50 protein-coding genes and 3 pseudogenes (1 of these 53 running past the window's edge) are annotated in these 55,854 nt (G+C 70.7%); 19 read left to right on the top strand and 34 right to left on the bottom strand.

Features of this window, described 5'->3' with window-relative positions; all coding sequences use genetic code 11:
- Positions 1 to 88: 88 nt before the first annotated feature.
- The 3 genes from J3A75_RS31925 to J3A75_RS31915 all read left to right on the top strand — a co-directional run bounded on the left by J3A75_RS31925 (position 89) and on the right by J3A75_RS31915 (position 2,779).
- The gene (locus J3A75_RS31925; RefSeq protein ID WP_107645319.1) at positions 89 to 610 is read left to right on the top strand and encodes a LysR substrate-binding domain-containing protein; all 522 of its coding nucleotides are present in this window, start codon (positions 89 to 91) and stop codon (positions 608 to 610) included.
- 608 nt (positions 611 to 1,218) lie between these two features.
- Complete coding sequence (locus J3A75_RS31920) at positions 1,219 to 1,854, top strand: PAS domain-containing protein (RefSeq protein ID WP_043075221.1); 636 nt, start codon at positions 1,219 to 1,221, stop codon at positions 1,852 to 1,854.
- A gap of 262 nt (positions 1,855 to 2,116) precedes the next feature.
- Entirely contained in the window at positions 2,117 to 2,779 is a 663-nt protein-coding gene (locus J3A75_RS31915) for a hypothetical protein (protein WP_043075220.1), read from the top strand.
- A gap of 13 nt (positions 2,780 to 2,792) precedes the next feature.
- Here the strand turns inward: J3A75_RS31915 and J3A75_RS31910 are convergent, their stop codons facing one another.
- Entirely contained in the window at positions 2,793 to 4,460 is a 1,668-nt protein-coding gene (locus J3A75_RS31910; protein WP_071000291.1) for a TniQ family protein, read from the bottom strand.
- Positions 4,457 to 4,963: a hypothetical protein gene (locus tag J3A75_RS31905; protein WP_043075217.1), complete on the bottom strand. Its 507-nt coding sequence runs from the start codon at positions 4,961 to 4,963 to the stop codon at positions 4,457 to 4,459. The genes J3A75_RS31910 and J3A75_RS31905 overlap by 4 nt, the downstream gene beginning before the upstream one ends.
- Before the next feature lie 456 nt (positions 4,964 to 5,419).
- Here J3A75_RS31905 and J3A75_RS31900 point away from each other — a divergent pair, with 456 nt between their 5' ends.
- Entirely contained in the window at positions 5,420 to 6,454 is a 1,035-nt protein-coding gene (locus J3A75_RS31900) for a phage exclusion protein Lit family protein (protein ID WP_083374425.1), read from the top strand.
- Positions 6,455 to 6,586: 132 nt separating this feature from the next.
- Here J3A75_RS31900 and J3A75_RS31895 read toward each other — a convergent pair whose 3' ends face one another.
- From J3A75_RS31895 to J3A75_RS31860, 8 genes are all read right to left on the bottom strand, one after another.
- Complete coding sequence (locus tag J3A75_RS31895) at positions 6,587 to 6,913, bottom strand: DUF6527 family protein (protein ID WP_238195010.1); 327 nt, start codon at positions 6,911 to 6,913, stop codon at positions 6,587 to 6,589.
- Between the two features lie 11 nt (positions 6,914 to 6,924).
- Entirely contained in the window at positions 6,925 to 8,319 is a 1,395-nt protein-coding gene (locus tag J3A75_RS31890; protein ID WP_071000290.1) for a ThiF family adenylyltransferase, read from the bottom strand.
- On the bottom strand, positions 8,319 to 9,011 hold the full coding sequence (locus tag J3A75_RS31885; protein ID WP_043075260.1) for a multiubiquitin domain-containing protein: 693 nt from the start codon (positions 9,009 to 9,011) through the stop codon (positions 8,319 to 8,321). Before J3A75_RS31885 ends, J3A75_RS31890 begins: the two co-directional genes overlap by 1 nt.
- A gap of 143 nt (positions 9,012 to 9,154) precedes the next feature.
- A complete protein-coding gene (locus J3A75_RS31880) occupies positions 9,155 to 12,583 on the bottom strand; it encodes a UvrD-helicase domain-containing protein (RefSeq protein ID WP_043075261.1) in 3,429 nt (1,142 codons plus the stop codon).
- Complete coding sequence (locus J3A75_RS31875) at positions 12,570 to 13,202, bottom strand: hypothetical protein (RefSeq protein ID WP_043075262.1); 633 nt, start codon at positions 13,200 to 13,202, stop codon at positions 12,570 to 12,572. The genes J3A75_RS31880 and J3A75_RS31875 overlap by 14 nt, the downstream gene beginning before the upstream one ends.
- Positions 13,199 to 13,972: a sigma-70 family RNA polymerase sigma factor gene (locus tag J3A75_RS31870; protein WP_043075263.1), complete on the bottom strand. Its 774-nt coding sequence runs from the start codon at positions 13,970 to 13,972 to the stop codon at positions 13,199 to 13,201. The genes J3A75_RS31875 and J3A75_RS31870 overlap by 4 nt, the downstream gene beginning before the upstream one ends.
- 133 nt (positions 13,973 to 14,105) lie before the next feature.
- Positions 14,106 to 14,903, bottom strand: a complete 798-nt coding sequence (locus tag J3A75_RS31865; protein ID WP_043075264.1) for a metallophosphoesterase — start codon at positions 14,901 to 14,903, stop codon at positions 14,106 to 14,108.
- Complete coding sequence (locus J3A75_RS31860) at positions 14,900 to 15,454, bottom strand: metallophosphoesterase family protein (RefSeq protein ID WP_043075265.1); 555 nt, start codon at positions 15,452 to 15,454, stop codon at positions 14,900 to 14,902. Before J3A75_RS31860 ends, J3A75_RS31865 begins: the two co-directional genes overlap by 4 nt.
- Positions 15,455 to 15,710: 256 nt before the next feature.
- Between J3A75_RS31860 and J3A75_RS31855 the strand changes: the two genes are divergently transcribed.
- The gene (locus tag J3A75_RS31855) at positions 15,711 to 16,403 is read left to right on the top strand and encodes a DNA-binding protein (protein ID WP_083374424.1); all 693 of its coding nucleotides are present in this window, start codon (positions 15,711 to 15,713) and stop codon (positions 16,401 to 16,403) included.
- A gap of 127 nt (positions 16,404 to 16,530) precedes the next feature.
- On the opposite strand, the gene J3A75_RS31850 is transcribed toward J3A75_RS31855, so the two are convergent.
- Both J3A75_RS31850 and J3A75_RS31845 read right to left on the bottom strand, forming a co-directional pair.
- Positions 16,531 to 17,127, bottom strand: a complete 597-nt coding sequence (locus tag J3A75_RS31850) for a hypothetical protein (RefSeq protein WP_052517016.1) — start codon at positions 17,125 to 17,127, stop codon at positions 16,531 to 16,533.
- A 93-nt stretch (positions 17,128 to 17,220) separates the two neighbouring features.
- Positions 17,221 to 17,316, bottom strand: a pseudogene (locus tag J3A75_RS31845) (arsenic resistance protein ArsH); the annotation flags it as partial.
- A gap of 208 nt (positions 17,317 to 17,524) precedes the next feature.
- Between J3A75_RS31845 and J3A75_RS31840 the strand changes: the two are divergent.
- Complete coding sequence (locus tag J3A75_RS31840) at positions 17,525 to 17,734, top strand: hypothetical protein (protein WP_043075266.1); 210 nt, start codon at positions 17,525 to 17,527, stop codon at positions 17,732 to 17,734.
- Positions 17,735 to 17,761: 27 nt separating this feature from the next.
- Here the strand turns inward: J3A75_RS31840 and J3A75_RS31835 are convergent, their stop codons facing one another.
- Positions 17,762 to 17,974: a DUF2188 domain-containing protein gene (locus J3A75_RS31835; RefSeq protein WP_043075267.1), complete on the bottom strand. Its 213-nt coding sequence runs from the start codon at positions 17,972 to 17,974 to the stop codon at positions 17,762 to 17,764.
- Positions 17,975 to 18,071: 97 nt separating this feature from the next.
- Here J3A75_RS31835 and J3A75_RS31830 point away from each other — a divergent pair, with 97 nt between their 5' ends.
- A complete protein-coding gene (locus J3A75_RS31830; RefSeq protein ID WP_043075268.1) occupies positions 18,072 to 18,428 on the top strand; it encodes a hypothetical protein in 357 nt (118 codons plus the stop codon).
- Between the two features lie 22 nt (positions 18,429 to 18,450).
- Here J3A75_RS31830 and J3A75_RS31825 read toward each other — a convergent pair whose 3' ends face one another.
- The gene (locus J3A75_RS31825) at positions 18,451 to 19,032 is read right to left on the bottom strand and encodes a toll/interleukin-1 receptor domain-containing protein (RefSeq protein WP_043075269.1); all 582 of its coding nucleotides are present in this window, start codon (positions 19,030 to 19,032) and stop codon (positions 18,451 to 18,453) included.
- A 219-nt stretch (positions 19,033 to 19,251) separates the two neighbouring features.
- Complete coding sequence (locus J3A75_RS31820; protein WP_043075270.1) at positions 19,252 to 20,004, bottom strand: hypothetical protein; 753 nt, start codon at positions 20,002 to 20,004, stop codon at positions 19,252 to 19,254.
- A gap of 515 nt (positions 20,005 to 20,519) precedes the next feature.
- Between J3A75_RS31820 and J3A75_RS31815 the strand changes: the two genes are divergently transcribed.
- From J3A75_RS31815 to J3A75_RS31785, 7 genes are all read left to right on the top strand, one after another.
- On the top strand, positions 20,520 to 21,182 hold the full coding sequence (locus J3A75_RS31815; protein WP_071000289.1) for a hypothetical protein: 663 nt from the start codon (positions 20,520 to 20,522) through the stop codon (positions 21,180 to 21,182).
- Between the two features lie 975 nt (positions 21,183 to 22,157).
- Positions 22,158 to 23,144, top strand: coding sequence for a hypothetical protein (locus J3A75_RS31810; RefSeq protein ID WP_071000288.1), 987 nt, complete (start codon positions 22,158 to 22,160; stop codon positions 23,142 to 23,144).
- Positions 23,145 to 23,294: 150 nt separating this feature from the next.
- Positions 23,295 to 24,080, top strand: coding sequence for a hypothetical protein (locus tag J3A75_RS31805; protein ID WP_071000287.1), 786 nt, complete (start codon positions 23,295 to 23,297; stop codon positions 24,078 to 24,080).
- A 98-nt stretch (positions 24,081 to 24,178) separates the two neighbouring features.
- Positions 24,179 to 26,281 carry a DDE-type integrase/transposase/recombinase gene (locus J3A75_RS31800; protein WP_071000286.1) on the top strand — a complete coding sequence of 701 codons (2,103 nt, stop codon included), beginning with the start codon at positions 24,179 to 24,181 and terminating at the stop codon, positions 26,279 to 26,281.
- Positions 26,282 to 26,292: 11 nt separating this feature from the next.
- Complete coding sequence (locus tag J3A75_RS31795; RefSeq protein WP_083374423.1) at positions 26,293 to 27,405, top strand: TniB family NTP-binding protein; 1,113 nt, start codon at positions 26,293 to 26,295, stop codon at positions 27,403 to 27,405.
- Positions 27,395 to 29,314, top strand: coding sequence for a TniQ family protein (locus tag J3A75_RS31790; protein WP_071000285.1), 1,920 nt, complete (start codon positions 27,395 to 27,397; stop codon positions 29,312 to 29,314). The genes J3A75_RS31795 and J3A75_RS31790 overlap by 11 nt, the downstream gene beginning before the upstream one ends.
- Positions 29,315 to 30,193: 879 nt before the next feature.
- Positions 30,194 to 30,499 (top strand): hypothetical protein, encoded by a 306-nt coding sequence (locus tag J3A75_RS31785; protein ID WP_024828423.1) that lies wholly within the window; start codon positions 30,194 to 30,196, stop codon positions 30,497 to 30,499.
- 64 nt (positions 30,500 to 30,563) lie between these two features.
- Here the strand turns inward: J3A75_RS31785 and J3A75_RS31780 are convergent, their stop codons facing one another.
- The 3 genes from J3A75_RS31780 to J3A75_RS31770 form a co-directional block, all read right to left on the bottom strand.
- The gene (locus tag J3A75_RS31780) at positions 30,564 to 31,115 is read right to left on the bottom strand and encodes a PAS domain-containing protein (RefSeq protein WP_043075177.1); all 552 of its coding nucleotides are present in this window, start codon (positions 31,113 to 31,115) and stop codon (positions 30,564 to 30,566) included.
- A 1,972-nt stretch (positions 31,116 to 33,087) separates the two neighbouring features.
- The gene (locus tag J3A75_RS31775; RefSeq protein WP_071000284.1) at positions 33,088 to 34,419 is read right to left on the bottom strand and encodes an MFS transporter; all 1,332 of its coding nucleotides are present in this window, start codon (positions 34,417 to 34,419) and stop codon (positions 33,088 to 33,090) included.
- A gap of 10 nt (positions 34,420 to 34,429) precedes the next feature.
- On the bottom strand, positions 34,430 to 34,702 hold the full coding sequence (locus J3A75_RS31770) for a metal-sensing transcriptional repressor (protein WP_024828426.1): 273 nt from the start codon (positions 34,700 to 34,702) through the stop codon (positions 34,430 to 34,432).
- A gap of 108 nt (positions 34,703 to 34,810) precedes the next feature.
- Here J3A75_RS31770 and J3A75_RS31765 point away from each other — a divergent pair, with 108 nt between their 5' ends.
- Positions 34,811 to 35,110, top strand: coding sequence for a hypothetical protein (locus tag J3A75_RS31765; protein WP_071000283.1), 300 nt, complete (start codon positions 34,811 to 34,813; stop codon positions 35,108 to 35,110).
- An 849-nt stretch (positions 35,111 to 35,959) separates the two neighbouring features.
- Here the strand turns inward: J3A75_RS31765 and J3A75_RS31760 are convergent.
- The 8 genes from J3A75_RS31760 to J3A75_RS31725 form a co-directional block, all read right to left on the bottom strand.
- Positions 35,960 to 36,145: a hypothetical protein gene (locus J3A75_RS31760; protein WP_160532428.1), complete on the bottom strand. Its 186-nt coding sequence runs from the start codon at positions 36,143 to 36,145 to the stop codon at positions 35,960 to 35,962.
- 259 nt (positions 36,146 to 36,404) lie between these two features.
- Positions 36,405 to 36,695 carry a hypothetical protein gene (locus J3A75_RS31755; RefSeq protein ID WP_024828429.1) on the bottom strand — a complete coding sequence of 97 codons (291 nt, stop codon included), beginning with the start codon at positions 36,693 to 36,695 and terminating at the stop codon, positions 36,405 to 36,407.
- Between the two features lie 100 nt (positions 36,696 to 36,795).
- Positions 36,796 to 36,966: a hypothetical protein gene (locus J3A75_RS31750; RefSeq protein ID WP_159392781.1), complete on the bottom strand. Its 171-nt coding sequence runs from the start codon at positions 36,964 to 36,966 to the stop codon at positions 36,796 to 36,798.
- 15 nt (positions 36,967 to 36,981) lie between these two features.
- The gene (locus tag J3A75_RS31745) at positions 36,982 to 37,923 is read right to left on the bottom strand and encodes a cation diffusion facilitator family transporter (RefSeq protein ID WP_043075180.1); all 942 of its coding nucleotides are present in this window, start codon (positions 37,921 to 37,923) and stop codon (positions 36,982 to 36,984) included.
- 40 nt (positions 37,924 to 37,963) lie between these two features.
- Positions 37,964 to 38,524, bottom strand: coding sequence for a threonyl-trna synthetase (locus J3A75_RS31740; RefSeq protein ID WP_089231486.1), 561 nt, complete (start codon positions 38,522 to 38,524; stop codon positions 37,964 to 37,966).
- Positions 38,525 to 38,529: 5 nt separating this feature from the next.
- On the bottom strand, positions 38,530 to 41,778 hold the full coding sequence (locus J3A75_RS31735; RefSeq protein ID WP_043075181.1) for an efflux RND transporter permease subunit: 3,249 nt from the start codon (positions 41,776 to 41,778) through the stop codon (positions 38,530 to 38,532).
- Positions 41,779 to 41,789: 11 nt separating this feature from the next.
- Positions 41,790 to 43,157 carry an efflux RND transporter periplasmic adaptor subunit gene (locus J3A75_RS31730; RefSeq protein ID WP_071000282.1) on the bottom strand — a complete coding sequence of 456 codons (1,368 nt, stop codon included), beginning with the start codon at positions 43,155 to 43,157 and terminating at the stop codon, positions 41,790 to 41,792.
- 793 nt (positions 43,158 to 43,950) lie between these two features.
- Complete coding sequence (locus J3A75_RS31725) at positions 43,951 to 44,214, bottom strand: hypothetical protein (protein WP_024828435.1); 264 nt, start codon at positions 44,212 to 44,214, stop codon at positions 43,951 to 43,953.
- A 266-nt stretch (positions 44,215 to 44,480) separates the two neighbouring features.
- On the opposite strand from J3A75_RS31725, the gene J3A75_RS31720 reads away from it, so the two are divergent.
- Positions 44,481 to 45,212 (top strand): YoaK family protein, encoded by a 732-nt coding sequence (locus J3A75_RS31720; protein ID WP_043075184.1) that lies wholly within the window; start codon positions 44,481 to 44,483, stop codon positions 45,210 to 45,212.
- On the opposite strand, the gene J3A75_RS31715 is transcribed toward J3A75_RS31720, so the two are convergent.
- Together J3A75_RS31715 and J3A75_RS31710 are read right to left on the bottom strand one after the other, a co-directional pair.
- A complete protein-coding gene (locus J3A75_RS31715; protein WP_083374422.1) occupies positions 45,146 to 46,567 on the bottom strand; it encodes an ATP-binding protein in 1,422 nt (473 codons plus the stop codon). The two genes, J3A75_RS31720 and J3A75_RS31715, sit on opposite strands and share 67 nt — an antisense overlap.
- Entirely contained in the window at positions 46,564 to 47,310 is a 747-nt protein-coding gene (locus tag J3A75_RS31710; RefSeq protein ID WP_024828438.1) for a response regulator transcription factor, read from the bottom strand. Before J3A75_RS31710 ends, J3A75_RS31715 begins: the two co-directional genes overlap by 4 nt.
- A 549-nt stretch (positions 47,311 to 47,859) precedes the next feature.
- Here J3A75_RS31710 and J3A75_RS31705 point away from each other — a divergent pair.
- Positions 47,860 to 48,174, top strand: a pseudogene (locus J3A75_RS31705) (MgtC/SapB family protein); the annotation flags it as partial.
- A 63-nt stretch (positions 48,175 to 48,237) separates the two neighbouring features.
- On the opposite strand, the pseudogene J3A75_RS31700 reads toward J3A75_RS31705, so the two are convergent.
- Positions 48,238 to 48,552: pseudogene (locus tag J3A75_RS31700) on the bottom strand (IS256 family transposase); the annotation flags it as partial.
- A 337-nt stretch (positions 48,553 to 48,889) separates the two neighbouring features.
- Between J3A75_RS31700 and J3A75_RS31695 the strand changes: the two are divergent.
- A complete protein-coding gene (locus J3A75_RS31695; protein ID WP_071000281.1) occupies positions 48,890 to 51,085 on the top strand; it encodes a heavy metal translocating P-type ATPase in 2,196 nt (731 codons plus the stop codon).
- A 127-nt stretch (positions 51,086 to 51,212) separates the two neighbouring features.
- Here J3A75_RS31695 and J3A75_RS31690 read toward each other — a convergent pair whose 3' ends face one another.
- Positions 51,213 to 51,824, bottom strand: a complete 612-nt coding sequence (locus J3A75_RS31690; RefSeq protein WP_024828449.1) for an SCO family protein — start codon at positions 51,822 to 51,824, stop codon at positions 51,213 to 51,215.
- Positions 51,825 to 52,382: 558 nt separating this feature from the next.
- Here J3A75_RS31690 and J3A75_RS31685 point away from each other — a divergent pair.
- Positions 52,383 to 53,321, top strand: coding sequence for an NAD(P)/FAD-dependent oxidoreductase (locus J3A75_RS31685; protein ID WP_043075186.1), 939 nt, complete (start codon positions 52,383 to 52,385; stop codon positions 53,319 to 53,321).
- Positions 53,322 to 54,306: 985 nt separating this feature from the next.
- Here the strand turns inward: J3A75_RS31685 and J3A75_RS31680 are convergent.
- The 4 genes in view from J3A75_RS31680 to J3A75_RS31665 are tightly spaced (at most 48 nt apart) and all read right to left on the bottom strand, a layout consistent with a single transcriptional unit that may run on beyond the window.
- The gene (locus J3A75_RS31680; protein WP_043075188.1) at positions 54,307 to 54,732 is read right to left on the bottom strand and encodes an MgtC/SapB family protein; all 426 of its coding nucleotides are present in this window, start codon (positions 54,730 to 54,732) and stop codon (positions 54,307 to 54,309) included.
- 30 nt (positions 54,733 to 54,762) lie between these two features.
- Positions 54,763 to 54,918, bottom strand: coding sequence for a hypothetical protein (locus J3A75_RS31675; RefSeq protein ID WP_159392780.1), 156 nt, complete (start codon positions 54,916 to 54,918; stop codon positions 54,763 to 54,765).
- Positions 54,919 to 54,966: 48 nt separating this feature from the next.
- Entirely contained in the window at positions 54,967 to 55,350 is a 384-nt protein-coding gene (locus tag J3A75_RS31670) for a hypothetical protein (RefSeq protein WP_024828456.1), read from the bottom strand.
- Positions 55,347 to 55,854, bottom strand: partial view of a thioredoxin family protein gene (locus J3A75_RS31665; protein WP_052516998.1) — the 3' portion only. It continues 488 nt past the right edge of the window; the window shows 508 of its 996 coding nt (coding positions 489-996); its start codon lies off the right edge, out of view; its stop codon occupies positions 55,347 to 55,349. Before J3A75_RS31665 ends, J3A75_RS31670 begins: the two co-directional genes overlap by 4 nt.

The following is a 55,854-nucleotide window of genomic DNA, read 5'->3' as shown; positions in this document are numbered from 1 at the left end:
AGCGACCGTGGCGTCAGAACGGTGGCAGGGCGGCCCATTCCGAGGCGCTCCTCCGCCGGTCCATCGACGCCGCGATCACCTGCGATAGATGTCCGACCTCGACGACATCGAGCGGTTTCCGTTCTACCGGGAGCCCTACGTGCTGGTCGTGCCGCGCGGGCTCAGGGAGGAACTCGAAGGGCAGGAATTGGCCGCGATCTTCGAGAAGCATCGTCGCGTCCGGCACAGCGAGCGCTCCTATGTCGGCGGGCAGGTCGAACGGCACCTCAGCCGCTCGGGTCTCCGGCCTCCACGGGCGTTCGAGTTCGACACGTCGGACAGTCTCGTCGCGATGGTGGCGACCGGCATGGGGGTCGCCATCACCACGCCCCTGTGCCTGCTGCAGGGCATCGCGCATGCCAGCCACGTCAGCGTCCTGCCCCTGCCCGGTCCGGGGTTTTCCCGGGAGCCGCTGCTGGTCACGCGCCGAGGTTATCTGGTCTCATTGGCACCCCGGATCGCCGAGCTGGCTCGGGCCGCGATCATCCAGCGAGAGCTGCCCCGCATTCACGCGCTCGTGCCGTGGTTCTCGCCTCCCTCTTCCCCCGCAGCGCCTTCGATGGCTCGATAAGCCCAAGGCTCTGATCCAGCACATCAATACGGCATCAAATCTGCTATGTTTATTGGTGCTTTAAATCTTTTTGATGTGCGTGTATAGATAACCGCGCCACAAGCAGATTAGCCTCTAAGGGCGTTCAATGATTTGTTACTATGTACGCCAAATACAAACTTTTGATACTTCGCAAGTGTCTGCTTTTGGCAAGCGCCGACACTCGTTCTCATGGCTGACATGGGTCGTAGTCTGAACGTCCGGTTGCGTGGAGCGGGTCAGCTTCCGCTTCTGAGCCTGCTTTGATTTTCCGGGCTAGCCACGAATGGCCGCCTACCGGAAGCGACGATCGCAATCCGCGCAGCTGGCATGGTCCGGATCCGAGAGCTGGCATGCGTCGAGCGCTGCCGCGGCAGATGCAAGCGGCTGTGCACGAAACCTGGGCGAAGCTTGTCTGGGAAGCCTGAGCCCATGCCCCGCGAAGCCGCGTTTCGGCCAATGCCTAGCCTGACGCGCTCAAACACAGCATGGCCACCTCGACCCGTCGTACGAAAGCTGCCTTTCGGATTGCTCCGCAGCCCTGGGTTGTGTTTCAAATGCCTTCGGCGGTCTTGGAACCTGGACAGAGCATGCCACGCCGATCAGCGGACGCCCATCTCTCGGCGGCCTCCCTGCCGCTCACGACGCTCGACATCGGCCTGTGGGAAGAAGACGTCGACGCCGACCGGGTCCGCGCCGACGAGGTGATGGCACGGATGTTCGGGCTGTCCGGCGCGGCGGTCACAGAAGGCATCTCGCGCGCGCACCTCCTTTCAATCTTCCATCCCGAGGACGTGGCCCGGGACCCAGAGCGCCGCCGCAGCGTGCGGGAAGAAGGCGGGCTGTTCGTATGGGAGCACCGCATCCTGCCCGCGCCGGGCGTCGTGCGCTGGGTTCTCGCCCGCGGACACTACGAGCGGGACGTAGATGGTGGGATGCGCGGGCGCGGGATCGTCATCGACGTGACCGACAGCCGGACAGACAGCCGCATCGATGGCCCCGCGCACTTCCTCGCGGCCTTCGAGACGTCGGGGTCCGTGTTGGAACGCATCGCGGACAATGCGATCGAGGCCTGCGACCTGATCCGCTCCCTGGACGCGGACAAGGCGGCGCGGCTGCGGCTGCTGGTCGACGCCTTGCTGCACGAACTCGGACGCCAGCTCGCGGCCTCGCTTCACGAGGACGCCGCGAGGCCCGCCATATCGCGCGGTTCCAAGGTACACTGAAGCGGCCCCGCGCGCCGACCCGGTCTGAGTCGAGTATCCGGGCGCTGATAGCCGACCCAATGTTCCGCGTTGAGAACGTAGGGGATGAGAGGCAAGCAACACCATAGTTGCGTGCCTCGAACACCAAAGATCCGCACATGTTTCGAGGCTCTGCGCAACCTCACATGTGATGAGGCTTCGGACGGTTTTTGGGTTGCAGCCCGGGATCAGAGAATCGCTTGACCGGCCGGCGCTCCCGCCGTGGGCGGGACGAGGCTTCGCCATGGGCTACAAGCATAGCAATCCGCAGAACCGGGCGAAGGCGGCGTCCCTGCTCAGGCAGCTGAAGGGCCAGCTCGTGGACGTGACGGGCGTGCGGGTGGAAGCCCTGAGCAACGTCTACGCCGCCGCCGAGGCGTACTGGCAGCTTTCCAAGGCAGCCGGCGTCCACCTGTACCAGGAAGGCGGCGGCTGGCACGCCGACCTGGAGTTCAAGGGACTGCCGCACGGCATCCCGAGGATCGTCGGAACCCCCGAGCCCGTCGCGACGCGGGCGGAGGCCATCGAGAGCGTGGTCGAGATGATGTCGATGTGCGCCCAGCGCGACAACGTCCCGCCCCCGGATCCGGCGACGGGGCTACGCTGGTTCCGGTTCGACGAGCATCAGATCCCGGTCGACCCGCGGATGCTGCAACACTTTGTCTCCCGCGTTCCGGAGGTCGCGTTCGACGCGGATCACATCCGGAAGGAACTCGACGTCCTCCGGGCCGACATCTCGGGCGACGCCCCCGTCACGGCCGATGCCTGGGAGGCTGCCGAGTTCCAGCTCCGTTACGACGCTAGCCGGATGTGCTGCGCCGCCATGGCCTTCGGCATCATGCAGATGTCGTACGATCCGCCGGCGGACCTCGATCTGGCCTTGGCGGCCGCCCCCGGAATGCACTGAACGCCGCGGCCGGTCATGCGGCGTCGGCCGCCGACAGGCAAGCCGTCAGGTCGCGGCGTCGGTAAAGCTTCATCCGGACCCGGTCGTACGCCGCCGCGTCCCCGATGCCGGCTTCAGCGAGCCGACGCATCGCCTGCTGGGGCGCGAGGCCCAGGACGGCGGCCGCCTCCTTCAGGGTGACGTACTCCGAGGCGAACGCCTCGACGCTCGCCCTGGTCAACGCCCTCACTGACCGCGGATCGCGCGGGCGGTATCCGGGTGACCATTCCAGCATCCCTTCCCTGACCGGGCACCACAGTCTCCCCGGGTCCACGCCGGCCAGCATGGCGGCCGCCTCGGTCTCGGTGACGTCGTCGGGGGAGCCGGCGCCCTGGAGGACCGTGGATAGCTCGTCGCGGTCGATCAGGAGGTCGCCGTAGCGTCCGCCCGTCGTATGGCGTCCGACCCATGCGAGCCGCTCGTCGAGGATGAGGTTCAGGATCTCGACGGTGCCGACGCGCAAGCCGGGCGCCGCACGCTCGATCGTCATCCTCGGCTCGGCGGGGTTGGCCACCGGCACCGCGTTCCTAAACAGCCTCGCCATGAAGGCGTCGACGTCCGGACGGAGGAATCGGCGTTTCGAGCCCGCGTTCCGGTCGGCCTCGGGCAAGGGCGACAGCAGTCCCGCCTCCTCAAGGTGCCCGACCTGCTTCGCTGAGAAGCCGGTCCTGGCGGCGACGTCCTTGGCCGTGAGGTGGTCCTCGACGTCGGCGACGACCCTCCCGAACTCCTCGACGGTGATCCAGAGCCGCCGCCCGTCGGCGACCGCCTCGGGGCCGACCAGCCGGATCAGCCCGGCGTCGGACCGGGAGCTCGAAAAAGCGGCGCTCCTTTGCGTGTGCATGCGCCGCTCGTCCAGCCGCACGCCGAGGAAGGCGGTCCCCGGGCTTATGGGGAGCCTCCCGAAGGCGTGCTCCCGCAGGACGTGGCGGAATTTCTCGAACGCGACGTCCTTGGGATTCGCCCGCAGGACTGCGTGGACGCGCCCGTAGACCTTGCCATGGCCGACGGAGCCGCGCTTCCCGAAACGGACGCGCCCGACGATGCCGTCGAGGGCGCTCCCGACCGCCTCGGCCCCCTGCGCGGCGGTGCGGTAGCCCTCCTCCGCGGCCCGCGCGAGGTCCGCCATGCCCATGTCCGAGGGATGCGTTCCCGGACCGTGAAGGACCGAGGTCCCGAGCCCCTCGCAGAAGGCCGAGGCGGCGTGCAGGGGCACGTCGTCGAGCCAGTTGCCGGGATTGCGCATGCCATCGAGCCTGGCGACGAACCAGTCCACGAAGGCGGTGCCAGTGGCGGGTTCAGCCTCCGCCCGGAGCCGGTCGAGCACGGGGAGCACGCGGCGCGCCAACGTCGCCGAGAAGTCGTGACCGGCCCGGAGCGTCGCATCGGCCTCGACGTGGACCAGCACGGCCCCGTGCCGGCCGCAGACCCGGACCGGTAGCAGCAACCATTCAAGCCTCGACCACGGCCGGGCCTTCGTGGGGTTCTCGAACCGGGCGAGGTCTTCCGCGACGCAGTGCGGGCAGACCCTCGTCGCGGAGGTCAGGACCGATCCGGGCGGGAGCCGGTGACCGCCGACCTCCGCGGCCTTGTCGCCGACGGCGTGCGTGGGCGTGTAGCGACCGAGGTCGAAGCGGCTCACCGGCGTCGGCCGGCGCAGGTTGGCCAGGAGATCGGCCCGATCCTGACGTAGAGGTCGGCGGATGCGACGAGGGTCGCAGGCAGGTAGCGCGCCGGGCTCTGCGAGACGCCTGCGACGCGCGCGCCGTCCGAGAGCAGGCGCCCGACCTTCTCATTGCCCTCCGTCGGTCTATCCTGAGTGCGTGAGGCGCCGGATCTGCAGCAGATGTGGGCGAAATCGGTGAGACTCCGGAGCGCCAGTTCGATGCCGGGGATCCAGTCCGGGCTCGGAACCTCGACCACGACGGCGATGCCGTCCGCTTCCCGCAGGCGGCGCAGACCCGCGGGGCCAAGGGCTTCGGCGAGCGCCACGGTGGGAAGCACGTCGCGGGCGGGGCGTAGGCCGTTCAGGCAGGCGGCGACGTAGGTGTCGTCGGCCGCTTCGACGGGGAACTCGACATCGATGGGGTCCGCCGGCGGGCGACGCTTGCCGAGGATGCGGCTCTCGATGGTCTGACGGGTCATGGCTGCCTCCAAGCGCGAGGCAGCCATCCGCTGACGCGGCGAGCTAGGCCTCGGGAGGTTTCTGGGTCTGGCGAGGGATGCGCGGCCGGCCGGCTATGCCGACGGGCGTCGCGGACCGGCGGGAACGCCGGCGATCCCGTTTTCGCGGGCACGTCCAGGGCATAGAAGGGCTTTCGAGGCTGGGGCCGCCCGAGCGTCAGCTACGAGGGCGGTATGGGTGCTTCCGCATCGGCGGGGGCACAGGAAGCGCCTTCGACGCGCCGAGAACACATACAGAACGCCGCGAATCGGCGTCAACAGATTTGGCAGTTCCCGAACTACCTTTCATGCGTTCCCGTGGATAGCGGGGATGACGCTGGGGGCTCTCTACCGATCGCGCGAACCCCAAGCTCGCTCGCGCCCTAGCCCAAGGGTTGCCTCGGATCACCCCGAGAGCGTGCGAGCCGCCGATACTTGATGGCCAATGGGCGTCCTAGCCATATCGGCGGCGGCAGGCACGACCTACTCGATGCCGTGTCCCGCGCCGCACGTAGAGCAAAATCCATGAGTTGCCTTCCTCAGGTGTTCTCGACATTCCGACCCGTCGTCGAACGATGGTACCTCGCCTGCTGTGACGATGCCGGCGTGACACCGGCCGAAGTGCCCTTGAAGCTTGAGGACTTGGCTCTGGAAGTTCCTCGGACCTTCAGGTCGGAGTTCGCGGCCGTGACGCCCCCGCCTGCAGTGAGGATCACCTGGAACGGTCTTGCGAGCCTGTGGGCTTTTTCCCAGGCGGTCGTTCGGGTCGGACGTCCCATGTTCGAGGCCCAGAGAACAGCCGACCCTACCGCAGGCCCTCCGCAGCTTGCGATCGGCGGAGAGCTTGAGGAGGGGCTGCATCTCTTCGAACTGTCGTCGAGACTGAGCAGGAACAAGTTCGACGGCTGGGTCGATTGGGCTCCGGTGCCGGACCCCGACGCCGTCGGTGCCAGCCTTGGCGGCAACCGCACCTTCGAGAACGCACTCGGCTGGATCATGCGTCACGAGTTGGCTCATCTGAGGCTGAACCATCATGCCGTGGCCGAGCCGTTGCCGCACGAAGCCAAGGAACAGGAATTCCAGGCCGACGCGCAAGCCACGCATTGGATGAAGGGATCGTTGCAGGTCGATCCGGGCAGGGCTCTGGAGACGCGACCCTCGGAGACCGAGCTGGATCTGGAGCGGCGTGCCCTCGGCATGTTCACCGGGCTTGCCTGGGTGGCGCAATTCGAACTCGTCCCTCATGGAAACAGCTCGACGCATCCGCCCGTGATGGATCGCATCGGTAGGATGATCGGCGACCTGAGACTCGCGGATGACAGTTTCGCCTGTGAGATGCTCTCTTACGTGACCAAGGTGTTGGTCGATCCGGAAGGCGTATGGCCTCCGGACCAGGAAGTCCCGACCGCCAAGGACGCGGCGATGGAAGCGATGTTCAGGCTGAGCCGTGCGGTGGCCGCCTTCAAAGGCTGACGCGCGGTTCGAAAGGCTCGTAGATCCCGGTGACCCGGGCCGGCCAAGCCATGCCCGGGTGTGTCGCGCTCTCGGGCATGGCTTGGCATGCTTGAGGCGTCGCCTAACGAGATTTCGACGCCGGCGTCGCGGTCAGCACCACTCGACCCTGCCCTTGCGGAGCCAGAAATGGCTCTTGCATCCGACCTTGCGCCAGACGCTGGGTGCGAGCGACGCGGTGCCGTCCCAATGATCCCTCAACTTCCAGCCGGGACGGTCGCCGGGGACGAGCGAGAGCTTGATGGTCTCGCCGCAACCGCAGGGGCAATCGAAAGCCGCGAACCAGCGATGGCCGTCCTCGCCCACGACGTAGACGGTGCGCGGGGCGAGCGCGTCCGGCTCCTCCTCAACGAAGGCGGCGGTGTGGCGTCCCCGACGACGGGAGACCCAGCCGAGGGCGGCCCGGATCTTCGAGAGCATGGCATCCCTCATCACGCTGCCCTCGCGAGCATGTCGAGGGCGGGCCGGTTCAGGAACGGCACCATGTCGCCGCGGCCGACGTAGCGGGCCAACGCCTCGTCGACGCCCTCGTCCGGCAGGTTCTCCCAGTAGCCGGCCGTCAGGCTGAACGTCTGGGTGGCGAACCCGCCGTTCGGGTCGAGCCGCGAGGGATGCAGCCTCAGCAGGAACTCCATGACCGCCAGGCTGGAGAAGAGCCCGTTCAGCGCCCCGACCGCCGGTCGGTCCTCGGGAACCCCACGGATGTAGCCGCGGGCGAGCCGGTCCTCGTAGGCCGCCGGATCCTGCCTGCGGAGGCTCTCGGCTTCCAGCATGCCGTCCGTGTAGAGGCCCCGGCCCCGCAGGCTGGAGCGTCCGGGTTGCAGGTAGTGGACCGAGCCGCAGATCTGCCCGATGCCCCCATGTCCGTCGGCGTCGAGCATCACGCCGACATCGAAGTAGGCCAGGCCGTAAAAGGTCGCGAGCCGGTTCAGCAGATCACGCCCCTCGACGCCGTCCATGCATCCGAAGACGACGTCGCAGGTCGAGATCGCATGCAGGGCGGCGGGGTGGGAGAGGTCGTGGGCGAAGGCCTCGACCCGCGAGCCCAGGCCGAGCCGTTCGACGAAGCCGGCGAGCACCTCGACCTTCGGTCGTCCGATGTCGCCCCGCGTCGTGTTGACGATGCGATTGAGGTTCTTCTCCTCGACCTTGTCCGGATCGACGAGCACGATCTCGCCGACGCCGAGCCGGGCGACCTGATCGACGAGTGGACTGCCGGTGCCGGAGCAACCGACTACGCCGAGCCTGAGCCCACGGACAGCCTGGAAGGTGCCGCGTCCGAAGGCCTGCGCGTGCCGCCGGGCGAACTCGGGGATCTCGCGATCCGCGTCCGCCGGCGGCCTCCAGAAGCGGATGTCGTCGCCCACGACGCAGACGTGATGCAGTTCGCCATGCGTCCCGTCGGCCCTGTGGGCGCGGGCCAGCACGGCGCCCGAGGGCACCATGACGGCGCTGAGGTGCGGGGCCCCGTCGTCGACCCAGGCGTGGACGCTCCCGAACAGGGCGGCGTCGGCCTCGTCGTCGACCTCGCTGAAGTGGAGATTCCCGCCCGGATGGGAGTGGATCTTCGCCACCGCCATCCCGCGCCGCGCCGCCTTGTCGAGCAAGGGTTCGAGGTAGGAGGTTGGCCAGGTGACGCGCCGGTCGGTGCGCTGGCAGGCCTCGTGGGGCACCGGGACGATCTCGTGGACGACGAGCTTGGTGCGGCCGGGCGACACGGCCCGACCGCACAGCATCAGGGCGACGGCCTCGCGGCCATCCCCCGGGAAAAGGTGGGCGTGGATCGCGGCGTGCTGGGCGCCGGTGAGGGCGAGCGTGACGCGCATCAGGCGGCCCCCACTTCCTTGGCGAGGTTGTGCTCGACGACGGCGAGGTGGGTGCCGATGTCGTCGATGTCCGGCCGCCAGGGGTTCAGGCCGGTGCGGTGGCGCGACCAGCCCTGCCAGTGCTTGCCCTCGAAGATGTCACCGACGAGCGCCCGGATCTGCGCGCCGTCCGTGCGGGCCAGGGGCGGGTGGAAGTACCACATGTCGATCTGCGAGGTCGGGTATCCCGGCAGGAGCCGCAGCATCAGGTCCGTCCGTTCCGGCGCGTAGCCGGCCCGGACGGGATAGCCGCGGATCACGACGCGGGGGACGCCCATGTCCTGGACGGTCTCCCAGCGCAGTCCCGTGGCGTCGAGGGTCTCGCGATCGCCCTCGGGCAGCACGAAGTCCCGGCGAAGGGGGAGCGCCTGCTCCCCCTCGGTCTGGTCCAGCGGCAGGGTGATGAAGCGCTCCTCGCCCTTGTCGCTGACGTGCACCACCTCGTCGAGGGCGATCGGCTTCATGGTGGCGCCGATCTTCTGGAGGAGCTTGAACCGCTCCGGGTGGTGCTTGCCGGCGATGACGAGGAGGTCGCGGCCGGTCAGGTCCGGAAGCGGGTTCTCGTACTCCGTCTTGTCGATGCGGAAGCGATAGACCTGGACCTTGCGGGTGCCGTCCTCGTCGCGGTCGTTGTCGTGGCCGTTGGTCGTCATGACTGTTCCTTTCGATCTCTCGGTGGGTCGGGTGCTCCCCGCACCGTCGAGAGGTTGATCGAAAGGGACCGGCGGATCCGGAAACGGCCGCGCTCACTTTTTTTCCAGGATTGATCGCGGCCATCTTGCCGGCCGGCCGAGCCTCAGCGCTCCCTGGACAGGGGGTGCCGCACGAAGGCGCCGCCGGCCGGTAGGCCAGGGCAGGCGAACAGGTGCGGGCAGCGGAGGCAACCGCGCCCGGGATTGGGGGCGAAGCGGCCAGCGCCGACGTCGGCCATGTGCTGGGCGACGGCGGCCACGAGTTCCGCCCGCTTGTCGGGCGGGACCGGTCGGCGGGTCGCGCCGGTGAGGTGGATCGCCTCGACCGTCACGGGCTCGCCGAAGGCCTGCTCGGCGGCCGCATCGAGGATCGCGTATTCGATCTCCTTCTCAAGCGAGGCCATGGCCTTGCGCGTGGCGACGCGCCTCACGACGAGGCGGCCGTCACGGGTGCGCACCACGTCGTGCGCCCGTGACAGGACATGTCCGCCGCCGGCGCCCAGGCGCAGGGCCCTGGGGGGCTGCCGGCCTTCCTCGGCGCGCGTGCCCACGAGGAAGCGGAGCATCTCCTCGGCGATCTGCCTATAGGCGTTGGCGTGGCCATGCTCGGCCGGCCCGTGCCCCTCCCAGGCACCGTCGAACGCCGCCGCGAAGCCCGCCGGCTCGGCCTGCGCCGCGTCGAAGTTCCGGTCGAGCCAATCGATCATCGCCCGGACGGCGTTGTGCATCCGGATGTAGGGGTTCTCGTCGCGTCGGCCGCCGAGGCCGAGGACGTAGGTGTAGAGGAAGCGCAAGCCGCACTTCCCGTAGGAATCGAGGTGCTGGTGATCGAGTTCGACCGGCACGCTCCAGGCCACCGCCACCGGTGGCGGCGCGGCCGCAGCCGGCGGTGCCGGGAGAGGAGCGATCGGGGGCGCGGGGTCCAGCGTCGCGGCGATCCGGGCGTTGTACGCGGACGGGTTGCGCCTCCTCGCTCCACCCTTCTGAAGCGTGGAGCGGTAGAGGCGCAGGCCGTCCCGCGCGCGGGAGAGCAGCACGAAGAACAGGCAGGCCTCCTGTTCTTCGTGGCCGGCCACGCTGGCCTGGAGGCCGGTCAGGCCCGCGCTGCCGGCGATGAGACCGTCCGGCGGCGGGCAGTCCGGCGCCTTCGCGCTTCTGGGCAGCCCCGTCGCGATCATGCCCGGGGCATGGACGAGGTCGAATTCGAGGCCCTTGCTGCCGTGGATGGTCATCAGCCGGACGGCATCGAGCTCCAGGGCGGCGTCCGGGAACTGGCGCAGCGAACGCTCCTCGTTCAGCCGGATCAACCTCCTGATCTGACGCGAGACCTCGGAGGTCGGGAACTCCCCCTCGATCGGCAGGGATCTGAGGAAGTTGAGGAATTGCCAGACCGCGACGCCGGCCATCCGGTCGGCCAGCGTCGTGGCCCCGCCGATGCGGCGCGCGATACCGAGCCTGTCGAGCACCAGGGCGCTCGCTACGTTCCAGGGATGGGCGCGGGCCTCGAAGCCGCCGCAGGCGTCGCGTAGGCGCCTGAGGGATTCACGCCCGGCGAGGCTCAAGCCGGGGAGCGCGTCGGCGTCCTCCAGCCAGGCCAGCGGGCCGCCGGCCGCCTCCCTGAGGTGGACGGCGACGAGGGCGACGTCGCCGAGGCCCATCGCGACCTCCGGGATCATGGCGACGCGCACCAGCGTCGCGGCGCGGGGATCGTGGAACAGGGCGAGCAGGCTGAGCAGGTCCTTGATCTCGGGCCGCTCGAAGAGGGGCCCGAGGTAGAGGACGGGGATGTTCCGAGCCGTCAGGCCGGCGGCGAACGCGGCGAGCCGGTCGTTGGCCGTGCAGAGGATCGCCTGGTCGCGATAGTCGATCCCACCGTCGTTCGCCTCGGCGACGGAGGCGGCGACCAGCGCGATCTCGTCGTCGGGCGTGCCGGCCTCGTGCATGACCGGTCGCCGGCCGCAGGCTCCTCGATCGGCGGTGAGGCGGAGATCGCCGAGGCGTCGGAAGGCCTCGACGCTCGACGCGAAGGCCGAGAAGGTGTCGATGATCTCGCCGCGGGAGCGATAATTGACGGTCAGTGCGCCGTCCGTCGCTTTGGGATAGTCGTCCTTGAAGGCACCCATGCTCGCCGAGGTCGCGCCCCGGAAGCGGTAGATCGACTGGCGGGCGTCGCCGACCACCCAGAGGCGCTCGCCCTCGTCCGCCGCGAGTGCCGCGATCAGGCGCACGGTGGCGAAGTTCACGTCCTGGTATTCGTCGACGAGGATGTGACGGTGCCGGAGCGCCAAGGCCCTGGCGACCTGGGGATGGTCGGCCATCAGGCGAACCGGCTTCATGATGAGGTCGCCGAAGTCCAGGGCGTCGCTGTCCGCCAGGAGGCGTTCGTAGGCCGCGTAGACGAGTGCCTCCTCGGCCGCGCGCTTCGCCCGCAGGCGTGTCGCATCGTCGGTCGCGGCTCTCTCCATGGCCTCGGCGAGCTCGGCGTAGCGGACGTGATCGACGAGTTCGTCCTTGGCCCGCGAGATGGCGGCGAGGATGTCCGCGAGGTTCTCCTCGGGATCCCAGAGATCGCGGTAGTGGTCCAGGGCCAGGCTCGGGATCACCCCTTCGAGCATCGTGATGGCCGTGGCCTTGTCGACGAGGCGCGGGCTCGCAGGGAGCCGGAGCCGATCGTGGAAGCGGCGGACGATGTCGAGGCCGAAGGCGTGGAAGGTTCCGATCCAGACTGAGGCGGCCGCCTCGGGATGGGACAGGGCGAGCCGGTCCATCAGCTCGCCGGCCGCCTTGTTCGAGAAGGTCAGGACGAGGATGCCGTTCGGGTCGACGCCCTCGTCGATGAGGCTGGTCACACGCCGGATGAGGGTCCTCGTCTTCCCCGTGCCCGGGCCTGCCTGAAGGAGATAGGGGCTGCCGCGGTGCGCCACGGCGATGTCCTGGCTGGGGTCGCGCCGGAGCGCACCGCCGGAGGGGACGGCGACCGCGTCTGGGACCGGCGGAAGCAGCAGGGCATCGAGCAATTGCTGGGTGACGACGTCTTCCGTGATGCCGAGGCGGGCGGCGATGTCCGCGACGCTCATGCCCTCCGCGTGACGATCGCGCGCGACCGATCGTGGCAGCACCAGTTCGCGGGCGAAGAGGTCGGCCTGGACCTCCCGACGCTCGCCTCGCCCATAGTCGACGAGCTTCTCGACGGCGGTGCCGCTCTCCGCCGAGCGGCTGGGATCGGTGTGGTGGGTGAGGACCGGGTCCGTGCAGCCGTGCATCGCCACATGGCCGAGCTCGTGCCCGATCAACAGGGCGTCGCCACCCGCCGTGCCAGTCTCGCCGTACAGGATCCCCTTCGTGTCGGGATCGATGCGCGCTTTGCATCCATGCAGCGACACGTCGCCGGCCTGCACCGGTTGATGCCACAGGTCGTGCGTGGCGATGGCACGTACGACGATGTCGAACGGCTGCCAGGGATCACCGCCGTCGGCGACGATCTCCCGGTGGATGCGTGCAGCTCGTTTCCTCGCGGCCTCAATCGGATCCACGTTCGGCCCTTGCCATGTTGAGCAGCCGTTCCTGCTGCTCGGGGGTCAGGCCGGACGTGGCGACGGCTTCCTCGAAGCTCTGCTTCGCCCCGGCTTCCGGTTTCCCGTCCGATTTGGCCATCATGCCGCGGGGTATCGCGGAGGGTCGTCCGAGGCTGGCTATTATGAGGTCCACTTCATGCCCGACCTCATCGGCGACGAGCTTCGAGAAAGCCCTCGGGAAGCGGGCCGCCTCGATGAGGCCGTCCTTCATCTTGATCAGAAAGAGCGGGGTCACATCCAGGCGCGCCGCCAATCGCGGGAAGGCCGCCCCGCTGAACCCGGCGAAGACGTTCGGCAACGCCGCCGCGCTGCGCACGGGGGCTCTCTCGACGTCCGACCTTGTTCCGGCCTGGAAACGGGCCCATGCGGACGCCACCGTAGCTTTTGTCGAGGCATCGGCGGGCGGTAGCGGGCGGGAGGGTTCCAGCACCATCTCGACCGCCAATTCCGTCAGCTCCCGGCGCAACTCGGGGTGATCCTTCGCATACGCTTCGAGGCGTCTCGGCGTCGGCTCACCCTCGGTCGCGAACATCATCAATACGTCGCGCGCGCCGCGCGCGGTGCTGGTCGTCGTCATCGTCCCTCTCCGAGTTCACGACGCAGCTTCTCGTACGCCTTCTGGAGGCGATACCGTATCGCCCGGTCGGAGACGCCGCAAAGCTTCGCAATGGTTTCCGCGTCGTCGCCCTCGATGGGATGCCCCTTGAGGACGAGCGTGACAGCCACCCTTTCGTGGTCTGGCAAACGGTCGATCGCCCGAAGAAGCTCGTTCCGGAAATGTTCTTTTTCCTGTTCGGCGCCCTCTGCCTGGGAAAACTGCCTGAGTTGCTTGGCCAGCGCGGGAAGTGGCTGACCCTCCTGGTCGTGCATGTCCTCGACGTGATCTTCCTTGGCGGCGAGGCGTCCGGACGCGCGCAGCACGTCGATGCGCAACGCGGCGAGCGCGCTTGCGAAACGCACCTCGAAGTAGTCGAGACCGTCCCCAGGCTGGTTTCGGTCCTCCACCAGGAGGTCGACGAACCTGTCGGCCACCTCCTGTCGCAACTCCTCGGGATCGTAGAGGGAGCTCGGCCGGATGGATCCTTTCAACGACCGGGCGACCCGATCGAGGAGGATCTCGAACAGCTGCGCGAAGCGGTCATCGGAATTGTCGAGGCGGGTCGACCTGACGAGGTGGAGCAGGCACTCGGGCTCCATGAAGCCCGGCGCTCCTCGATCGTCGACGCGGGCCTCGCGGATGACGGCGTCGAGATCGAGCCCTGCGGCACGGTCTATGGCGGCGTCGACGGAAGCCGTCCTGACATAGAGTTCCCCCGTTTTCTTGCGCTTCGTGAGAGGAGGCGGCATGCCGGATCCGTGTCGCGTTCGAGCAATGCTACCTCAAGATGATTCGCCGCCAAGCTCGAAACGTCGGGCGTGTCCTCTTCTCCCCGAAGTGCGTCTTCGGAGTGCGCGGCCCTGCTGACCTTCCGGTGGCCGATCAAGGCAGGTCGATGGTGCGACCATCCTCGAAGCCGCTGGCTTCCTCGTGGTGGCCGCGCGAGTTGCAGACCATCCGGGTCCGGCCGACGTGGTAATCGACGCTCCGGTGGATGTGGCCGTGGACCCACAGGTCCGGGCCGCACGCGTGGATCAGGTCACGCAGATCCGAGGTGTAGCACCAGCCGAGATCCTCGTGCGGACGCGGCAGGCTGTCGGGCTGCGGCGCGTGATGGGTGACGACGACCGTCGGGCCGTCGTGCGCCGTCGCGAGCGTCGCCTCCAGGAATACACGCGTCTTCCTGTGCAGGGCGAGGATCTCGCCCGGCTCGACACGGTGCCGTGACCGCGGCCCGTTCCGGATCCGGCGATAGTCGTTCATGCCGCCGCGGCCCTGGGCGGCGCGCATGGCGGCGTGAAGCCCGAAGGGGCCGAGCCGGAAGTCGGTCCAGAGCGTGCCGCCGGCGAAGCGCGTGCCACCGATGACGACGGCGTCGTCGAGCAGCAGGTGGATGCCGTGGCGCGCGGTGACGTCCCGGCCGCGGGACAGCTGGTCGACGAGCGTGTAGCGGTCCTCGCCCCGGTCCCACCAAAAGACATGGTTGCCCGGAACGTAGACGACCAGCACGTCGGGCAGGCGCTCGGCGAGCCAGTCGAAGGCGCGCACGAGCGGCGTATGGACGTCGCCCGCGACGACGGCCACGTCGAAGCCGTCGGGCGGCGCGTGCGCCGCCGGATCCCAGGCGTTCTCGGGCCATTCCTGATGGAGGTCGCTGAAGACCCAGAGCTTCTGCGTCATGGCGCCCTCCCGTCGTTGGCGGCATTCTCGGCGAGGCGGATGCGGATCTCGTCCAGGGTGACCGGGCGGAAGCCGAAGCAGTCCACGCCGACGTCGGTGCTCGCCGCGGTGCCGGGCAGCGTGCCGTGGGAATGGCCGTAGAGATGGATGTCGCCGCGGTGCATTCGGGGCCAGACTCGGTGGGCATAGTGGCTGCACCACACGCCCTGGACAGACCCGTCCGGCAGCGGAACCTGCACGTGGGCGACGTCGAAGATGCCGTCCCAGGGCAGGCGCGCGCCGATGCGGTCGTGGTTGCCGCGAACGAGATAGCGCCTGGCGCCGTTCAGTCGCGTGAAGATCTCCCGGGCCTTGGCTTCGGAGCAGCGGTAGCAGAAGTCGCCGAGGTGCCAGACGGTGTCGCCCGGGCGGACGTCGGCGTTCCAACGCACGATCAGGGCCTCGTCATGGGCCTCCATCGTGTCGAAGGGGCGTCGCAGGCCCAGCCGGTCGCCAAGGGTGGCCCGGTGCGCGAAATGATGGTCGCTTGAGAAGAGGATCCGAGGGGGCATGAGAGCCTCGCGCGCTTGGCGGAGGCTCGACGCAGGTGGTCTCGCGCTCCGGGTTTTAGGGGGGCGTGGGACGACCGATGCGTATCATGGCGGGCTCCTGGGTCGGGGCGGTCCTTATTCCCTGGACGGTCCCGGGGCGCAAGGAGCGCGACTCGGTGGGGTAGCGGTAGCGGTAACGCGACCATGATTTGCTACCGAAATCCATAGGCTCGTTAACCATCTTGGGTGATGCTCGTGGCGTGGCGGGGGGCGGGCCATGAATGAGCAGCGGAAGCAGGAACTGTTCAGGGCGGCGGACGGGCTGTTAGCCAGGACCGGACGCGTGTCGCTGCGGACGCTGATCCCGCTTCTGAAGAAGGGCGGCTCGAACCGTGAGGTCGGGCCGGCGCTGGCGGAGTGGAAGGCGGCGAAGGGCTACGCGCCAGCGCTGAAGATCAAAGAGCTGCCGGTGCCGCTGCAGGATGCGCTGGCGAAGGTGGCGGGGGATCTCTGGGCGGCGGCGCAGGCCGAGGCGGCGGCGCGGCTGACCCGGGACCGCGAGAACCTGGCGGTGACCGTGCGTGCGAGCGAGGAACTGCTGGCCGAGGCGCTGGATCGTCTGGACGCGGCCGAGGCGGAGATCGCGGGGCTGCGCGAGAGCGTCACGCGGGCCGAGGCGCGGCTGGAGCGGGGCCGGTCGGAGGAGTTCTGGGACCGCGTCATGCGGGAGATCTACGAGATCCTGCGCGCCTCCGGCACGATGACCGCGGCGCAGATCCTCCGGCTCCTGAAGCCGGCGACGGTGCGCGGGGCGGCGGATCGCCGGGAGCCGCTGACGCCGAGGACACTGCACAAGAAGATGTCGGTGCGGGTGAGCCACGGCTGGTATTTCGAGCGCGGCGAGACGGGATTCTCGCGCGGCACGTTCCCGACGCTCGGCCGCGCCAGGGAAGCGGCTCCCCCAGCTTGAGCGAAGCGGCCACGGTCGTTGCCGGCTGGCCCGCCGGAATTGTGCCGACTTTATCCGCGCCGGCATATTCGGGCGCAGACGACGGATCCGCCCGGCGTTTCTCTGTGACCGCCGGCCAGCGAACCGCTCAATCGGGATCGCTCAAATTCATGGGCAGGGGCTCGAAGCGATCGCGAAACTGCTTGCCGAGATCCTGACACGCCATGAAGGCATGGTGGTTCAGCTTCGAGCAAAGCTCGTAGATGCGGAAGATCTCATCGAGGTCGAAGCGCGGCCGCTCCTCGAACCGCGGCATGAACAGGTTCATCTCCGCGCCGTTGTGATTGAACACCTCGTGGAGATACAGCATCCGTAGTTCCACGGCGTCGGCGTCGGAGTGCCCGTAGAGACTATTGCGATGGGCGACGACCTTCTCGTGCAGGGCCAATTCGGCCGAGGACAGTTCGACGCCGAGCGCCTTCCAGCCGAGCTTCGGGACCCGTCCCTTGGATTGCGAGAACGGTCGTGCGTAGGCCACGACCATCGTTGTCTCGTAGCAACGGAACTTCCGCCAGGCCGGCAGGCCGTAGACGACGTCGTCTTCCAGTTCCTGCAGGAGGAAGGTGGCCGCGCTCATGGCCTGCGCGAAATCGGAGCAGGAGAGCTGAAGGCGCGTGAACCGATGGAATTCGGCTTCGTCGCGAGGGCTCGGCGCGGCTGCTGCCCCGTTATCCGGTTCGTCCATGCTCCGATGCCCCCGATCGTATCGTCCCGTTCGAAACCTGACCCGATCGCGGCATGATCGGGAAGGGGCAGCGTGATCGGGCCGGACGGTTCCTCAACGCTTCACGAAGCCGATGTCGGCGACGACCGCCTTCAGGCGCTCGGGCTCCCGTTCTTTCCGCTCGCTGTAGCGGTCGGCGCGCTCGCGGGTACCCGCACTGGGGAATGTCGGGCTGGCTGCCGCCCTATGGCGCGTGTGCGGTCCCGATCCGAAAAACAGCGTTTGACCTCCCGCCGGCGGGAAGCGTCGCGAAGGCTGTCGCTCCTGATTGGCGCGCTTCATCCACCGTCCGGAACCCGACGATACGCGAGAACTTGGCTTCGAGGACCGGGCGGTTTGCCCGGCGGGAGCACGCATCATGTCGAGTGACACCGAAAAGCATCGCGAACTGCTCAGCGGCCTGAAGCAGGCCCGGGGCAAGGCGGACGGCTCGTTCGAGGCAGCCATCACGGCCGCCTTCGAGCATGTCTTCGAGCATCTGGAGCGCTTGAATGGCCACGTCTCGTCGGGCGGTCCCGGCGGAGCGGACCGGCATCTCGAACCTGACGAGAGCGCAACCCTTCGCTGACGAAGGTCGCGATCCGACGGCCGTGGACTATCGGGTCTTCCGAAACTGGTCGGGACCGCCGACCTTCGTGTTCCGGACCCGCGCCACGTTCGGCTTCTTGTCGGGCTCCAGTTCGCGAGCCCGCTCGATCCCCGCCTTCTGGGTCGGCGTGATGGCGCTCGCGCGCTTGGATCCCTCGCGGCGCACGGCGAAGTCGCCGTCCTCGCGCGGCTCCACGTAGATGTTTCCTGGCTTGGTCATCGGCAGTCTCCGTCACCAACTAGGCGTGACGTGATGGCTGGCCGCCACGCTTTCAATGCACGGGTCAACCATTTGACCCACGCCAAGGGAGAACCCCGTGACGCCTACGGAGATCAAGGCCAAGGTTCAGGACACCCACCGCCGGGCGATGTCGAACGCCTCCCTGCAGATGTCGCGCGACGGCGGCGTCCACCACCTGTTCCGCGACGTGAAGCTGTATGGCCGGGACGCCGGCGTCGACTTCGTCGAGACGAATATAGGCCAGATCGTCCAGGAAGCGGTGTCGATGGCCGAGTGCAAGCGGCCTTCCTTGGAGATCCCGGCCTACGGCTTCGGGAAGGCGGCCGTCGCAGGCATGGCTCAGGCGCTGGAGGACCTCACGGCCCTGAAGATCGAGGTCAAGGGGAACACACTTCAGCTGATCTGGGCGCAGCCGAACCCGGGCTACGTCTAGGCTACCTCCGCCGCGGGGCGGATCAGGTCTTGGTGCCCGCTTTGGAAGGCTTGCGTGCCACGTTCGCCCGGGCACGTGGCTTCTTCGCCTTCGGCGGCGCCGAACCCTTGGCGGCCGCCTTCGCCGTGGCCTTGGCGGCGGCCCGCTTCGGCTTGGCCGGCTGCGAAGCCGCCGCGATTTCCCGTCGGACGGCGGCCACTACGCGTCGAATGCCCTGAGCGACATTGAGATAGGCGGCATCCGCACTGCGCCAGCGGGTGACCTCCCGCCCGTCTTCCGGGAGCAGCTTGAAGCCTGCGGCCGGGGTCGACTTCCAGTCGCAGGGCCGGACGACGACGGCGACCACCCGCATTGTGCCGCGGGCACGCCGGTTCATGGCGCGCCTGTACTCGATCTTCCAGCAGTAGTGGCTCGCCAGGTAGTCGGGGCTCAGCAGGCCGACGAAGACGTGGGCGTTCCTGAGTGCCCGGGCGATGGCGGTATCGAGCTTGTCGCCCGCGTTCATGTCGCCGTCGAACCAAGTCGAGACGTTGTCGCCCTTCAAGGGGGCCAGATGCGTTTCGAGTTTCCTGCGCGCGTCGGCGTCCATGTGCGAGTAGGACACGAAGATCCTGACCTCGGACTTTTCCTTCCTGCCGGGCTGCCCGGACGGCCTCGTCGTGCGCGCCGGCGGCCGTGCCGCCTTGGGCCGGGGGACGGCCTTCCGTGTGGATAAGGAAGCGCGGGCGCGCATCGTTGCCCCCGTTTGGCTAGCGGCCAAGGTCGCGAGTCATGCTCCCTGGACCCGGTTTGTTCCCAAACCGGAAGGGTTTCGGTCGTCGGCCTAGGCGAGGTGGGGCAGATATCCCGGTCCTGGTTGGACCAAGCGCCTGTCGACGAGGATGGTCCGCCGGTTGGTGGCCCCGGGATCCGAGAGACGGGGGGTCAGCGAGATGATCGCGACCTTCCAGTCCGGGATACCGGGGATAGGGGCTTCCATCACGGCGACCAGCACGGTCACGCCTCTCCTTCGCAACTCGGACACCGATGCAAGGACATTCCCGCATAGATCCCGCCTGCGGTTGAACTCGCCGCCGCCTATGGAATGCGGCCCCATCACCCATGAAACCAGATCGATCCATTCCGTCAGGGCTTCGACGTCGGCGTCGTAGGCGGGCCCGAGTTCCGGACGATGGATCAAGAACGCCTGCGTGCCGGCGACCATCCGGACCTGCCGGTGCGTCAGAAAGGGCCGTACCGGAACCGCTTCGAGGTTACCCATTTCCTCGACGAACTCGGCGGCGGCCTGCTCGCGTGGAATGGGAATGCGGGCGGCCGTGAAGGCCCCCTTCTCATAGCCGAGCGCGAGGGCGACCCTGTCCAGGCTTTCAACGCCGACCGGCTCGGCGCGCTCGACGCGTTCGATCGTAGACAACGAGACACAGGCGAAATCGGCCAGGGTCTCCTTCTTCCACTGTCTCAGGCTTCGTCCCATCCGGGTCACCATCGCGACCAGCTCGATGGGCGGCACGGCAGGAACCCCCGGCGGCCGAGGCGGCATGGCTGCCAGGCGCTCGATGATTTCCTTGGACTTCATGACGTTCTCCTTCCGACAAGGGGAAGGTGACCCGGGACGCTCGTCCAAAGGAGATCGAAAAAACCTTCAGCGACGAACGCCGGTGACGGCTGATTCGGGCGCCGCCCACGCTCAAAGGCAGCGGGCCGTCATCAAGTGATGGCGGCCCGCTTTACTCTAGGCTGACCCGACGTGGAACTTAGATGTCCGAAAGCGGATCTTTGGATCGGCTATCAGGCGCGCGGCCCAGCCAGCGAAGTCCTGGAGTTGGCCGCCCATTAACCATCCGCTCAATCCGCGATCGCCAACGTCGGCCAGAACGGCTTTGCTGCCCCCCGACCCGGAACCGCCACAGGGCCTGCGCGGCCAGACGCGGATCGGCCCATGGCCGCGGCGCCTACGCATCGCGCCACCTTCGGAACCGGCTCGCTCACGGCGTCCCTGACCCCGTTTCCGCCCTGGCCATAGTCGGACCAGGCGCCTGGCCACGCGGGGGAATGCGGGTGCCGACCATCCCGCACCAGGAGTCACCAACTATGCCGGAGCCCACTCAGATCCCCCGAAGACCGCCGCTGCATCGCGATCGGCTGGAGGCATTCGAGCGCGTGAGGCGCGCTGTCGCGTCGGGAACGTCGACCTTCGCGATCGATCACGGCGAAAACCGGCGGACCTCGGATCGGGCCGCGGAGATCGTTCGCGCGCTGGAGTCCGACAAGACCGCGACCGTTCGGCGAGGCGGTGGCGCGGACGTGACGCGGGTGCTCGTGACGATGGCGGGACGCCGCCTCGCCGTGGCGCGGGATGCGGGCGGCGTCGCGCTGTTCCCCCTGGACGGACCCATGCGGGTCGTGGATCGGCCGCAGCGATGGGACGCGGACGTCGACCTGGCGCGACAGGATCGGCGCGGCCTCGTTCGCGCGATGGCCCCCGACGAATACGATGACGACACGCGTGCCGGCTCCGCCGTCACCGTCGTGCTCGACCCGGTGGTCGATTGGCCCACGCATCCCGTCTACGAGGCCCGCCGGCACAGCGCCGGCGACGCGATCCGTGTCTGGGAAGTCTTCACCCTGGACGGCGAGTCCCACGGCCTGCTGCTCATGATGGAAAACGGCTTCCACGGGGTCGAACCGTGCGGCGCGGTCAGCCCGGAAGTCAGCCCCGGCGCGGCCGCTTGGCAGATCGTCATGAACGGCTAGGGGCTCGGCCGGAGGCCCGGGCCGACGACGGGATCCGCCAGCCCACGGGGCCGGAGATGGCCGGCACGGAGGGCGTGTGGGAGTTCCCCTGGCGCGGCTCCGCCGCGACCTGAAGCGCCATCCCGCGGAGGATCCGTCCGTCGCCCGGGATGCCCGCGCCGCCGCGGAACCGGCCGGAGCACGGCTGCGCGGTCTGACGTCGGCGAAGGAGAGGCCGGGCCCGCGGACCGACCATGCCCCACGCATGGCTGGCCGACGCCCGCGGCTCCTGCTTCTTCACCGCCGCCGATGTCGACGCGGTCCGACCTGCGACGGGCAAGGCCCGGAATCGCCGCAGTGTGCGGGCGAGCCTCGCGGTGGCGGTCGATCAATCGATCGGGCGGCGCCGCTTCGACGGGCGGACCGTACGCGGGGCCGCCCGCTTCCGAAGGGTCGCGCAGCTTCGACCGAGCCGATCGGCGGGACGCCGGCGCGCTTCTCCCCGCGACCGGACGCGAACGAAGCCGGCCGCGCCGTTTGTCGATCTTTAGATAGTATTAACGATGTACAAAACGCCTTATCCACAGTCTTGCGGACCTTAGCGCATTTTCTCACTTGCATACATCCGCTCTCGCATGTATTACGACCGTGAGCGTCGCTGCGACACCCGTCCGCGCTCAACCCTCCCCCAAACATACATCCCTGCCCGACCGCGGGCATGGCGACCTGTCCTGGTCGCATTCTCCGGTCGGGGCCGCCCCGGTCAGCCGGATCCAGGCGGCACGTTCGCCCCGCCGGCGCCAGCCGTTCGACGCCGCGCGAGCCCGCCCGTCCCCGATGTGCCCCCGTCCGTCAGCGTCCCCCTTGGGCCGCGGCGGTACGACGACGACCCGCACGGGTCCGCCCGTGCAGCGGCGCCCGAAGCCGCCGGTCGGCGGCCGCCCCGTGCCCGCCCGGCATCCGCTCGTCCCGCAAGCCGCCAGGCAAGGAAGATCCATGCCCCCCCAGAACGACTTTCCCACCCGCCACGCCGCGCCCGCCCCCAGCGAGCGTCTCGCCGCCGAAGTCGAACGGCGACTCGTCTACGTCCGCGCGATGCGAGGCCTGGCCCGGCGGCCTGCGCTGACCAGGGTCGCCGCCGTCGTCGCGGAGGTCGCGGCGGAGGTCGGCGGCAAGCCGCCGGCCCCCCGGACCGTGGCCGCATGGTGCCGCCGGTACGAAAGCGCCGGCCGCGACCCTGCCGCTCTGATCCCGGTGCTGCGCAGCCGCGGGACGGCGACGCCCGTCAGGCCTGTCCGGATGGGCGACGGCGCACAGCTGCCGGACGTCATGGGGCCGGCGAGACCGGCGAAGCCCGGCACGACGCCTGATCACGGCGTCGTGTCGATGACGACGCCCGCGCGCACGGTCATCCCGGAACAGCGCCGCTCCCGCCAAGCCCCGCATCGACGCGCGGCCGAGCCGGCCGTCGATCCTGCGGATGCCCCGCGGCGCTTCGGCAGGATCGACGGCGCGCGACGCCCCGACCCCCGGCTTCCGGAGGGCGCGGTTCGCATGGACATCGTCCGCCTGCGGGACGCTTCGGGGGAAACGGCGGACCTGGCCCTCGCGTGGGACCGCGGCGGGCGCCCGTTCGGGGCCGCGCTCGGACGGTCCCTCGAAGCGGGCGAGTTCGTGCGCCTGCTCCATGGCGGCGTGTCCGCCGCGGGCGTCGAGGTGATCGGACTCGCGGCCCTCGCCCCCACCGCCGTCCTGGTCGACAACGCCCGCGAGTTCCATAGCGCGTCGTTCCGCGAGGCGGCGCACGCCCTCGGGGTCAGCATCCACTACGTGCCGACCGGCGCGTCTCAGCGGAATCCGTCCGAACGAGTCCTGCGCAAGGTCGCGGCGCACATGGGCATCTCCGGCATCCGCGGCCTCGCCGAACATCTTCGGCGGTGGCTCGGACCGGACGGCGAGAAGATCGCCGCGACCGCGGGCTGACCGCGCCGCAGTCCCGCCTGCGCCGACCGTCGGTCGGCGGGGCGCCGCCCGCCGCGCCCCGGATCGCATGCCGGGGCCTACCTCGCCCCGACGGAACGGCCGCGACCGCCCCCACCCTCGGGATCGCCGCCGCCGATCCAGGATCTTGCCATGACCGAGAGCAGACACGCCATGTGTGCCACCCCCTTCGCCGCCGAAACCCATGAGTTCGTCAGGGCGATCGCCGACGGATACCTGTTCCGGGAGCGGGCGACCGGGATCCATGTCGCCGTTTCCCCGGCGGGGATGGTCGCGTCCTGGTGCCGCAACGTCTCGGGCCACCGGACGGTCGCGGCCGCCCCCGACGGCGGGCGGCCCGGCCCGGCCGTCTCCGGGACACCCCCGGCTGTCCTCCCGCAGGGTCGGCCTCGGCCGCAGGAGGCGGCCGGCACCCTCGCGACCTGGCGCGGCGCGTTCGCCGCGGATCCGGCCGCCGCGGCGCCGCCCCCCGGCTATCGGCGCCTGCGGCGCCGCCTGGTGACCGGCCGCCGCGACACCTTCAGCGGCTTCCGGCCGTCGAGGAAGACGGGGCGGATGGTGGCCTACGAAAGCCTTCTCGAACGGACCGCCGCGATCCTGCTGGAGGAGGCGCGGGAGGTCTCCGACTACCTGGAGCAACCGGCCTCCGAGTCGTGGGACGACGCGGGGACGCCGCGCCGATACACCGCCGACTTCGGCGCGCTGACCGCGCTCGGGATCGCCTACGTCGAGGTCAAGCCGCGGCGCCTCGCCCGTCGGCCCGGGACGATGGCGCGTCACAGGGCCGTCCGCGAGGCCCTCCACGCCCGGGGGATCGGCTTCGTCGTCTGGACCGAGCGCGAGATGGCGCGGCCGGCACGGGCGATCGCCCTGCTGCTGTGCGCCGCCCGGCGCGCCGAGCGGGACCGGCGCGCCTGATCGCCCGTCCCGGCGGCGGGCCGTCCCGGCCGCCCGGACCGCACCCGTCGCCGTCGATCCCCTCCCGCGCCCACCGCCCAGCAAGTCGGCAGCGACCCATGATCGTGCCCTTCATCAACTTCCCCCTCGGCTCGTCGGTCAGGATCGAGGACGTCACGCATACGTACATGTCGCGCGAGCAGGCCGGCTGCGTGTTCCGGAGCGAGGTGGACGGGCGCACGGTGACGCACGGATCCAAGGAGATCGCGTCGCTCTACTTCTCCGGGAAGTTCGTGATCCCGAGGCAGCTGCACCCGGCCCTGCCGGCCGGCATCCGCGAGAACCTGCGGCGGAGCCTGTCCGAGTTCCCCGACCACAGGCAGGCGGAGGCCGAGCGCCGCCTGGACTACGTCATGACGATCGACGGGCTGGAGGAGCGCCGGAAGAACGGCGACGGAACGCTGTTCCGGCGCAACGCACGCCGGTACGCGTCCGTGGCCCGGGCGGTGGCGAGCCTCAGGCGGCGCCGGGCCGGCGTCCCGGGCCTCCTGCCCGACGCCGCGGCGCGGAAGCAGGCGAGGGCCGAGGCCACGCCGTCCGCCCCCACGCTGCGGGATTGGATGCGGCGCTGGGAGCGGTCCGGCCGCGAGCCCTCCGCCCTGGTGCGGCTCGACGATCGCAAGGGGCGCAAGCCCAGGGAGCTGGCGCCCGCCCTCGTCGACCTCATGGCCGAAGCCGTCAGGACCTTCTACCGCCAGGAGGAAGGGCCGACGATCCGCCTGCTCCACGAGTACGTGGCGGGGCGCGTCCAGCAGCACAACCGGGAGACCGGCGACAGGCTCACGCCGCTCACGGAGACGGCGCTCCACCGTTTCGTCACGGGGCGCTTCGGCGCCCGCGAGCTCGCCGAGGCCCGGCTCAAGCCGCGCAAGGCGGCGATGCGCTTCGACGCCAAGCGGCGCCGGGCCTCGCCAAAGAAGGCGTGCGAGGTCATCGAGATCGATCACGTCCTCCTGGACGTGACGGTCGTGCGCGACCGCGGCGGCGAACCGCTTGAGACCGAGGAGGGCTCCCATCGGCGAAAGCGCGGCATCGCCGGGCGGCCCTGGCTGACGCTCGCCATCTGCACGGCGACGCGATGCGTGGTGGGATGGTCGATCTCGCTGGATCCCCCCTCGTACGTGTCGGTGATGCTGTGCCTGCGCAGCATGCTCTCGGCGAAGGCAGACGTGAGCGTGAACGGGCGCGCGGTCGTGAATCCGGTCTTCGGGATGCCGAAGGTCCTGAGGCTCGACAACGGCAAGGAGTTCCACAGCCTCGCCCTGAAGGCCGCGGCGGCCAAGCTCGGCTTCGAGCTGCTCTACTGCCCGCGGCGGGCGCCCTGGGAGAAGGGGCGCGTCGAGCGCTTCTTCGGCGAGGTCCAGCGCAACTTCGCAACGATGCCCGGCCGAACGTTCGGAAGCCCGGAGCGGCGCGGCGACTACCGCCCGCACGACCGCGCCCGCATGACCATGGGCGAGATCAGGGTGCTGTTCGCGATCTGGGTGGCGGCCTACTACCATCAGAAGAACCACCGCGGGCTGTTCCACAGGACGCCGATGGAGGTCTGGCAGGAGATGTCGCCCCTCGGGGTGGACATGCCGCCCAGCGCGCGCGACGTCGTGGTGGCTACCGCCCTGCCGCTGCTGAAGCCGATCCAGGACACCGGCATCGAGTACCTCGAACTGCACTGGGACTGCGCCGAGCTGGAGCGCCTGCGGGAGCTCCACGGACGCAAGCGGAAGTGGCGGTGCGCGCTCGACCCGCTCGACCTGACGACGATGACCGTCTGGGACGACACGGTCGAGCCCAACGTGGAGATCCGGGCGACCTGCCAGGAGCCGGACCTGATCGAGGGCCTCGACCTCGACATGTGGAAGCGGCTCAGGAACCGGTCGAAGGAGCGTACGCCCGAATCCGAGCGGGTCCGTCGGGAGACGCTGGCGGACGCGCGCGTGGAGATGTTCGAGCGGGCCAGCCGGGACGACCGCGCCGGGAAGCCCCTGGGCAGGGGGAAGCAGAAGTTCGCCGACGCCGCCCGGCCGGCCCGTGCCGTCGCGGCCCTGCCGACGCCCGAGGCGGCCGAGGCACCGTCCGCCGCGGCGACGCATTCCCCCGCCGAGGCTGCCGGCGCGCCGGCCCGCCGCGGCTCCGTGGCCACCCGCTCGCAATACTACGACTGAGGACGACACCCATGACACACGCCATGACGCCCGACGCCCACGCCTCCCGCGAGCCGGTCCCCGGATCCGCGCCCCCCTCCGGCGCGGCCGCGCCCGGCGGCCCCGCGGGGGGCGGCAGGACGAACTGGGACGCGCCGCACAACGCCGCCCGGCTCGACGCCTTCGTCCTGGCCATGCGGGAACGCATCCACGTCCCCACCGTGGCGTACGGGGAGGCCCAGCGGGAGATGCGCCTGCTGCGCGACCGCGCGCGCCGGCGGGAGCGGGGCAACGTCCTGGTGATCGGCGGCGAGGCCGGGGCGGGCAAGAGCTGGGTCCTCGACCGCGAGCTGACGGCGGTCGACTTCCCCGACGTCAAGACGAGCTGGGCGGACCCCCTGCCGGTCCTGCGCCTGGACGCGCCCTCGCCCGGCCGCATGAAGGCGCTCCTGGTCAAGATGCTGTCGCAGGTGGCCGGGTACGAGGCGAGCGACCGGCCGTCCGAGCCGATGCTGATGCGGCAGTTCGTCAAGGTCGCGCAGGCGCGCGGGGTGCGGGTGGTCAAGATCGACGAGTTCCAGCACATCGTGAACCTGGCGCGCACGGACAGGCACGAGCGCACCGTGTCCGAGACCCTCAAGACGCTCCTGAACGAGACCGACATCCAGCTCGTGCTGGCGGGCGAGCCGTCCGTCATGACCTTCTTCGATCGCTGGAAGCAATTCGAGCGCCGCGGCGCGAAGCTGCCGATGACGCCGTTCGCCGGCGAGGCCGCCCGGGAGGAGTTCGCCGACTTCCTCAATCATTACGACGACCAACTCGTGGCCCTGCATTTCCGGGCAAGAAGCGGCTTCGCCGAGAAGGTCGACCGCTTCCGGCTGGCGACGGACGGCTATGTCGGCCTCGCGTCCAAGCTCATCCACCTCGCCGCGGAGATGTCGTTCAAGGCCGGTCACAACTGCGTCGACGACACCCTCGCCGTGGCCTACGAGCGCTGGCGTCGCCGCGGCGACGGCGCCAACCCGTTCCTCATGAAACCCGACGCGGTGTGCAGGGCGCTCCGGCGCCCGGCGACGCCGGCAGGGGGCGACCTGACCCGCCTGCGCGGGACCGGCGGCGTCCCGGAGCCGAGCTATGGCAAGTAGGCCCGAGCCGGCGGCCCGCCTGCCGCTGCACCTGGCGCCGGGCAGCGGCGAGCCGGCCTACGCCCTGCTCGAACGCCTCTCGCGGCGGTACGGGGCCGGGAGCCCGGCGGCGTTCGCGGCCGCCAACGGCCTGGACTGGAGGTCGGTCGTGGCGGGGCGCGACACGGACCGGGTCGCCGCGCTGGCCGGCGTCGACGCCGGCGCCCTGCGGGCCGCCACCTTCGTGGTCGAGGGCGCGACGGTCCGGCTCGGCGACGAGATCGTCGCGCGGGCCGATTGGTCGCCCCCGGCCCGGCGACGCTGCCGCGCGTGCGAGGCGGAGGACGCGGCACGGCTCGACGCGCCGCCCCCCCGGGCGTTCCGCCGGGCCTGGTGGGACGTCCGCTCCCTCCGGCGCTGCCCCCGGCACGGGACCGACCTCGCCGCGGCGGCGGCGGGGGACGCCGGCATGCCGGATCCCGCCACCACACCCTGCGAGGCCGGATTCCCCGGCGAGACCTACGTCCTCGGACGCCTCGGCTTCGGGGGACGGCGCCGGGTCCCGCTGCTCGACGCGCTGTCGCTGGCCGCCGCCATCCCCCTCGTCGAGCGCGTCGGCGCGATGCGCCTCCACGGACGCCGCGCGCGGAGCGACGCCAGGCTGGTGGACGCCGGCCCGCTGCTGTCCGCCGGCATGGCGGCGTTCGAGGGCGGCCCCTCGCCGTTCCGCTCTTTCCTCGACGGCTTGGTGGCGACGGCCCGGCCGGACCGCGACGAGTTGACCCCCGGCGTGGCCTACGGCCGGCTCTACGGCTGGCTCGTGCACGACGAGCGGGACCCGGCCTACGGGCCGGTCCGCGAGGCGCTCCGCGCGCACGCCATCGCGTCCCTGCCCCTTCAACCGGGCAGGGACCTGCTCGGCCGGCCCGTCACGGAGCCGGTCCTCGGGACGGTCGCCCGTCTCAGCAGGGTTACCGGCCTGGAGAAGGCGACCGTCGAGCGTCTGCTCGCGTCTCTCGGGGCGGTCCCGGCGCCGGGGCCGAGCCCGATACCGCTCTACGCCGCCGCGGACTGCGCCCGTCTGGCCGACCTCGCCGCCGCGACGTGCTGGTCGGCCGAGGCGCGGCGGGCGCTCGGCCTGACCAACGAAGGGATGGCCTCGGTCGTGTCCGCCGGCTGCCTGGTCCCTGTCCTGCCCCGGCACGGGCGCGAGGTCCGCGAGGACCGGTTCGACCGGGCCGCCGTGGAGCGGCTCGCCGTCGGGGTGTTCACGGGGGTGCCGCGCCTGCGCGACGTGCCCGCGGGCTGCGCCCCGCTGCCGGAGGCCGCGCGGCGCGGCATGTCGTCGATCGGCTCGATCGTGCGGGCGGTCCTGGACGGCCGCCTTGCCCCCCGGGGACGGGTGCGCGGCCGGGCCGGGCTCCCCGGCCTGGTCCTCCGGGTCGCCGACGTCGCGGCGCTGCAACGGGCGCCCAGCGACGACGTCCCCTGGACGGAGGTCGTGGCCCGGGTCGGCGACCGCGGGCTCGCGAGGTCCCTGGTCGCGTCGGGCCGGCTCGGGCTGCGCCGCGCGCCCTGCGGCTTCCGGAACCGGCACCGGCGCGAGGTGGCGCGCGCGGACTGGGCGCAGTTCCGGCAGGGCTTCGTGTCCGCCGGCGAGCTGGCGCGCGCCGAGGGGACGTCTGCGGCGGCGATGGCGCGGAGGCTGTCGCGGTCCGGGATCGGGCCGGCCTTCGGGTCCGGGTCGCCCGGCGGCCCGACGTTCTATCGCAGGGAGGACGTCGGAACCCTCCCGCGCGCGACGCCGGCCACACGGCGGAGACGGCCGCCGCGACCCGGGCCTGGAGTGGGCTCCCGACCGGTCGTGCGCCCGTCCGCCGGGGCCGTGGCCGACCGGTTGCCAGGAACCCGCCGCCGCGCAGCGCCATAGGGCGCCGCGGAACGGCGCGAGGCCCCGGCCCAGCGTCCGGCATCGATCCGAGCCCGCCGTCGGGGCCGCCGGCCGACCCCGGCGCCGTTCGACCGCGGCGCCGACGACCGGCAGCGTGGAAGCGGCTCAGCCGATGGTGTTCGCCGGAGGTTGCGGACTGTCATGGGCGCAGCGACGCGCGATCCGAGCCGTCGACCGGCCCGCGCCCGGATTCCCCCCGAGGAACCCGCAAAGCCTTGTCCGCGGGCCCCTCGCTCGACCGGACGCGGGTCGGTGGACAGGTTCGCCGAGCCCCGGGGGCTCATGGCGGATCGTCGACGGCTCGCTGGCGGTGACATCGGCATTCCACCGTCGACCCCTCGTTCAGGGTGTCCGTCCTTGAACCGAAGGGACCTCTCGCTGACCGTCGCAGCCGCAGCCGGCTCGGGCCTGCCGAGGCGGATGCGCACGCATCGGAGAGCTGCCAGGCCGTTCGGACGTCGGGCACGCAGGCGGCCGCTCCAGATGGGGCCGGGGCCCCGAACGTTGCGGCACTCCCCACCCATCGACGCGACGCAGGATGTGGACGTGCCGCCAAGCCGAACGACCGGGCCATGCCACAGACGCACGCTGGGATTGTTGCGCTGCACGAAACTCCATCCGGCGTGGTGCGGTTTGAGAACCTTGTCGGGGCGGCAGGCTTCGGCCATCGCCCGTAGGTCCCCACCGCACATGACGACCGAGCCGAAGTCGAGGTGGCGCCCCACCACTAAACGCCCGACCGGTGGATGCGCGACCAGCACTGGCGTCGCCGAAACGCCGACCGCTCATGGAGCGGACCGAACAGCTCTCGGCCCCGCGTCCCATGCCTCCGTTCGGCGCCGACCAGCGGACGGGGCGGTGGGCTACAGGACCGGCGCCGATCGCCTGCAAGCCATCGCGGATCGGCTGCGCGTCCCGGTCGCGACCTTCTTCGTCGGAACGGTCGGCTCGATCGAGGGCGTATCGCCGGTCCTCGACCTGCTGCGCCATCCGGAGACGGCAAGGCTCGTCAGGGCGTTCGCGGCGATCTCCGACCCGGTGACGCGCCATCGCGTGCTGTCCGCCGTCGAGGCCGCTGCGGCGGGCGCCGAGGCGCCGGATGAGCCGCCGTCCGGGCCGGCGACCGAGGCCGCATGCGACGGTTCGCAGGAGGGCCAGGGGTAGCGGTGGGTCTTCGTGTCCGGTGACCGCATCCAGTCCGCCGCGACGCGGGTTCTGTCCTGGTCGGTCAGTTCAGCGACCGGCCTTGCATCCGCATCCGGGCGGCAAGGGCAAGGCCAACTTCAAGTAGGGCGATCCGCGCGCCCGGCAGCGCTGCCTTCGCCCCGTCGTCCTCCTCGATCAGCGAATGGGTGATGATCAAGTGATCGGCGATAAGGTCGAGGGTGTCGATCGGCATGGTCGCCGGGTGGGGTGGGGGCGGCACGAACCGACCGACGTTGCCATAGGCCGCGATCGTATCGGTGGCCCCCCCGGCCAGTTCGGTGATCGAGCCGAGATAGCCGATGAACGCGCCGTTCTCGATGCCGAACGAGGGCACGCCACCCGCCCCAACCCAGCGCGGGGTATCGTCGGGCTTGAGCAGGCGATACCGGATGCTGAACTCCGCCCCGCTCGCGAGGGCCTCATCGAGAATGCCGGTGGCGGTGCCGCGGTCGTCCGGGTGAACGCGTAGGACCCACCCCCGATCGAGGGCCTCCGTGCTTGGCTGGCCGGTGAGTGCCTCCCACTCAGGGCAGGCGTAGACGCATCGCCCGCGAGCGTCGGTCACGAAGATCATCGTCGCATGGTCCGGCCGTGCTCCCCGCGCGCGATGAACGGACGCGAGCGGTTCTCGACCCCAGGGCGACGCCACGAGCGGTCGGTCCTGACGAATGCTGCGGCTGTGGCACGGACTGCGGACCGACGCGGGCCGCGCGGTCGCCCTCGACGCCCACCGCGAGGTCGCGGACCGGGAAGGCGGCCGAACGGTGAAACCTACCGATCCTACATCGGGACCGCGCAGTCGGGCAGGGCCATCGCCGCCAGGGGAGGCACCGGTAACCTTGGCCTCGCGATCGCGGTTCGGGACTCCCTGAGGTTGGATGGGGGCGATGCACTTCCGGATGCGCCGGTTGAGAAACGAGGCGACCGAGATGGGCTTCCTGGTCCTGGCCTACGGTCCGGAGCGGGTGATGGCGGTCCTTGGCACCGGTCCCCGTCCACGCCGCCCTCCGCGTGTGAGCGCACGCGGCACCGCGCGCGCTGTCACAACTTCGCACCGACACACCGAAACCCGTTTCCACCCGGCCCCCACGCCGAGAAGGACAGCCGCTTATGAGGGGAGCTGCCAGCGCTCTCGGCGGCTCGGTTGGGTCGGAAGCGGGCAGGCCGCCTTTCCCGGGTCGTGGACGCCGACCGGAATCCGGGGGTGATCACACCGGCCTCGGCTACGATCATTGCGCTGCCTGCGAGTGGATGGGGAAGCGCCAGCCGGCGCGAAGGCGAGAATGACCAAGCAGTCGATGATCGGGTTGATCCGCCGACGTTGGACGTCGGAACGACCCTTCGAAGGCCATACGACCGATAGCCTGAACCGCAAGATCGCAAATCCCGCCACACGAAACGACGTTCGAGAGTAGGCCCGGCGTGAGCTGCAGATCCGGCGACAGCTGGAACCCCTCACCTGAGGCTTCTGGCGTGCGATCGCTTCCGAGCAATTCTGATCTGGCGGCTCACCCATCCTCCCAGATCGGGCATACGCGGAACGTTCCCTTTCCGGCCAGGAACCGGGGTCCCTTGAAGTCCGGCCCTGCCTTCGGCGGCGGTCGCCGTGTCCGTGAAAGCGCGCTGCCGCAGCGACACCGGCGCCGCGGCGACCTCGGCGGCGAGGGCCGCACGAGGTTCGGGCGGCGGCGGGACCGGCGTGATGTCGCCGAAGCCGCTCCGGTCATGCTCGTCTGGGACCGGGATCGCGCGCGTCCGCCGCATGATCTGAGGCCACCGATGAGCCGTGTTGAGGATGCCGCGCGCGGTTTCTTGGCACAAGGCAACGGATCGCCGCCGCTGCGGCGCGGCCCATTCCCGGCGCGCGGAAACACGGCATCTGAAACGTCCCGTCGTCGCGGCCCCGGGGCGGGATCCCGTGGACGGACGCATCGTCGTCCCCCCGCTGGTCGTGGACGCTCAAGTCCTTCGCGGGCGAGACTTCGATGCGCGTCATGGGGTTGGATGGCCACTCGGGGGACGTGCCGCCCCTTTCCTGGGACGCCACGCGCGGCTCGGCTCGTCAGGCGACCGAGGGGAATGCGGTCCGAGCCGATCCACGCCGGACCTTCAGCATCTCGTGGGGAGCGGCGAAGCGCCCGACACCCGGGGCCGTGGCCCGGGCCACCGCGCACCCGGCCAAGGCCGGGCGGCACCCGATGGCCGAGTCGGAGTGTGGCTCGGTGGCTTGACCGAACGACGGTCCCGGACGCCACGACGCCGCCAGGCCGCAACGGCGGCGCGCTTCCGGCGCGCTTCGGGATGCGAGGACGGAACAGTTGGCCGCCCGCCCATCGGTCCCGCGCAGCACCGCCCGGCCCGCGCAGGGCGGCTGCCGGCCTGGCCACCGGGATGCGCAGCCGTTGCGGCAGACCGCGGTCAGACGCAGATGTCGGGGACGAGCAAGCCTCCCCGCAGCCGGCGGCCCGCCCGGTGGACGGCATGGGGCGCACGGCTTGGGACCGGCGCCCTGGCGTTCCGCCGGCAGCGCCCGGTGCGTGCCGGCCTCAGCCCGGCCTAGCCGTCGGCCACCGGGGATGCAGGTCGTCGATGACGAAGGCGTGGACGTGCCGGCCCCGGCCGGCGCCCGCAAGGTGGGGGTGGTCGGGCGAGAGGTCGGGATGCGCGTGCTCGACGACGTCCGGATCCGAGGCGGGCCACAGCACGGCCGCCGCCGCGACGGCCGCCAGGGTGAGCGCAGCCAGGACCGCGAGCGTGACCGGCAGGCCGGCCTCTGCGCCGAGCCACCCCGCGAGCGGATAGGTGATGAGCCAAGCGACGTGAGACAGGGCGAACTGCGCCGCGAACACCGCGGGCCGATCCTCGGGCGTGGCCGAGCGCCGGAGCAGCCGCCCGGTCGGGGTCTGGGCGGCGGAGTAGCCAGCCCCGAGCACGAGCCAGGTCGTGAGGAGCATCGGCCAGCCGATCACGCCTCCCCAGGTCGTCGCGGCGAAGGCGAGCAGCCCGACGCCGAGGAGACCCGCCGCAAGCAGCATCACGGTCCGGTCCGGCAGCCGGTCGAGCGCCCGCGGCAGGAGCAGGGCCGCAACCATCGAGCCACCGCCGAACAACCCGAGCGCCACGGCGACGTCGTTCTGGGGCCGGTGCAGGATGGCTTGCGCGATCACGACTGTGTTGACGATGACCATCGAGCCGGCCGCCGACACCGCGAGGTTCAGGGCCAGCAACCCGCGCAGGCGGGGCGTGGCGAGGTAGATGCGCAGACCCCTCGTGGTCCGGTCATAGATCCCGCGGCGCTCGGTCGACTTCGGGCTCGGCAGGCTGACTGAGACGACGAGCGCCGCCGAGCACAGGAAGCCCACCACGGTCCCTTCGAACAGCCAGTGGAAGTCGATGACGGTCAGCAGGACCGCAGCGAGCGCCGGGCTGAGCAGGTTCTCCAGGTCGTAGGCCAGCCGTGAGAGGGAGAGCGCCCGGGTGTAGTCGCGCTCTTCCGGAAGGATGTCCGGGATGGTCGCCTGGAAGGTCGGGGTGAAGGCGGCCGAGCAGGACTGAAGCACGAAGACGAGGACGTAGACCTGCCAGACCTGGCCGACGAACGGCAGGATCAGGGCGACGGCGGCGCGGACGAGGTCGGTCGAAACCAGGAAGGCGCGACGCGGCAACCGCCCGGTGAATGCGTTCGCCACGGGCGCCACCAGCACGTAGGCGACCATCTTGATGGCGAGCGCCATGCCGAGCACCGCGCCGGCCTCCGGGCCTGCGAGGCGATAGGCCAGCAGCCCGAGTGCGACCGTCAGCAGGCCGGTGCCGATCAGGGCGATGACCTGCGCGGCGTAGAGGTGCCGGTAGGTACGGTCGGCGAGGACGCTCAGCATCGGGCGAGCCTCACAGGTACTTCGCCAGCGCCTTGAACTCGGCGAGCGCGGCCTTGGCTGTCGTGCCGCCGTCCCCGACCCCGTCGCCGATGCAGTGTTCCATGTGGTCCTCGATGAGGACGCGCTTGGCGCTGGCGATGGCGCTTTCGACCGCGTGGAGCTGCTGCGCGAGGTCCACGCAGGCGCGGCCCTCCTCGATCATGGCGATGACGCCGGCGAGGTGGCCGTTGGCGCGCCTCAGGCGCTTGACGATGTCCGGGTGGGAGGCGTGCGCACGTTCCATGTCGACGTGCTATCCCCCCGGATAGGATATGAGAAGGGAAATCGACGTTCCGGCGTCGGCTGGCTCGCTCCGAGAGAGGGGGGTCGGGTGTCCTCGTGGCGGCGTCTCATGGCGGCGGCCCTCGCATTCGCGCCGATGGCCGTCCTGGTCATGCCGACGATGGTCGATGGTCGTCGTGGGGCTACGACGCCTGTCGTGCACGCGTTCGCCGACCACGACCATGGCGCGGGCCGGCATGCCGAGGACGACTTGGCCGACCACGCCCAATCCCGCGCGCAGGACGCGATGCCCGTTCTCGCTCCGGCCGCCGGGGGCGCCGCCTGGACGGCCACGACGTTCCCGGTCGGCGACCGGCCCGTGCATGCCGCTGGCAGGGTCCGGGAGCCGTTCGAGCCACTGAGGGCGTGAGGAAGCCTGTCCGGTACCTGCACTCGAACGGCGGCACCGCGCGCCCACGCCTGCGGCCGACCGCCCATGGCATCGACATGTTCAGGCGTCCCCTCCCCGCGCCGCTGACCATCGCCGACGGCTTCCTGATCGCGACGTGGCGGCTCGGGGCGCAGGATGCCGGCCGCGCCCATCACGGCGAAGACGACCGGCGAGGTCGCCAGGCTGCGCATGGGCCGCGGCGACCGGATGGCGAAGGGCGAGGTCGTCACCCCGCTCGACGGCCGCGAGATCACCGAATCGAAGGGCGAGCACCCCGTCGCCAGGGTGTCCGCCGCCCCCCGGAGGCCGGTGTTCGAGCGCGACAAGGTCCTCTGTGCCAAGCGCATCATGTCCGAGCGGCAGTACCTGCGCTCGCAGGCGAGCTACCCGACCTCAAGGTCAGGGAGGACGCCGCCCGGCGCAAGCTCATCTTCCCGGGCCCGGGCACGGCCGAGATCGACGCCTGTCGAACCAGCCGGAGGCACAGTGCGAGCGTCAGGAGATCCGCTCACACATCGCGGGCAAGATCGTCGAGCGCCGCGTCGACCCTGGGGCCGCGGTCGGGCGGGACAACCTGGAGATCGAACTCTACTCGGTCGTCGACCTGTCGAAGGTCCGTGTCGGCCCCGCGGTGCGCGCAGGCGGCATGCCCCTGGTCGGCGAGCGTCCGGCGGTCACGGTCCGCGGCGAGGCGGCGAGGCGGCGAGCGGGCGCAACGTCTTCAACGTCGCCGCTCGGTTCTGGGATGTCGTTCCGAAGCCGGCCGGCCGGGGCTGGTGCGAGCTGTCGCCCGCGATGCCGGTCCGCCGCGGCCCCGAACAGGAGTCGTCATTGGCCCGGCCCGCCAGGGGGCGCCAACGCCAGGGCGCGCGCGAGGGCCAGGACCTCCTGGCGGTCCGCCCGGTGGCGCAGGCCCTGCCACGCCTGCAACATCGCGGCCGTCTCGGCGTGCTCTGCCAGCGCCGCCGAGCCATCGCGGAAGGCCGCCTCGGGGACGCCGAGCGCTGCGGCCACGCCCGCCAGGAGCACGGCCGTGGCGGGCCGGGCCGGCCGCGCGGGCTCCCCGGGCCCACCATCGACGCGGCTGCCGGAACGGCGCCGCCGAGAACGTCGGTCCCTCGAACCCATCGATATCCTCATGGCACTTCCGAGGGCCGTCCCCCCGAGACATCCCCCGATCGGACCGAGGTCCGCCCGGCGGGGCGGGAAGGCGGTCGCGCGGCGATCTTCGCCGTTCCGGGAGCCGCGGGCCGGCCGCACCGGGCCCCCGGCGTCAGGGATCCTTTCGGTCGAAGGTCCGGCGCAGGTCCCGCGCGAACGCCTTCGCGAGCTCCGGCGCCTCGGCCACCACCTCCTCGTAGAACCTCGTCCCGACCGGGCTCTCCTGGGTGTAGTCGGGGGGCAGGTCGCCGATCGTGCTGGCGATCTCGCGGAAGACCACTTCCCGCTCGTGAGGCGGCAATTTTTGCATGACGAGATGCATCATCGCTATCGTGGATGTCCGCAATACCGCGATCATCGCCGTGGTGGTCACCGCGAAGTGATGCGTCTGCTCGCTGTTCATGATCTATCGCCTCGCATCGCCCCCGAAACCTCCCGTGCGCCCGCGCGCGATTGACAAAGGCCGGCCTCGCCGGAGCACATCCCGATCCACGACGGGCACCTCAATGAAACCTGCCCTTCATGGCCATGATCAGAAGCAGCGCGACAGCGATCCCCATCGAGTAGACCACCATCGCCCGGTTGGCGGCCTTGCGGACGTAGGGCCTGACGCGTCGCCTGCCGCGTGGCCTCGACGTCCAGTCGGGTTGGAGCCGCTCCGATTTCTTGCTCATGTCCGACGCCCCCGGTCACACCGGCAGGTGCGCGCCCTCGGCCGCGAGCGCCTCGTCCTCGACCTGGACCGTGACGTGCTCGATGCCGTGCCGCTCCTTCATCAGCCCGCGGACGGCCCGGATGACGGCGGGACCGCCGGCGGGGTCGTCGACCACCACGTGGCCGCTCATCGCGTCGAACCCGGAGGTGAGCGTCCACGCGTGCAGGTCGTAGGCGCGCCGGACGCCCGGCATCGCCTCGATCTCGGCCTTCAGGGCCGCGAGGTCGACGCCCGGGGGCGTCCCCTCCAGCAGGATGTGCAGGGCCTCGCTCAGCAGGCGCCACGTCCGCGGGACGATGAACAGCCCGATGCCGGCCCCGACCAGCGGGTCCACCCAGCGAACGCCGGTCCACATCACCACGAGCGCCGCGACGATGACGCCGAGCGAGCCCAGCATGTCGGAGAAGACCTCGAAGTAGGCACCCTTGACGTTGAGGCTCTCGGACGATCCGCCCGACAGAAGTCGCATGCTGGCGAGGTTGACGCCGAGGCCGACGAGCGCCACCAGCATCATCGGCCAGCCGAGGATCTCGGTCGGCTCGACGAAGCGGCGGTAGGCCTCGAAGAGGATGTAGACGGTCACCCCGAGCAGCACGACGGCGTTCGCGAGCGCCGCCAGGATCTCGAAGCGCATGTAGCCGAAGCTCTTGCCCGGCGTCGGGGCCTTGCCCGCGTAGTGGATGGCGAGCAGCGACAGGGCGAGACCGCCCGCGTCGGTGACCATGTGCGCGGCGTCCGCGAGCAACGCCAGGCTGCCGGTGAGCAGGCCGCCCACCACCTCGGCGAACATGTACGTGAGGGTCAGCGCCAATGCCCAGGCGAGGCGCCCCTTGTTCCGGGCGGCCGCCGAGCCGGAGGGGATGCCACCGCCGTGCGAGTGCCCATGGCCGCCGCCGTGCGCGTGTCCGTGTCCCATGCCTACCTTCCGGATGTGCTGCGTTGCGAGGGGGGCGGCCTCACGGACCGTCCGTCCCGATGAGGTCGGCGACGTGCGCGCCGGCCGGATGCCCGGTCGCGGCGCGATGGGCCTGCGAGCAGGCCGCGTAGCCCGGGCCGAAGGCGGCCATCACGAGCTGGCGCCGCCCGTCGGCGGTCCCGCGGCTGGCAAGGAGCGCACGGCCGCCGGGCCAGACCTCGGAACCTGCCGACGGGCCGGGCCCGGGCTCGCCGTAGCGGCGCACGCCCTCGTCGTGGATGGTCCTGCGCGAACGCTCCAGCGCCTCCCCGGACAGGGGCACGCCGACCCAGACCATCTCCTGGAGTCCCTCGTCCCGGCAGACCACCAGGACCACCTCCGCGGTCTCCGATCCGGTGGCCGGCCCCCACCCGCTGGGATAGTAAAGGCCGGTCAGGTTCGCCTCGCGGTCGACCTTGAGCGGCCGCGGCACGGTGGCGACCGGGCCCCAGGCGAGACCGAACGGGGCCTCGCGGCCGGGGGCCTCCTCCGCCCGCGCCGCGTGCGACAGGTTCAGGACGCACAGCGCGGTGGCCGTCGCGAGTCCGGCGATTTCCCGCATCGCGCCTACTCCGCCGCCTTGAGGTGCCGGGGGGCCGCCTCGCCCGGCCGCTGGGCCGCCTTCGCGGGCTCGACCTTGCCGAAGCGCGCATAGAGGGCCGGCAGCACCACCAGGGTCAGTAGGGTGGCGCTGATCAGGCCGCCGATGACCACGGTGGCGAGCGGCCGCTGGATCTCGGCGCCGGTCTCGGTGGCGATGGCCATGGGCACGAAGCCGAGCGACGCGACGAGGGCGGTCATCGCCACCGGCCGCAGCCGGGTCATGGCGCCCTCCAGGATCGCCTCCCGCTTCGGCCGGCCCTCGGCTACGAGCTGCTTGATGAAGGTCAGCATCACGAGGCCGTTCAGCACCGCCACGCCCGAGAGCGCGATGAACCCGACCGCCGCCGGCACCGAGACGGGCATCCCGCGCAGCCACAGGGCCACGATGCCACCGGTCAGCGCCAGCGGCACGGCGCTGAACACGAGGAGCGCGTCGCGCGGGCTGCCCAGCGCCGAGTAGAGCAGCAGGAAGATCAGGAAGAAGCACACCGGCACCACGACGGCGAGCCGCTTCTTGGCCGAGGCGAGGTTCTCGAACTGCCCGCCCCAGGTCACGTAGTAGCCGGGCGGCAGCTGCACCTGGCTCCCGACCTTCACCTGGGCCTCCGCCACGAGCGAGCCGATGTCGCGCCCGCGGACGTTGGCGGTGACGACGACCCGGCGCTTGCCGTTCTCGCGCGAGATCTGGTTCGGCCCCTCCGCGACGGAGAAGCTGGCGACCTGCTTGAGCAGGACCGAGGTCGCCCGGCCGTTCAGGCCGGGCGGCAGCGGCACCGGGATGTTCTCCAGGGCTTCCCGGTCCTCGCGCACCGTGTCGGTGAGGCGCACCACGATGGGGAAGCGCCGGTCGCCCTCGAACACGACCCCGGCGTCCCGGCCGCCGATCGCCGCGCCGATGACGTCCTGGATCGCCCCGGTACTGAGGCCGTAGCGGGCCGCCTCGGCCTTGTTGATCTTGATCTCCAGGAACGGCAGGCCCGCCGTCTGCTCGACCTTAACGTCCTCGGCGCCCTCGATGCCCCTGAGGATGGCCGCGACCTGGTTGGCGACCTTGAGCATCGGCTCGAACTCCTCGCCGAACACCTTCACGGCGAGGTCGCCGCGGCTGCCGGCGAGCAGCTCGTTGAACCGCAGCTGGATCGGCTGGGAGAACTCGTAGACGTTGCCGGCGAGTTGCCCGACCGCCTTCTCGATCTGCTCCTGCAGCTCCGCCTTGGGCAGCTCCGGATCCGGCCACTCCTCCTGCGGTTTGAGGATCACGAAGGTGTCGGACGAGTTCGGCGGCATCGGGTCCGAGGCGACCTCGGCGGTGCCGGTCTTCGAGAAGACGTAGGCGACCTGCGGGAACTTCGAGACCACCTGCTCGACCTTGAGCTGCATAGCCTGCGACTGGCTCAGCGAGGTCGAGGGGATGCGGGTCGCGTTGAGCGCGATGCTCTTCTCGTCCAGCGTCGGGATGAACTCGGTGCCGAGCCGGGTGAACAAGGCTCCCGCGACGACGAGCAACAGCAGGGCCCCGCCGACGAACGCGAAGGGCGCCCTGACCGCGGCGCCGAGCACAGGCCGGTAGGCTCCCTTGAGCGCCCGGATGATCAGGTTGTCCTTCTCGGTGACCTTGCCCGTGATGACGATGGCGATCAGCGCCGGCACGAAGGTCAGCGAGAGCACAAAGGCGGCGACCAGCGCGATGATCACGGTCAGCGCCATCGGCTGGAACATCTTCCCCTCGACGCCGGTGAAGGTCAGCAGGGGCACGTAGACCAGGATGATGATCGCCTGCCCGTAGAGGGACGGCTTGATCATCTCCTCGGCCGAGGCCCGCACCGTCTGCAACCGTTCCTCGGTGTCGAGGGTCCGGCCCAGCGCATGCTGTTTCTCGGCGAGGTGGCGCAGGGCGTTCTCGGTGATGATCACCGCCCCGTCGACGATCAGCCCGAAGTCGAGGGCGCCGAGGCTCATCAGGTTGGCCGAGATCTTCGCCTCGACCATGCCGGTCATGGTCATCAGCATGGCGACCGGGATCACCAGCGCCGTGATGATCGCCGCCCGGATGTTGCCGAGCAGCAGGAACAGGATGACGATGACGAGGGTCGCGCCCTCGGACAGGTTCTTGGCCACCGTCTTCACGGTCGCCTCCACCAGGCGGGTCCGGTCGAGGACGGTCTGGACCTCGACGCCGGGCGGCAGGCTCTTGCGGATCTGGTCCATCTTGGCGTCGACGGCGGCCGCGACCGTGCGGCTGTTCTCGCCGATCAGCATCAGCGCGGTGCCGACCACGACCTCCCGCCCGTCCTCGCTGCCCGAGCCGGTGCGCAGGTCGCGGCCGATGCGGACCTCGGCGATGTCCTTGATCCGCACCGGGATGCCGCCGCGGGTCGCGACCACGACGTTGCCGATGTCGTCCATGTTCTCCAGGCGGCCGGCGGCGCGGACGACGTAGCCCTCGCCGTTGTCCTCCAGGTAGCGGGCGCCCTGGTTGGCGTTGTTGGTGTCGAGGGCGCGCCCGACGTCCGCGAAGGACAGGTCCAGGGACGCGAGCTTCGTGGGATTGGGCTGGACGTGGTACTGCTTCTCGAAGCCGCCGATCCCGTCGACCCCGGCAACGCCGGGCACGGTCTTGATCAGCGGCCGGATGATCCAGTCCTGGACCGTGCGCAGGAAGGCGGTCTGCTCCAGCGGGGTCCTGAGGCGCTGGCCCTCGGGGGTCAGGTAGCTGCCGTCCGGCTGCCAGCCGGGCTTCCCGCCCTGCGAGACCTTGCGGTCGCCCGGTTTCGCGTAGTGGATCGACCACATGTAGATCTCGCCGAGGCCCGTCGAGATCGGGCCCATCGCGGGCTCGGCGCCCGGCGGCAGGTCTTTCTTGACCTGGGCAAGGCGCTCGGCGACCTGCTGGCGGGCGAAGTAGATGTCGAGGGTCTCGGCGAAGACCGCGGTGACCTGCGAGAAGCCGTTGCGCGAGAGCGAGCGGGTGTATTCGAGGCCCTTGATGCCGGCGAGCGCCGTCTCGACCGGGTAGGTGACCTGCTTCTCGATGTCGACCGGCGACAGCGACGGCGCCGTCGTGTTGATCTGCACCTGGTTGTTGGTGATGTCGGGCACCGCGTCGATCGGCAGCTTGGTCACCGCGTAGCCGCCGAAGCCGGCGGCGAGCAGGGACAGCAGGAGGATCAGCCAGCGCTGGTGGACGGAGAAGTCGAGGATGCGGGCGATCATGGTCCGTCCCCTCAATGGTCGTGGTCGGCTTCGGACTTGCCGAGCTCGGCTTTCAGCAGGAAGGTGTTGCCGACCGCGAGTTCGTCGCCGGCCTTCAGGCCCGAGGCGACCTCGACGGCGTCGTCGTCGGACCGGCCGAGTTCGACCTCGCGCTTCTCGAACCCCTCCGGCGTCCGCACGAAGACGACGCTCTTGCCCTCGACCGTCTGGACCGCCGCCTTGGGCACGCGGACGGCGACGTCGTCGCGCGAGACGTCCACCTCGGCGGTGACGTAGGTCCCCGGGCGCCAGGACATGTCCTTGTTCGGCAGGGCGACGACGACCCGCGCGGCGCGGGTGTCGGCGTTGAGCAGCGGGCTGACGAAGATGACCTTGCCCCGGGCCTTCCGCTCGCCGTCCCCCTGGTCCGGGGTGACCGTGACCTCCGCGCCCTCCTTCACCTTGGCGAGTTCCGAGGTCGGCACGGAGAGCTCGATCCAGACCGTCGAGAGGTCGGCGACGGTGTACACGTCGGCGGGGTCGCCCTCCTTGCCCACCGCGGTGCCGACGTCGACCTTGCGTTCGACGATCCGGCCCGCGAGCGGCGAACGCAGCTCGTACTGGCGCAGCGTCGAGGCGTTGGGCGTCGCCTCGTCGCGCTTCTGGGCGGCGGCGACCTCCGCGGCGTTCAGGCCGAGCGCAGAGAGCTTCTGCCGGGCGAGGTCGACGCGCAATTGGTTCTCCTGGAACACGGCCTTGGCGTTGTCGTACGCGGCCTGAGACGCCGCCGCGGACGCCAGCAGCTTCTGCTGGCGCTCGAAGTTGATCTTCTGCAGGTCCGACTGCACCATGGCGGTGAGGTACTCGCTCTTGGCGTCGGCGACCTCGCGGCTGTCGAGCACGGCGACGACGTCGCCCTTCCTCACGTCGTCACCCAGGCGTTTGCGCATCTCGGACACCGTGCCGACGACCCGGACCGGGACCCGGGCGATCCGGTCGGTGTCCGGCGTGATGGTGCCCGGCGCGAGGATGTGCCGGGAGATCGTCCCGCCCTCCGCCTTGGCGACCTTGATGTCCTGGTTCTCCACCTGCTCGGCGCTCATCTTGATGTGGCCTTCCTCGCCCTCCGACTCGGAGTGCTCGTGCTCGCCGCGCGCCTGGCCGTCGGCCTTCCCGGCCGAGGGCTTGCCGTGGTCGTGGCCGTCGTCCGCGGTCTCGGCGGGTCCCTTGGCTGGCTCCTTGGCGGGGGCACTTGTAGCCGGCCCTGCGGCGTACGTGACCATCGACGGCGGCACGCCGACCGCGGTCAGGAGGCCGCGGACGAAGCCGGAGACGGCGGGAAGGGTGGCGCCCGCAAAGACGCCGGCGGCCACGAGGACCGCGGTCAGAAAGATGCGCATGATGTTCGCTCGGCCGAGACCGTGCGCCGTCAGGGACGGCGCCGTCGTTGATGCTGGGTGACGTGCGGCGACGCCCCGGAAGCGATCAGCTCCGCGCGGACGCGCCCGTGGCAGCGTCGCCTCAGGCGCGCGGGGGCCTCGGCAGGCGGTCCGGGAAGACCGAGCGGACGGACGCGGCGACCCGCGCGTAACTCAGGCGCGAGGCCATGACAGGCGTGGCCGCAGTCGTGCCATGCGGACTGACGGCGAGGTGACAGCCGCAATGGAGATGGCTGTGCACACCCGGGTCGGCGGCCCTATCCGCAGCCGCCCCCTCGTCGGACGCGACGGCGAGTTCCGTGCGGCCGTGCCCGTGATGCCCCTGGTGGTACGCTAGGTCAGAGGCCATTCCGGCGCTCGGCGCCGCCATGGCGAGCGCCAGGACCAGGGCGAGCGCGCGCGCGGCGGTCGACCACCACCCCATGACCGCCCCGAAGGACCTATGGCTCCGCGCCGCTGGCATCACCGCCCTTATGACCGATTAGAGGATTCGACCGCAAGCCATCGCCATCCAGGTCGCCGGCCGGAGCGAAGGTTGTCCGGGCGCCCCCACGTACCCGCCCCGACTGGCGTCGGGGCGGGCGTTCCACGGCACGCTTGAGGGGCAGACGACGCACCGTGAACCCTTTGTCGCGCGGGCCGGCTCAAGCGAGCGCGTAGCCGATGCTCGCGGCGAGAACCGCGAAGACGACGAGGAGGGGCAGCAGTCGCATGACGGCATCTCCACCCTTCGCCTCCACCGCCCGCGCGGCTGTCACCTCTTGCCGCTGGCGTCCTGGCTGTGCCCGTGGGCGTGGCCGTCGTTGGCGCCGTGCGCCGGCGTGCCGTCGGACCGCCGCTCCTGCGACTCACGGACCCGCGGATCGTCGCGGTGGGCGGGTCCGCCGGAGACGCCGCCGGTGTTCGGGACCGCGCGCTCGGGGTTCGCCGCGTTTCCGTGCCCGTCGATCGCGAGCGCGGGCAGCGCGGCCGCGGCGAGCGTCGCGACGGCGAGGGCGGCGGTGAGCGTCCTCTTCATGGGTCCATCTCCTGTCCGGTCTGCGGTCGGGCCGACCGCTTCGGGACCCGAGATAGACGACCCGTATGTCTGCCGGTCGCCGCGTCGGTGACGAAGTGTGTCCGCTCCGCACACGGGCATCCGGGCCTGTCGCAGCCCGGACGATCGCGTCGACACACTTCGTCACCGTCCGGAAAAGCCGCGACCACGGGGCGGCCTTAACCCTGGCGGCAGCCCGGCGCGACCGAGCGAGGCCGGAACACCCACCCGAAGATCATAGGTGACGAATGGACAAATCCTTCCCGTCGAGCCCAGCGACGCGCGTGCCGCTCGCCATCGCGCTGGCCGCGCTGGCGGGCTCCGCGGACTCGATCGGATTCCTCGAACACTCGCAGCTGTTCATGTCGTTCATGAGCGGGAACACGACCCGCTTCGGGGTCGCGGCCAGCGGTTTCGACTGGCCGGGAGCCATGCGCTTCGGCAGCACCATCTCTCTGTTCTGCTTCGGCGCCTTCGTCGGGACGCTTCTGGCGGCTTGGGCCGGCCGGTGGCGCCTCTCGGTCCTGCTCGGCGTCCAGGCCGTGCTGCTGTCCATCGGCAACCTCCTGCCGGAGGGACCGGAGGCGTTCCCGCTTCACGCGTACCCGGTCGTGCTGGCGTTGGGGATCCTCAACGCGACGCTGCAGGACGAGGGCGGCCGAAGCCTTGCGCTGACCTACGTCACGGGAACGGTCGTGCGCTTCGGGACCGGGCTCGCGAACATGGTCCTGCACGAACCCGCGCCCTCCTTCTGGCTCCAGGCCCCGCTCTGGGGGGGCCTGACCGCGGGGGCGGTCGCGGGCGGCTTCCTGCAGAGGCTGCTCGGGCCCGACGCCTTCCTCGTGCCCGCCGCGCTCTCAGCGGCGCTGGCGGCAGCCACGCTGCTACTGACGCTGGCGCTGCCGGGCAGCGCCTACGTGTCCAACGCGCGGTCGGCGCAGCCGGACGCGCACCCCGACGCGCCGGCGACCGCGCGCTGAGGGCCGGCCGGGGGGACGCCGCCCTGACCGCGCCCGCCCGGCCGAGGCAGGCGGATCTCGGCCCGTAGGCCTCCCCCGGGCCGGTTCGCCAGGCGGAGGCTGCCACCCTCGGCCTCGACCGCCCGTCGCGCGATGGTCAGTCCCAGGCCGGTCCCGCCCGTGTTCCGGTTTCGCGACGCCTCCAAACGCACGAACGGCTCGAAGGCCCGGGCCACGTCCTCCGACGGGATACCGGGCCCGTCGTCGTCGACGTGCACCACGAGGTCACCGTCTTCGAAGCCCAGGGCGATGCGCACCCGGTCGCCGTAGCGGACGCCGTTGTCGACGAGGTTTTCCAGTGCCCGCCGAAGCGCGACCGGCCTCACTTCCGCCAGCGCCCGTCCGGGGCCGGCATACGCGACATCCCGGCCGGCGTCCGCCGAGGCGTCCGCCACCCCCATCAGGAGGCTCGCGACGTTGACGGCCTGCCGCGCTTCCGGGTCGTCGCCGCCGCGCACGTAAGCCAGGGTCGCCTCGACCATGGCCTGCATCTCGTCGAGGTCCGCCGCCATCGCGCGACGCTCGTCGGCGTCCTCGACCCGGTCGAGGCGCAGGCGGAGCCGGGCGATGGGCGTGCGCAGGTCGTGCGAGACCGCCGCCAGCGCCTGGGTCCGCTCGGCGACGAGACCGTGGATGCGGTCCTGCATGGCGTTCAGCGCGCGCCCGATCCCACGCGTCTCGTCCGGCCCCACCTCCGGCACCGGTACGACCGCCCCGCGGCCGATCCGCCCGGTGGCGCGGGTCAACTCGCGCAGGGGGCCGGCGATGCGGTGAACCACGACCACGGCGGCGACACCGACCAGGATGGCCATCGCCGTCGCCAGGTAGGCCCAGGCCCCCAGGCGGGCGAGGCCCGGCGCGTGGGCCGAGCGGAAGGTCAGGTAGCCGCCGTCAGGCAGCGGGAAGGCGCCGCGCAGGTCCCGCTGGCGCAGCGGCTCGTCCGGCGCGGCCAGGGTCAACGCAAGCTTCGGGCCGAGCACCGGCTCGACCTCCAGGACACGGTCTCGGAGGTCCAGCAGCGCCGGGTCGGTCCCGACGGCCCCGGCTGGCGGCCCACGTTCCCAGCCGATCTCGAAATGCGCCGAAGAGAGCGCCTGCGCCTCGGTCCCGCGATCCTCCGGAGGCCGGCGCAGCACCGCCTCGCGCGCCAAGACGAGTTGGTGGGCGATCTCGGTCGCGAACGCGTCATCGGCGGCGGCCGACGCCGACCGGCGGTAGAGCGCGAGCGCGCCGCCGTGCACGGCCAGGACCGCCAACAGGAGGACGGCGACCGTGCGCCCTTCCAGGCTGCGGGCGAGGCCGGCCAGCCCCCTCAAGTGCGCCCGACCTTCGCGGCCAGCATGTAGCCGGAGCCGCGCACCGTCTTGATCACCGGGGCCGCGCCCTCGGGCGGTTCGAGCTTGCGCCGGAGGCGGCTGACCAGGGTGTCGACGCTGCGGTCGGATGGCGCGGCGAGGCGCCCGCGGCCCATCTCAAGGATCTGCTCGCGGCCGAGCACCCGCCCGGGATGCTCCAGGAAGACCAGGAGCAGGTCGTGCTCCGCCCCCGACAGGTCCACGGCGGCTCCCTCGGGATCGGTCAGGGCCCGGCTGCGCAGGTCGAGGCGCCAGCCGGCGAAGGACAGCGTCTCCGGCCGCGCCGCGGCGTTGGGAGCCGGCGCGATGGTCGCGCGGCGCAGCACCGCGCGGATGCGGGCCAGCAGCTCCGGCCGTCCGAACGGCTTGGCGATGTAATCGTCGGCGCCGAGCTCCAAGCCAAGGACCCGGTCGGCCTCCTCGTTGCGGGCGCTCAGCATGATGACGGGTACGGTGCCCTTCACCCTGAGGGCCTTGAGCAGGTCGAATCCGGAGGCGCCCGGCAGCATGACGTCGAGCAGGACGAGGTCGACGGGCACCTCGGGCAGGAGCGTCCACATCTCGGCGCCGCTCCGGCAGCCCGTCACGCGGTAGCCGCTCTCCCGAAGGATGCGCGCGACGAGCACGCGCATGCCGTCATCATCCTCGACGAGGAGGATGTGCTCCGTCGGGGAAGCCCCGCCCCGTTCACCGCCCTGCTCCATCAGGCGCCTGTCCCGCCGGCCGGCGAGGGACTGCCCGTCGGGGCCGCGGCAAGGAACCTCTTGGCCGCCGGCCACCAGGGGGCTGTCCGAAGGGGTGCGGCAGGGGAGCCGCAAGGTCGGCCGGCCTCGACGGCCCGAGCCTCGGCCTTGTCCGCGTGTGGCGCCCTCGTCATGAACCCTCCACCGTGTCGGCCGAGGACGGCCCATGCAAGGGCAGGCTTCCCGGCCCTCGACGGGATCGTCGCGCCCTGCCGCGGGGCGCGGTCGCCCCCCGAGCCGGCCGACCGAGACCTGTCCCGTTCGCGTCAAACCGTGTCAAGGCCGCCTGTCCGCACTGAAGGCCGTTATCATCGCGGTTCTAGTAGGTCCGAGGACGCTCCCGCCGGTCCCCCCGGGGCGGCCCATCTTGACCACGCCCCTTTCTCGTCGCGACGCCGCATGCCGGTCCTGGCCATGACGCCGTTCCAAACGAACGCGCGGTCGGTGGCCTCCCACCTCATCCGCCCTTCATTGGCGCCCGCGATCCCGATCGGATGAGACCGCGAGCGGAATGCGCGCTCCGCAGGGATTCGGACCTTCCCCCTTGGCTCCATCGCCGCCTGCGGCTTCGTGTGGGTCGCCATTCGGGCCGTCGGGATCGACCCCGGCAATCCCGCCAGCATCATCGAAGGCTTGGCCACCGGCGTAGGCTTCATCGGCGGCGGCGCGGTCCTCCAGCGCGCCCGGCGTACGTCGGGTACGGCCACGGCTGAGAGCTTGTGGGCGACGGGCGCGGTCGGCGCGGCGGCGGTCTCAGGCCTCCACGACGTCGCCCCCATCCTGATCATCGTGATGTTCCTCGCCTGCGCCGACTCGCGCCCCTGAATCGGCCATGGGCGTCGCATCTGCCTGGATCTCCCAATCCGCGGAAGCGATGCGCCGCGCCTATTTCGGCGGGAGCGTCGAAGTGAAGCGGCCCCGGTCCAGAAACCCGTTCCAGCCGTGTTTCTGGACGCGAACGCATGCTATAGGCTTCAGGCCGATGCCAGTCTGGAGAGCTCGCTCGGGACCGTGGCCGTACCGCACAAGCCGGACGCGCCCTTCCGGCAGCCGCAGATCCTGCATCGCGCTCGGGACGACGTCCGCTTCCATCTCGAAAGCTTGAGCGAGCGGGCGGCGGTCGCCGGTGCGCAGCACCTCTACCGGGCGATCGTCGACGTCCTCGGGCTGACGAAGCCGGACGACGTTGGGCGGTGTCTCCATGCCGGATCGCTCTCGCCGAGAGGTTCTGGCAGGCCAGGACACCCGCCCCGATACGCCGCCTTCAAATCACCGCCGTCGCTCGATCTCCGGCATTGCTCGATGGCGGAAGCCCCCGGCATTTACCTTGGTGGCAGCCCGACAGGCGGCCGAACGACACCTGGAGACTCACCCTTCGGCCGGACCAGGATCGGATGCGGGGTACCCCCGGCGGATCGTCGGCTTCTTGAGCCCGGCGCGACACTCAGGAGCGCGGTGGACCTCGCCCCGAACATGGGGCTTGAACCTCTAGTCGGTAGAGGTCGTACACGCCCTGGCGAGGCGACAAGGACCACGTTCCATGAATCCCACACTGGCTACCTCCCGCTACCGCATCGCCGGCATGGACTGCGCCGCCTGTGCGGCCAAGATCACGAACGCCGTGCGCCGCGTGCCCGGCGTCTCCGACGTGTCGGTGTCGGTCACAGCCGGGACGATGACCGTCGAGCATGAGGATGACCCGCATCTCGGAGTCGCCGTGGTCCGCCAGGTCAACGGCCTCGGCGGTTATCGCGCCGCGCCCCTGTCCCAGGCGACTCAGGCCGACGTCGATGGCACCGGCACCCATAGCCATGGCCCCGACAATGCGAACGGGCAGGCCCAGAGCCACGACCATGGGACGCCAGCGGCGGAACCGTGGTGGCAGGGTGCCAAGATCCGCTTGGCAGCCGCGAGCGGCTGCGCCTTTGCACTGGCCTGGCTCGCCGCCAAGGTCGTCCCGGCCTACGAGCCCTGGTTTTACGGCGCCGCCGTCCTCGTCGGGCTCGTCCCCATCGCCCGGCGCGCCTTCGCCGCAGCTCGGTTCGGCACGCCCTTCACCATCGAAAGCCTCATGACGATTGCGGCCGCGGGCGCCCTCGTCATCGGGGCCGCCGAGGAGGCCGCCGCGGTGGTGTTCCTGTTCCTGATCGGCGAGCTGCTGGAGGGCGTGGCGGCCGGCCGGGCCAGGGCCTCGATCCAGGGCCTCGCGGCGCTGGTTCCCAAGACCGCCCTGGTCGAGCGCGACGGCACCACGACCGAGGTGCCCGCCGAGCAGCTGACCGTCGGTTCGGTCATCCTGGTGCGGCCCGGTGACCGCATCGCCGCCGACGGCGAGGTGGCCGAGGGGACCGGCGCCGTCGACGAGGCGCCGGTCACCGGCGAGAGCACGCCCAAGCGCAAGGGGGTGGGCGATGCCGTCTTCGCCGGCACCGTCAACGCGGATGGGGTGCTGCGCGTGCGCGTGACGGCGGCGGCGGCCGACAACACCATCGCGCGGATCGTGCAGCTGGTGGAGGAAGCGCAGGAGGCCAAGGCTCCGACCGAACGTTTCATCGACCGCTTCTCCACCTATTACACACCCGCCGTCGTCGCGGTCGCGGCGCTCGTCGCGGTCGTGCCGCCGCTGGTGTTCGGCGGGGCCTGGGGCGAATGGATCTACAAGGGCTTGGCGATCCTGCTGATCGGCTGCCCCTGCGCGCTGGTCATCTCGACGCCGGCGGCCATCGCCGCTGCCCTCTCGGCCGGCGCCCGGCGCGGCTTGCTGATGAAGGGCGGCACGGTGCTGGAGGGGCTCGGCGCCATCAAGGCCGTGGCCTTCGACAAGACGGGCACCCTGACCGAGGGCAGGCCCAAGGTGACGGACATCGTGGCGATCGGGCGGTCCGAGGACCAGGTGCTGTCCCTCGCCGCGGCGCTGGAGACCGGATCGAGCCACCCGCTGGCGCTCGCCATCCTGGGGCGGGCCAAGGCCGCGGGCGTGCCGGTGCCCCCCGTGAGCGACGCTTCGGCCCTTGGCGGCAAGGGCATCCTCGGCCGGGTCGGCGGCAAGGCGGTGTTCCTCGGCTCGCCGGCCGCGGCGGCGGAACGCGTCACCGTGCCCGAGGAGCACCGAACGCGCATCGCGGCGCTCAACGGCGAGGGAAAGACCGTGTCCGTGCTGCTCGACGGCGACGCGCTCGCCGGCTTCGTCGCGATGCGCGACGAGCCGCGCGCCGACGCACGGGCCGGCATCGAGGCGCTCAGGGCCTCGGGCGTGGAGCCGGTGATGCTGACCGGCGACAACCGGCTGACCGCCGAGGCGATCGGGCGGGATCTGGGCCTCGCGGTGCGGGCCGAGCTGTTGCCGCAGGACAAGCAACGCATCGTCCGCGAGTTGCAGGCGGGCGGCCGGAAGGTCGCCAAGGTCGGGGACGGCATCAACGACGCGCCGGCCCTCGCCGCGGCCGACATCGGCATCGCGATGGGGGGTGGCACCGACGTGGCGCTTGAGACCGCGGACGCGGCGGTGCTGCACGGTCGGGTCACGGATGTGGCCACCATGATCGCGTTGTCGAAGCGGACCATGGGCAACATCCGTCAAAACATCGCGGTCGCGCTGGGGTTGAAGGCGGTATTCCTGGTGACGACCGTGATCGGCGCGACGGGGCTGTGGCCGGCGATCCTGGCCGACACCGGCGCCACCGTGCTCGTCACCATGAACGCGCTTCGGCTCCTAGCACCCATCCGGAGCGCCTGAGACGTGGCGGACCGTCCGCGCCGCTGACTTCCGGCAGTCAGCGTCCGTTGACGGCCGCCCCGTGCGGGTAGCGCCCCGCCTTGGACGAAGGACGTGGCGTCGGAGGGCGCTGCATCGGCCCTCCGCCTCAGCGAGCGATCAGCCGCCTCAGCTTCAGCAGGCGGGTTTCTCTCGGTTCGTGGGGGTCGAGCGCGTTCGCCATCCCGCCCCCAGGGCGCATCAGGTAGGTCGTAGCCGTGTGGTCCATCGTGTAACCGCCGCCCTCGATCGGGACTTTTCGGAAGTAGGCGTGGTAGGCCCTCGCGGCCGCCTCGACCTCCGCGATCGTCCCGGTGAGGCCGACGATGCGCGGGTCGAAGGCCCGGAGGTAGTCGGCGAGGATCTGCTTTGTGTCCCGTTCGGGATCGACCGTGACGAACAAGGCAGTGACCTTGTCCGCATCCGGGCCAAGCGCCGCCAAGAGCTCGGTCATCTCCAAGAGGGCGGTCGGGCACACCTCCGGGCAGTGGGTGAAGCCGAAGAAGACCGCGAGTGGCCTGCCTTCGAAGTCACCATCCGTCAGCACCTCGCCCTTGTGGCTTGTCAGACGGAAAGGGCCTCCGATTTGGGTTCGGTCCGGTGTCGACGCCATCCGCCGTGGCTTCGGCTCGAAGAGGCCGTTGCCGTAGAGGCCAAACGCGACCAGGGCCGCCAGGGAGAGCGTCCAGGGACCGGCCCGCACGATGCGAAGTCTCTTCATCGGAGTTTCCCATGATGCCCGCGCCCTTTTGACCGACCATGCTTCCGGCGGCGCGATGGAGGATCGCGCCGGGGAGGAGGCGACGAATGGGGCAGCGCGGGAGGTGATCTCCGCATCCCCAGGATCGAACAGAGTGGGAGCACGCGGCGATCCTGAAGCAGCATCGCACCGTGAGCGCGCCAGGGACGGGACATGGGACGCTGGAGTGATACTTGTCCTCGCGGGGAGCGGAACGGCAGCTGGCCTGCCTCGAACGATTTGTGTGAGGAGCTCTCGCATCGGAAGAGGCGATCGGCGTTTGCCGCAGAGATCGGCCGTAGCACCTGTCGGGCTATCCGATGCAGCCCGCTCCGGGCTGCTGGCCTCGATGGGTTCGGCAAACAGGGGCTCGATCTGCGCATTGGGCTATGTCCCGCCGAAGCTGAGACGCGCTACTTTGCTCCAGCCGAGGTGCGAGCCTCGGCCGCCCGACCCAAACCAAAACGTCTCCGGGAAACCTGGGCCGGTTCACGCAATCCGCGGGCGGCACTCGTCCGGAGCCATGAGGAGGCGATGGCAATGAGCGGCAGCGATGAGCGGCCGATAGACACGCTCGTGATCGGCGGTGGCCCTGCCGGGCTGACGGCAGCGATCTATCTCGCCCGCTACCACCGGACGGTTGCGGTCGTCGACGACGGCAACAGCCGGGCCAAATGGATCCCGCGCTCGCACAATCACGCCGGCTTTCCCGACGGCATCGGCGGGGAAGAACTCCTGGCGCGCATGTCGGCGCAGGCCGGACGCTACGGCTCTCGGTTCGTGAGGGGCCGCATCGACGTGATCGAGGGGCATCCCGGCCGCTTTCTCGCGCGGGGAGACGGCATCGCCCTGGTGGCACGCACCCTCATCCTCGCGACCGGAACCGTGAACCGGCGGCCAGACGTCGATCCGGACACGCACCGACGGGCCCTCGATCGCGGCCAGCTCCGGTACTGTCCGGTCTGCGACGGCTTCGAAGCAACGAGCCAGGCGATCGGCGTCATCGGCGCTGACGCGCGCGGCGTCGCGGAGGCCTTGTTCCTACGCACCTACTCCGCTGACGTCACGCTTCTCCCGACCGGCCCGATGGAGATCACGGCCGGCGACCGCTCGCTTCTCGAACGGGCCGGCGTCGCGATGGAGGCACGTCCGCTGGCGCGGCTTGTCTTCGACGACGACCGCGTCACCGCGCTTTTGGAAGGTGGCGGCGAGCGCCGCTTCGACACCGTCTACCCCGCGCTGGGATCGGACTCGAACGACGGCCTCGCGCACGCGCTCGGGCTGGAGATGGGAGACGGCTGCTGCATCGCGGTCGACCAGAAGCAGCGCACGAGCCGCGAGGGCATCTATGCCGCGGGCGACATCGTCTACGCTCTCGATCAGATCAGCGTCGCCATGGGCCACGCCGCGATTGCGGCGACGACCCTGCACAACGATCTGCGCGCGCAGGAAGGCCGTAGTCAGCCGGGCCTTCCCTGACAATGCTCATTGCCAACCTCTTCATGATGGCGGTTGAAGCGTCGGGCGCGCAGGTGCAGTGCTTCGGGATGACCGATGCTCGGCAGATCGGCTGGACGGCGGTCATAGCGGTTGTGAGGGGCTGAGCTGGTTGCGCCGCTGGGGGGGACAGCGCCCCTGCACACGGCGCGCTCGGGCGACGACCTCGACACGACCGTCGCTCCGGATGAGGCCTTCGATGGTGGAGCATGGCAGGGATGGGGACAGGATCATCTCACCTCGTGAAGCAGCCCGTGCCCCCCTCGCAGCAACCTTGCCACCCGAGAGGCGAGTGAACCACCGAGCCGCTACTGCTGGCGGATTACCCCGCGCCGGCCGTTGGCTGGGGCATCCGGCAGATCGCGCTGGAGGAATTGGCGGTCGCGAACATGGTGTGCCCGGCCTCCGGCGCCATGCCTGAGCCAGGCACGCACATGGCGCAGAAGGAATGGATGAACCGGTCCATCCAGGACGCGGGCTGGGGGACGTTGACCGGGATGGTCCGCTACAAGGCCGCGAGAGCCGGTGCCGCGCTGATCCTGGTCGATGCGTAGAGCACGCCCGCCGAGTGCGGGTGGTGCGGCGCGGCTCCGCCGGCGCCGCTGCCCGTGCGGGGCGGACGAGCACCGTGACGTCAATGCGGCCAGGGTGATCCTCGGCCGTGGTCGCGCGGCGAAGGCCGCTGGCGAAGGGGTCACCCCTCGGGGGCGCCGACGCGGGCCGTCGGGCCGTGCGTCGCCCCGGGATGCACGGCCCGGCGTGAACCGCGCCGGAGACCGGCGGGCGAGGTCATCGGCCTCAAATGACGACTGACCCGAAAAGACCCTCGTGCCCACCGAGATGCCGGAGCCGGCGGGCAGCGTCCGACTTCCGGATGGCGAGCTCCCCGATCCTGAGCACGCCGAGCCGGTCGGGCGCGTGGCGGGGCGGGCTGTGCGGGTCCGCCTCGCCGGCCCGCACCGGCGGCCTATCCCTTGAACGCTGTGTTGAGCTGTAGGGTCGCGAACGTCACGATCGATAGGATCGCGGCGATGTCGTAGAGCCCGTAGCCGACGGCTGCCCCGAGCGCACCCGTCGCCCACAGGCTCGCCGCAGTGGCGGTGCCGGAGGTTCCCCCGGCGCGCTTGAGGATCGCGCCGCCGCCGATGAAGCCGACGCCGGTGATGAGACCCTCGATGATCCGCGCCTGACCAGCCGAATCCTGGCCCAGCACTCGGATGGCGACGATCACGAAGCCGCAACTGGCGATCGCCACGAGCGGGAAGGTGCGCAGCCCTGCGCTCCGAGCCTCATGCTCGCGGTTCCAGCCGATAGGCAGGGCCAGGGCGTACGCGACCGCGAGGGCGATGAGGTGGGAGGCGACCTCCCAAAGGTCGAAGTTGCGTCCTGGCATTCGGTCCCCCTGCCCGACCGGGCGATCCGTCTACGACCTCAGGACGACGAGCGTCGCCTTCTCGATCCGCGCGAAGACGGCGATCACATACACGTACTTCGGGCAGGCCCCTACCGCGGAGCAAAGCCCCATGCGCTCGGCCATCGCGAACCCCGAGGCCCCCTTGCGGGCGGAGCTGGCAGTCACATCACGGCACCGCCCGATCCCAATGGGGGCGGCCGAGCGACCGTCCCGTTAGGTGGATGTTTCCGATGGCACTTCCGTATCGCCGGGCGCGGCATTCGGCTTCCCGGCCTCCCGCACGGACGACCGCAGCGCATCGCGAATGTCCTCGTCATCGGGGAGCGGATCGTAGCGACCGTTGCGGTGGCGGTAGAGGCGACAGGTCAAGGCGGCGGGCTCATCGCCGACCGGCGCGATGTCGCGGCCATCGACACGGATCGTGGGCGAGCCGACAAAGTTCTCGTCCCTCGCCTCCCGCAAGACCAAGATCTCGCGCAATTCGATGGCCTGTGGATCCAAGCCGAACTCCGGCAGGAGGCGGCGCAGCTGGGTCAAAGCCTCCGCGTGAGACGGGCAGTCCTCCCAGTAAAGCAGTGCGACATGCGGCGGGGTCATCGCTCGCTCCCGCCAGGACCGGACCCGAGGGTCCACTTCACGGTGCAACCGACGGGTTTGGTCTCAGGGACTGCCACATCCCTTCCGGCGAGCACGGCGTCCAGGGCGGCGCGCAGCCATCCGGCGTCGCGGGATGGGTCGCGGTGGTCCTCATCCGGCGCACCGTGATAGGCGACCCGTCCGTCGGCATCGAGCACGAACGCCTCTGGGGTATGGCGTACGCCCCATGCCCGAGCAACTTCCTGGCCGGCGTCCATCAGGTAGGGACTGGCCATTTCCCCGGCCGTCACCCGATGTCTGCAGGCATCCAGCGTGTCATGGGGGGAAACGATCGGGTCGTTCGCGTTGATCTGCAGGACGCGGACCAACAGATCATAATCACGCGCCACGTTTTGTATGCGCTCATGCCAGGCAAGTGCCCAGGGGCAGTGGTTGCAGGTCCAGACGATCAGGGTGGCCGGGACCCGCCCTCCGTGCAACGACGTCGACCGGTCGCTCGTATCG

The organism is Methylobacterium sp. PvP105 (assembly GCF_017876975.1).
GTDB lineage: Bacteria > Pseudomonadota > Alphaproteobacteria > Rhizobiales > Beijerinckiaceae > Methylobacterium > Methylobacterium radiotolerans.
The sequence above is the reverse complement of the archived record's forward strand: the minus strand, read 5'-3'. Positions and strand labels throughout refer to the sequence as shown.

What these genes read in the sequence shown, in the direction of transcription:
- J3A75_RS31925 (WP_107645319.1), top strand. Translation starts at nt 89, where the DNA reads ATGTCCGACCTCGACGACATCGAGCGGTTTCCGTTCTACCGGGAGCCC.
- J3A75_RS31920 (WP_043075221.1), top strand. Translation starts at nt 1,219, where the DNA reads ATGCCACGCCGATCAGCGGACGCCCATCTCTCGGCGGCCTCCCTGCCG.
- J3A75_RS31915 (WP_043075220.1), top strand. Translation starts at nt 2,117, where the DNA reads ATGGGCTACAAGCATAGCAATCCGCAGAACCGGGCGAAGGCGGCGTCC.
- J3A75_RS31905 (WP_043075217.1), bottom strand. Translation starts at nt 4,963, where the DNA reads ATGACCCGTCAGACCATCGAGAGCCGCATCCTCGGCAAGCGTCGCCCG.
- J3A75_RS31900 (WP_083374425.1), top strand. Translation starts at nt 5,420, where the DNA reads ATGGCCAATGGGCGTCCTAGCCATATCGGCGGCGGCAGGCACGACCTA.
- J3A75_RS31895 (WP_238195010.1), bottom strand. Translation starts at nt 6,913, where the DNA reads ATGCTCTCGAAGATCCGGGCCGCCCTCGGCTGGGTCTCCCGTCGTCGG.
- J3A75_RS31890 (WP_071000290.1), bottom strand. Translation starts at nt 8,319, where the DNA reads ATGCGCGTCACGCTCGCCCTCACCGGCGCCCAGCACGCCGCGATCCAC.
- J3A75_RS31885 (WP_043075260.1), bottom strand. Translation starts at nt 9,011, where the DNA reads ATGACGACCAACGGCCACGACAACGACCGCGACGAGGACGGCACCCGC.
- J3A75_RS31875 (WP_043075262.1), bottom strand. Translation starts at nt 13,202, where the DNA reads ATGACGACGACCAGCACCGCGCGCGGCGCGCGCGACGTATTGATGATG.
- J3A75_RS31870 (WP_043075263.1), bottom strand. Translation starts at nt 13,972, where the DNA reads ATGCCGCCTCCTCTCACGAAGCGCAAGAAAACGGGGGAACTCTATGTC.
- J3A75_RS31865 (WP_043075264.1), bottom strand. Translation starts at nt 14,903, where the DNA reads ATGACGCAGAAGCTCTGGGTCTTCAGCGACCTCCATCAGGAATGGCCC.
- J3A75_RS31860 (WP_043075265.1), bottom strand. Translation starts at nt 15,454, where the DNA reads ATGCCCCCTCGGATCCTCTTCTCAAGCGACCATCATTTCGCGCACCGG.
- J3A75_RS31855 (WP_083374424.1), top strand. Translation starts at nt 15,711, where the DNA reads ATGAATGAGCAGCGGAAGCAGGAACTGTTCAGGGCGGCGGACGGGCTG.
- J3A75_RS31850 (WP_052517016.1), bottom strand. Translation starts at nt 17,127, where the DNA reads ATGGACGAACCGGATAACGGGGCAGCAGCCGCGCCGAGCCCTCGCGAC.
- J3A75_RS31840 (WP_043075266.1), top strand. Translation starts at nt 17,525, where the DNA reads ATGTCGAGTGACACCGAAAAGCATCGCGAACTGCTCAGCGGCCTGAAG.
- J3A75_RS31835 (WP_043075267.1), bottom strand. Translation starts at nt 17,974, where the DNA reads ATGACCAAGCCAGGAAACATCTACGTGGAGCCGCGCGAGGACGGCGAC.
- J3A75_RS31820 (WP_043075270.1), bottom strand. Translation starts at nt 20,004, where the DNA reads ATGAAGTCCAAGGAAATCATCGAGCGCCTGGCAGCCATGCCGCCTCGG.
- J3A75_RS31815 (WP_071000289.1), top strand. Translation starts at nt 20,520, where the DNA reads ATGCCGGAGCCCACTCAGATCCCCCGAAGACCGCCGCTGCATCGCGAT.
- J3A75_RS31810 (WP_071000288.1), top strand. Translation starts at nt 22,158, where the DNA reads ATGCCCCCCCAGAACGACTTTCCCACCCGCCACGCCGCGCCCGCCCCC.
- J3A75_RS31805 (WP_071000287.1), top strand. Translation starts at nt 23,295, where the DNA reads ATGACCGAGAGCAGACACGCCATGTGTGCCACCCCCTTCGCCGCCGAA.
- J3A75_RS31800 (WP_071000286.1), top strand. Translation starts at nt 24,179, where the DNA reads ATGATCGTGCCCTTCATCAACTTCCCCCTCGGCTCGTCGGTCAGGATC.
- J3A75_RS31795 (WP_083374423.1), top strand. Translation starts at nt 26,293, where the DNA reads ATGACACACGCCATGACGCCCGACGCCCACGCCTCCCGCGAGCCGGTC.
- J3A75_RS31790 (WP_071000285.1), top strand. Translation starts at nt 27,395, where the DNA reads ATGGCAAGTAGGCCCGAGCCGGCGGCCCGCCTGCCGCTGCACCTGGCG.
- J3A75_RS31780 (WP_043075177.1), bottom strand. Translation starts at nt 31,115, where the DNA reads ATGATCTTCGTGACCGACGCTCGCGGGCGATGCGTCTACGCCTGCCCT.
- J3A75_RS31775 (WP_071000284.1), bottom strand. Translation starts at nt 34,419, where the DNA reads ATGCTGAGCGTCCTCGCCGACCGTACCTACCGGCACCTCTACGCCGCG.
- J3A75_RS31770 (WP_024828426.1), bottom strand. Translation starts at nt 34,702, where the DNA reads ATGGAACGTGCGCACGCCTCCCACCCGGACATCGTCAAGCGCCTGAGG.
- J3A75_RS31765 (WP_071000283.1), top strand. Translation starts at nt 34,811, where the DNA reads ATGGCGGCGGCCCTCGCATTCGCGCCGATGGCCGTCCTGGTCATGCCG.
- J3A75_RS31755 (WP_024828429.1), bottom strand. Translation starts at nt 36,695, where the DNA reads ATGAACAGCGAGCAGACGCATCACTTCGCGGTGACCACCACGGCGATG.
- J3A75_RS31750 (WP_159392781.1), bottom strand. Translation starts at nt 36,966, where the DNA reads ATGAGCAAGAAATCGGAGCGGCTCCAACCCGACTGGACGTCGAGGCCA.
- J3A75_RS31745 (WP_043075180.1), bottom strand. Translation starts at nt 37,923, where the DNA reads ATGGGACACGGACACGCGCACGGCGGCGGCCATGGGCACTCGCACGGC.
- J3A75_RS31740 (WP_089231486.1), bottom strand. Translation starts at nt 38,524, where the DNA reads ATGCGGGAAATCGCCGGACTCGCGACGGCCACCGCGCTGTGCGTCCTG.
- J3A75_RS31735 (WP_043075181.1), bottom strand. Translation starts at nt 41,778, where the DNA reads ATGATCGCCCGCATCCTCGACTTCTCCGTCCACCAGCGCTGGCTGATC.
- J3A75_RS31730 (WP_071000282.1), bottom strand. Translation starts at nt 43,157, where the DNA reads ATGCGCATCTTTCTGACCGCGGTCCTCGTGGCCGCCGGCGTCTTTGCG.
- J3A75_RS31725 (WP_024828435.1), bottom strand. Translation starts at nt 44,214, where the DNA reads ATGAAGAGGACGCTCACCGCCGCCCTCGCCGTCGCGACGCTCGCCGCG.
- J3A75_RS31720 (WP_043075184.1), top strand. Translation starts at nt 44,481, where the DNA reads ATGGACAAATCCTTCCCGTCGAGCCCAGCGACGCGCGTGCCGCTCGCC.
- J3A75_RS31710 (WP_024828438.1), bottom strand. Translation starts at nt 47,310, where the DNA reads ATGGAGCAGGGCGGTGAACGGGGCGGGGCTTCCCCGACGGAGCACATC.
- J3A75_RS31695 (WP_071000281.1), top strand. Translation starts at nt 48,890, where the DNA reads ATGAATCCCACACTGGCTACCTCCCGCTACCGCATCGCCGGCATGGAC.
- J3A75_RS31690 (WP_024828449.1), bottom strand. Translation starts at nt 51,824, where the DNA reads ATGAAGAGACTTCGCATCGTGCGGGCCGGTCCCTGGACGCTCTCCCTG.
- J3A75_RS31685 (WP_043075186.1), top strand. Translation starts at nt 52,383, where the DNA reads ATGAGCGGCAGCGATGAGCGGCCGATAGACACGCTCGTGATCGGCGGT.
- J3A75_RS31680 (WP_043075188.1), bottom strand. Translation starts at nt 54,732, where the DNA reads ATGCCAGGACGCAACTTCGACCTTTGGGAGGTCGCCTCCCACCTCATC.
- J3A75_RS31670 (WP_024828456.1), bottom strand. Translation starts at nt 55,350, where the DNA reads ATGACCCCGCCGCATGTCGCACTGCTTTACTGGGAGGACTGCCCGTCT.